A 57,671-nucleotide genomic window follows, 5' to 3' on the forward strand; every position below is an offset into this window, starting at 1 on the left:
CATGAAGCCGAAGCACAAGGCCGACGGTTCTCCCGATGTCATCTACGTGCAGGACGTGCTCGACGAGTGGCTCGGAAAGGACGCTGCCCGCGTCATCCTGCCGATCACGGATCCCTACGTCGTGCACCATGGTGCGCTTGGTTCGTTTGCGACCGCCTACCTGCCGGAACGCGCCGACAAGGAAGAGATCATCGAGCGGCTGGCAGCGATCGACGGCATCGACCTCGTGCTTTCGCGGCCCGAAGCCTGCATTCGTTTCGAACTGCCGGATGACCGCATCGGCGATATCGTCATCATCTCGTCGGAGAACAAGACGCTTGGCACCAGCGAGCATCGCCACGATCTTGCTGCGCTGAACGAACCGCTACGCTCGCATGGCGGCCTCACCGAGCAGGAGGTGCCCTTCATCTCGAACCGCAAGTTGCCCGAACTTGTTTCCGCGGCCACGCTGCGCAACTTCGACGCCTTCTACTATGCGCTCGTCGCGGCGGCGCAGCCGGCAAACTAGGGAGCGGACGATGACCAAGGTGGAAACGACATTCGCCATTCGCCATGAGCCGATGCGTATCGCCGGCAGACACGTCGATGCCGAAGGGCTGATCGAGGTGCATTATCCCTGGAACGATGCCGTCATCGGCACCGTTCCAGCCGGCAACGCCGAACATGCTCGCAGGGCCTTCGAGATCGCGGCGGCCTACCAGCCGAAGCTGACACGCTACGAGCGCCAGCGCATCTTGCTAAAGGCGGCCGAAATGCTGTTCGCCCGCAAGGAGGAGATCTCCGATGTCATCACGCTGGAGCTCGGCATATCGAAGCAGGACTCGCTCTACGAGGTCGGCCGCGCCTTCGACGTTTTGACGCTGTCGGGTCAGATGTGCATTCGCGATGACGGCGAGATCTTCTCCTGCGATCTCACCCCGCACGGCAAGGCGCGCAAGATCTTCACGATGCGCGAGCCGCTGACCGCCATCTCGGCGATCACCCCCTTCAACCACCCGCTCAACATGGTGGCGCACAAGGTTGCGCCGGCCATTGCCACCAACAACTGCGTGGTGCTGAAGCCGACGGAGCTGACGCCGATGACGGCGCTCATTTTCGCCGACATTCTCTATGAGGCCGGATTGCCGCCGGAAATGCTGTCGGTGGTGACCGGCTGGCCGGCGGATATCGGGATGGAAATGATGACCAACCCAAACTTCGACCTCATCACCTTTACCGGCAGCGTGCCAGTCGGAAAGCTGATCGCGGCGAACGCCCACTACAAGCGCCAGATCCTCGAACTCGGCGGCAACGACCCGCTGATCATCCTCAATGATCTGTCGGATGACGACCTGGCAAAGGCGGCGGACCTGGCGGTCGCCGGCGCGACGAAGAACTCGGGCCAGCGCTGCACGGCCGTCAAACGTATTCTGTGCCAGGAAAGCGTGGCCGACCGCTTCGTGCCGCTCGTTCTGGAACGGGCCAAGAAGCTGCGCTTCGGTGACCCGATGGATCGGGCAACGGAACTGGGCACGGTCGTCCATGCCCGAGCCGCCGAAACCTTCGAGCGTCGCGTGCACAAGGCTGCCGAAGAGGGAGCGGAGATCCTCTACGATCCCGGCCGCCGCGGCGCCCTGCTGCCGCCGATCGTGGTCGATCGCGTGCCGCATTCGAGCGAACTCGTGATGGAGGAAACCTTCGCGCCGATCATCCCGATCGTGCGGGCACCCGATGATGACGATGCCCTGATTGCGCTGTCCAACTCTACCGCCTTCGGCCTGTCGTCGGGCGTCTGCACCAACGACTTCCGCCGCATGCAGAAATACATCGCCGGTCTCAGGGTCGGTACGGTGAACATCTGGGAAGTGCCCGGTTATCGCATCGAGATGTCTCCTTTCGGCGGCATCAAGGATTCCGGCAATGGCTACAAAGAAGGTGTGATCGAAGCGATGAAGAGCTTCACCAACGTCAAGACGTTTTCCCTGCCCTGGTGATCAGGGCCCTGGTGATCCGGGTGTCCCCTGCCTGACCACCATTTCTGGGAGCTGTCGACCGACAGCTCCCTTTTTCTTGGGGCCTGTTGCGAGCCGCATTGTCTGCATCTGCCGCTCGCTGATGCAGGCGTTCGCTTCTTCATCAATCGGCAGCAGATGCCAGTGAGACGGCAGAAGACCTATAGATTTTACTTTGCTAATGATAAGAATAATAAATTTTACTAATTGAATGCACCCACGCAGAATGGCTCCTGAAGCGTGCAAGACAAGGGCAGCTTCAGATTGCCCGCCATGCTTCCCGGATTTTTCCAGGCCTCCAGAGGAGATTTTCAGCATGAACAGACACGTGTTTTTTATGCTTGCCGGCGCCATGTCCGTGGCTCTTCCCGTCATTGCTTCCGCCCAGACCGAGCTCACCGTTTACACCGCTGTCGAAGCTGTCGACCTTGATCGCTACAAGGCAACCTTCGAGAAGGCGCATCCCGATATCACGATCAACTGGGTCCGGGATTCAACCGGCGTCATGACGGCAAAACTGCTCGCCGAAAAGGACAACCCGCAGGCGGACGTCGTCTGGGGACTTGCTGCCACATCGCTGCTTCTCCTGAAGACTGAGGGCATGCTGGAGGCGTATCAGCCCAACGGCGTCGAGGCGCTCGACAAGAAGTTCGTCGACGGTGACACACCGCCGAGCTGGGTGGGAATGGACGCCTATGTTGCGGCCCTCTGCTACAACACGGTCGAGGGCGCAAAGCTCGGGCTGAAGGCCCCTGCAAGCTGGGACGACCTGACGAAGCCTGAGTACAAGGGCCACATCGTCATGCCGAACCCGAGCTCGTCGGGCACCGGCTTCCTCGACGTCTCCGGCTGGATGCAGATGTGGGGTGAGGAGAAGGCCTGGTCCTTCATGGACAAGCTTCATGAGAATATCTCGGCCTACACGCATTCCGGCTCGAAGCCCTGCAAGATGGCCGGTGCTGGCGAGGCTGTCATCGGCGTTTCCTTCGAGTTCCCCGGCGCCAAGGCCAAGAGCGCCGGCGCGCCGATCGACATCATCTTCCCGAGCGAGGGCTCGGGCTGGGAAGCCGAGGCGACGGCGATCATTGCCGGCACGGCAAACCTTGAAGCCGCCAAGACCCTCGTCGACTGGTCGGTCACCAAGGAAGCCAACGAAATGTACAATGCCGGCTATGCCGTGGTCGCCTATCCGGGTGTCGCCAAGCCGGTCGAGCATCTGCCCACCGACATCGCTTCAAAGATGATCGACAACGACTTCGAGTGGGCCGCGAACAATCGCGCCACCATTCTGAAGGAATGGCAGAAGCGCTACGACGCAAAGTCGGAACCGAAGAGCTGATCGGCCCAGGCGGAGCGCATGCGCGCTCCGCCTGTCGCATTCTCTCCTTGGGTCGCATTCGATTTAAGGATGAAAACATGCAGCAATTCAAAGTGCTACAGTGACCTTAGTGCGTCCCTTATGACGCGCGGCGCTGCAGAAATCCCTGACAGCCAGCGGAGCTTGCAGATGAGACATGCCATGTCGATCGAACCGACACCCACGAGCATTCCCCGCGCCTCTGACCAGGAGACCACACCGTCATCCCCCTGTCTCGAAATCCGCGATCTCTGGAAGAGCTATGGCGATTTCACGGCGCTGCGCGACATCTCGCTCGATATCGGCAAGGGTGAATTCGTCTGTTTCCTCGGCCCGTCGGGCTGCGGCAAGACGACCCTTTTGCGGGCGATCGCCGGCCTCGATCTGCAGACACGCGGCGTCATTCGGCAGGATGGCCGCGACATTTCGGTTCTGCCCGCGTCGAAGCGCGACTACGGCATCGTCTTCCAGTCCTATGCGCTCTTTCCCAACCTCACCATCGAGCAGAACATTGCCTTCGGCCTGGAAAACACCGGCCGCTCGAAGGCGGACGTCGCGGCACGTGTTGCCGAACTGCTTGAAACGGTTGGGCTTTCGGCGCAAGCCAAGAAATATCCCGCCCAGCTTTCCGGCGGACAGCAGCAGCGCATCGCTCTTGCCCGCGCCATCGCCATATCCCCTGGGCTGCTTCTGCTCGACGAACCGCTGTCTGCCCTCGACGCCAAGGTGCGCGTTCATCTGCGCCATGAGATCAAGTCGCTGCAAAGGAAGCTCGGTGTCACGACCATCATGGTGACGCACGATCAGGAAGAAGCGCTCGCCATGGCCGACCGGATCGTCGTGATGAACCACGGCGTCATCGAACAGGTCGGATCGCCGACCGAAATCTATCGTCATCCCAAGACCCTGTTCGTTGCCGACTTCATCGGCGAGACCAACCAGTTCCAGGCAAAGGTCCTGCCGGATGGTCAGGTCGAGATCGGGAATTCCGCCTTCTGTTGTCCAACGGATGGCTTTGCCGTCGGGGATCCGACCACGGCGGTGGTCCGCCCTGTCGATATCATCCCGCACGGCGCCGACGCACACGCGGTCCATTCGCTCGATCGGCCGGCGACGCCGCAGAATCTGATCGATGCCGAAGTGCACGAGATGGAGTTCCTCGGCATGTTCTGGCGGACGCGGCTGACCGCGCCGCGGCTCGGAGATCGGCCCCTCGTCGCCGATTTCTCGGTCAATGCGGTGCGCCGGCTGCGGATCGAAACGGGCGGGGTCATCCAGGTCGAGATACCGCGGGAACGCCTATTGCTCTATCCGAGGGGCATCTGACAATGAGCATAACGATCGACTACGCCCCACCGGGCAAAAGACTGCGCCAGCAGGCCTCGCGCGACGACCTCGTCAAACTCGGCTTCATGGCCGTCATCGGGCTCTACCTGATCGTCGCACTGGGCGCGCCGCTTTTCGTCATGCTGTCGAAGTCGATGTCAACCTACCGCTTCGATCTGAGCGCCTTCGAATTTCAGGTGAGCGACGAGACGGGGAAGAATTGGGCGACGGCAGTCACTGCGGATGCGCTCAACCGGGAACTCGGCGTTGTCGCCGAGAAGGACCTTGTCACAAACTCGGACGGCCGCCTGGCGGCGACGAAATTCTTCCCGCAGTTCAACTTCCGCAGCCCCGTCCATTATCGCATTCGTGGGACCACGGACGGTACGGCGTTCCTCGCCGGCTCCACGCTGGAGAAGGGTACGCAGTGGCGCGAATATGATTCCGCCACCTTCCGCCGGGTTGTGTTGCGCCCGGCCAGCACCATCGGCGTCGAAAACTTCAAGACTTATTTCTCGACGCCGGCGCTCGCCCGTTCGATCTACAACTCGGTTCTGATGGCGTCGATCAGCACGGTGGTGACGGTTTCGATCGCGTTTGCGCTCGCCTATGCATTGACGCGCAGTTGCATGCCGCTCAAGGGGCTGTTCCGGGGCATCCTCACGATACCGATCCTCGTGCCGTCGCTCTTGCCCGGCATTGCGCTGGTCTATCTCTTCGGCAATCAGGGTGTCTTCAAGGACTGGCTGCTGGGCTATTCCATCTACGGTCCGATCGGCATCGTCATCGGCTCGGTGTTCTTCACGCTGCCGCATGCCTTCCTCATCATCTTGACGGCCCTGTCCGTTGCCGATGCGCGCCACTATGAGGCCGCGGCATCGCTCAGGGCCGGTAAGTGGCGTACTTTTACCACCGTGACGGTGCCGGGCGCGCGTTATGGCCTCGTGTCGGCCGCCTTCGTCGTCTTCACTTTGGTCATCACCGATTTCGGACTGCCCAAGGTGATCGGCGGGCAATACGGCATGCTGGCAGTCGATATCTACAAGCAGGTGATCGGCCAGCAGAATTTCGAGATGGGGGCTGTCGTCTCGGTCATTCTTCTGGTGCCGGCGGTGCTCGCTTTTGCCGTCGACCGCAGGATGCAGAAGCGCCAGGTGGCGCTGCTGTCGGCGCGGGCGGTGCCCTATGCGCCGAAGCGCAATGTCCGCATGGACGGCTTCTGCTTTGCCTTCTCGTGCCTCGTCAGCCTGTTCATTCTCGGCATGATCGCCATGTGTCAGATCGCGGCACTGGTGAAGTTCTGGCCGTACGACTTGACGTTGACGACCAAGAATTTTGCCTTCGACCTGATGGATGGCGGCGGTTGGGCGGCCTATGCCAATTCGATCAAGCTCGCCTTGCTGACGGCATTCTTCGGCTCGGTGATCGTCTTTGCTGGCGCCTATATGGTTGAGAAGGCCGACGGGTTCCGCTTCGGCAGAGGCGTCTTTCATTTTCTCGCCATGATGCCGATGGCCGTGCCGGGCATGGTGCTGGGCCTGGCCTACATCTTCTTCTTCAACAACCCGGCCAATCCGCTCAACTCCATTTACGGCACGATGACGATCCTCGTCGTCTGTACGGTGACGCACTTCTACACCGTGGCGCATCTGACGGCCCTGACCGCCCTGAAGCAGATGGATCCGGAATTCGAATCCGTCGGGGCGTCGCTCAAGCAGCCCTTCCACCGGCTGTTCTTCCGGGTCACTTTGCCGGTCTGCCTGCCGGCGATCCTCAACATCGGCATCTATCTCTTCGTCAACGCCATGACGACGGTTTCCGCCGTGGTCTTTCTCTATTCAACCGACACCAAGCTTGCGTCGGTCGCCGTGCTCAACATGGATGATGCCGGCGACATCGCGCCGGCTGCGGCCATGGGCATGATGATCTTCTACACCAATGTCGTCGCCAAGCTCATCCATGCGGGGGTCACACGCGGGCTACTCGCGCGCACGCAGGCGTGGCGGTAGGCCTTACGGTGTCGGCGCAGGGTGGCGTTCGGCTGCCGGGAGTCGGCGTGAGATGCCGGGCTTCTCCCCTGGCAATCTCGGGCCGAGGCCCCGCCGGCGCCTAGGCGACCTTCATGTCGGGCAGCACACGACCAGGCTCTCCTGATGTCGATCGCGAAGGCTGGCGGTGCGCCAGTTCTGCCAGGCGCGTGCGCTGCGGCGTACAGCCGTAGGTCTCCCTGTAGGTCCGGGAAAAATGCGAGGCCGAGGAAAATCCGCATGCCACGGCGATCTCGAAGACGGGAAGCGATGAATTGACGAGAAGCAGGTGCGCGCGCTCCAGCCGCAGCTGGAGATAGTAGCGCTTGGGGGAGCGTCCCATCTCGCGCCGAAACAGGCGTTCTATCTGACGGCGCGACAATCCAGTCGTGGGAGTTATGTCGGCAAGTTTCAATGGATCGGCGAGGTTCGCCTCCATCTGTTCGATAATGTCAATCAGCAGACGGTTATCGATGCCGACGCGGGCCTGAAGCGGCAGCCGCTGGCGCTCTCCGGCGCTGCGGACCCGTTCCGATAGAGCCAGCTCGCAAACGCGATTTGCTACGTCCCGTCCGAGATCATCTTCGACAATGCGCAGGAACGGGGCATTGCCGCCGGCGCAGGTATAGAGGTCGCTGTCGATCTCGAAGGCCGTCTGGCGGGCTTTCGTCGTGAAGAACCGTTCGGAGAAATCCGGAAAGTGCTCCCAATGCACGGCGCAGCGACGCCCGTCGAGCACGCCGGCCCGTGCCAGGCTGTAGAGGCCGCCTGCGAGCCCGGCGATGGCAATGCTTCCCCGCCGGGACAGCCGCAGCCAGCCTTCGGCCTTTCCGTCGGCAGGGGGAATGGCGCGGCCGCCGCAGACCACGATCATGTGGGGACGCCCCGGTTGTTGCAGCCCGTCCCGCTCCGAGGTGAGCGCTGCGTCGGCCATCAAGCGCATGCCGCAGCTTGACAGCGCAGGCTGGCCGTCGCGTGTCACGGTACGCCAGCTGTAATGTGGCCTGCCCAGGACATCATTGGCGAGGCGAAGCGCTTCAAGCGCTGAGGTGAATGCGTACTGCGTGAAGCCGTCGAGCAGGTAGAAGGTAAATCGGCGGCCTTGTGTGCATGCCTGTTGCACTGCCTGCCTCCCTTTGCGTCAATGAGTGCTTGAGATCAAGATGCAAAGAATAGTTACATTATGCAACATAAATAGACATCTTTCATGCGTGATTATGCGCGGGCCCAGTGGTTTGATGCGCTTCAGACCGGGCGAATGAAGGCGAAATTGGGTTGCGGTGACGCGGTTTGCGACGCGTCTTGTCAAAACACCAAAAATGATCGCAGATACCCGCATGTCAGATACTCAAAGCGCTCGTGCCCTTGCTCCCCGCCGTCATGGCGAAATCCTCCGCCGTCTAGCCGCCGATGGCACGGTTGGCATCACCGAGCTTGCCGATTTTTTCGATGTGTCGCGGCAGACGATCCGTCGCGACCTGAGGCACCTGGCGGAGCGCGGCCAGCTTGATCTCGTTCACGGCGGCGCGACGCTGTTCGAGCCGACCGAGGCCGCCTTCACAGAGAGGCGTGGTGAGAATGCTGCGGCGAAGGCATCGATTGGCAGGGCTGCAGCGGGTCTCGTGCGCGACGGCATGGTCGTGTTTCTCGATTCCGGCACGACGACGCTTGCGGTGGCCCATGCCCTGTCAGAGCGAAAAAACCTAACGATTTGTACGACTTCCCTTTCGATAGCGCTGCAGATGTGTCGCCAGCCGCTGGTGCGGGTGCATATGCTCGGTGGTGAGATCGACCCGGCGGAAGAGGCGGCCGTCGGTATCGATGCGCTTGAGGCGATCGGCCATTTCCGGGTGGATGTGGCTTTCCTCGGCGGCGGCGGATTGTCGCCGGACGGTGAGGTGACTGACTTTACCCGCAATGGTGCTGAGCAGCGCTCGCGCATGATCGCGATGGCAGCGAAGGCCTACTTCATTCTCGATAGCTCGAAGTTCGGCCGGCTGACGCCGCTGCGCATTCCGCGCTTCGAATTGGCAGCCGGGGTAATCGTCGATGCGCGACCGCCGCAGGCGATCTGCGAAGCGCTGGAGCGCCGAGGTCCAGGCCTGATTGTCGCGACGTAATGTAATATTTTGTAACTTATTGTCTTGTTATTTGCTCTTCCGTTGTTATGGTGTGGCCTTCCATGGCTTCGGGAGGCTGTTTCATGGCTCAGAATTTTCCAACGCAGGCACAGGTCGTCATCATCGGCGGCGGCATTATCGGCTGTTCGGTCGCCTATCACCTCACCAAGCTCGGCTGGACGGACGTCGTGCTTTTGGAGCAAGGGCAATTGAGCGGCGGCACCACCTGGCACGCAGCCGGCCTTGTCGGCCAGCTGCGCAGCCACGCCAACATGACCAGCCTCATCAAATATTCGACGCAGCTCTATAGCGAGTTGGAGGCTGAAACCGGGCTCGCCACGGGCTGGAAGAATTGCGGCTCCGTTTCCGTCGCGCGATCGGCCGACCGTATGACGGTGCTGAAGCGCACGGCCGCGTCCGCCCGCGCGCAGGGCGTTGCCATCGAGGTGATTTCGCCGAAAGAGGCCCAGGATCTCTGGCCGGTGATGGCCATCGACGACCTGGCCGGCGCCGTCTGGTTGCCCGGTGACGGCAAAGCCAATCCGACCGATCTGACGCAGTCGCTGGCAAAGGGCGCACGCAACCGTGGTGCGCGCATCATCGAGCGTGTGCGCGTCACCGGCATCGTCACCGCTGATGGTGCGGTTACCGGGGTGGAAACGGATCAGGGGACGATCGCCGCCGAGATCGTCGTCAATTGCGCCGGCCAGTGGGCACGCAAGGTCGGGCTGATGTGCGGGGTGTCGGTGCCGCTGCATTCGGCTGAACATATGTACATCGTGACCGGCAGGATCGAAGGCGTGCATCCGGACCTGCCGGTCATGCGCGATCCCGATGGTTACATCTACTTCAAGGAAGAGGTGGGTGGCCTGGTCATGGGTGGTTTCGAGCCGGAGGCAAAACCGTGGGGCATGGCCGGCATTCCGGATGATTTCGAATTCGCCTTGCTTCCTGATGACTGGGACCAGTTTGAAATCCTGATGCAAAGCGCCCTGCAACGGGTGCCACAACTGGCGACATCAGAGGTGAAGAAGTTTTATAACGGCCCTGAAAGCTTCACGCCCGACAACAACTTCATGCTCGGCGAGGCGCCGGAACTGAAGAACTTCTACGTCGGCGCCGGCTTCAACTCGATGGGTATCGCCAGCGCCGGTGGCGCCGGGCGTGCGCTGGCGGAATGGATCGTCAACGGCGCGCCGACCATGGACCTCTGGCCGGTCGACATCCGTCGTTTTGCAAACTTCAACAACAATCCGCGCTGGCTGCATGACCGCGTCAAGGAGACGCTCGGGCTGCACTATGCCATGCCCTGGCCCAACCGCGAGCTGGACACGGCGCGGCCCTTCCGCCGCTCAGCCCTCTATGATCGGCTTGCGGCAAAGGGCGCCTGCTTCGGCTCGAAAATGGGCTGGGAGCGTGCCAACTGGTTTGCGGCCGAGGGCGAAAAGCCGGTGACGGACTATGCCTTCGGCCGGCAGAACTGGCACGAGGCGGTCAAGCGCGAGATGAAAGCAACGCGCGAGGTGGCCGGCATCTTCGACCAGACCTCCTTTGCCAAGCTTCTCGTCCAGGGGCGCGATGCCGCAGCAGCACTCAACCGCATCTGCGCAGCCGATATCGACGTTGCGATCGGTCGTTCCGTCTATACCGGGCTCCTCAATGTGCGCGGCGGCTATGAAAGCGACCTGACGGTGCTGCGGCTGGCTGCGGACCGCTTCCTTCTGATTACCGGTTCGGCGCAGCCGGTGCACGACGCCGACTGGATCCGCAAGAACCTGCCGGCCGAAGCGCATGTGACGCTGACTGACGTCACCTCTGCCTACGCGGTTCTGGCGCTCATGGGTCCGCGTGCGCGGGATATCCTGGCGCGGTTGACATCAGCCGATCTCTCCAATGCCGCTTTTCCCTTCGCGACGATCCGGGAGATCGATATCGGCTATGCCACGGCCTATGCCAACCGCATGACCTATGTCGGTGAACTCGGCTGGGAACTGATCGTGCCGACGGAGTTCGCCGTCGGTGTCTACGAGGCGTTGCACGAGGTCGGGCGCGATTTGGGGTTGAGCGATTGCGGCTACTATGCGCTCGAGGCGCTCCGGCTGGAAAAGGGCTATCGCGCCTGGAGCCGCGAGCTGACGCCTGATGTCAACCCTTACGAGGCGGGCCTTGCTTTCGCGCTCTCGCTCGACAAGCCGGACGGCTTTCTCGGCCGTGACGCGTTGATCGCCGCAAAGGAGAAGGGGGTGCCCACGCGGCGCATCGTGCAGTTCACCGTCGATGATCCGTCGCCGATGTTATGGGGCGGTGAGCTGGTTCTTCGCGATGGCAAGCCCGTCGGCGAAGTCCGCTCGGCCGCCTACGGCCACACGCTCGGCCGCTCCGTCGCCCTTGGCCTGATCGAACATTCCTCTGGCGTGAACAAGGAATTCCTGGGGGGCGGGAGATTCGAAGTCGAGCTTGCCGGTGATCGGTTCTCCGTGACCGCGCATCTTTCCCCGGCTTATGATCCGAAGGGTTTGCGTGTCAAGGTGTAGGGATGTGGCGTTCGCGGGTGGGCGGCTCCCGCTCACCCGCACGATTTTCGTGTGCTGCTGCGCACCGGAATGCGTCTCGACCTGAACGCGCATACACGCCACCGTCTCGGCGTCTGGATAACCCACGCGCCTCACCTAGCTGAGATCGTGTCCTATCGCGTCGGCCGACCTTTAGCCTGAGGGGCGTGTCGCAACCAGACGCTGTGCGGCCGCTCCTCTTGAAAGCCGGGCTGCGAAGTAATACCTTGATGAAACCATTCCTTACAACGGTACCGACAATGACCACGACAGTTACAGCCAAGGGGCAGGTTACGATCCCGAAGCCAGTGCGCGACCTCCTGGGTATCGTGCCTGGAAGCAAGGTTGATTTCCAGCGCGCCCCGGATGGAAGCATCGTGCTGGTACATGCGGCTAAAAAGCAGCAACCCAGCCGCTTTTCGAAGCTGCGAGGACACGCCGGCAAGGGGCTGGATACTGACGCTATCATGGCCCTGACGCGTGGCGAACCGTGATACTGGTAGACACGAATGTTCTTCTCGACGTTGTAACCGACGATCCGACATGGGTTGACTGGTCCATAACCCAGCTCGAAAACGCAAGCCTTCGCGGGAAACTGTGGATCAACGACATTGTCTATGCCGAACTGGTCGTCCGCTACGATCGGATCGAAGATGTCGAAACATTGGTTGACCAGGCAGGCTTGGAACTGACGGCAGTGCCTCGCGAGGCTCTCTTTCTGGCAAGCAAGGTCTTTACGCGATATCGCAAGGCAGGCGGCACAAGGACCGGAGTGCTCCCCGATTTCTTCATTGGTGCGCATGCGGCCGTCAGCGGCTTGCCGTTACTGACGCGTGATGTCGGCCGCTATCGGACCTATTTCCCCACTTTGACGTTGATCGCGCCGCATATGCCGACCTAGCGACGCGGCGCGCTCGGCTTCAAAGTGGTTGGCGCCGGGCAGGCCGTTTCGATACCAAGGCTGACGCTCCTCCTTCGTCACGAATTCAACAGCGACATCCCGCTTGCTTCATCGAACAGGTGCAAGCTGTCCTCGTCGATTACGAAAGAGACAGGGCCTCCTGGCTTTGGACTTAAGCCGGCCTCAACAAGGGCGCCGAGCCTTCCGCATCAGCATGTCCGACACGGTAGTAACTTCCGGTCAAGGCGCCGCCAAAGTGTTCCAGCTTGGAGCGACGTGGATCGTTAATGATAGGCATTATGGTCCGGACAAAACATTCGCATATGCATAGATAATAATGTAGCCTGACGTTGTGCGGCACGAGCGCAAACACGCAGCGAGCATCGGGCGGTGTTGGCTCGTGCGCCCTCCTTAAGACTTTGGGGGGAAGAACATGGATTTTGGCATTGAAGGCGGCTCGGAGGCGGCTTGCGCGACAACGCCGACCGACGCTGAATTAGAAACACAGCTTACCCGTATCCAATCAAGCCCCGAATTCGATGCCCCGGACCGGGTGCGGAACCCTCAACTCGTGTCGTTGAGGAAACCCGCACAGGCAAGGGCGAGCGCAGCAAGTCTTATTCGGTCGCCAAGAAGGCTTTCGGGCAGGACGCGTTCCATTGACGCGCGAACTGATCCCTTCGTGTGCGCCTGTCCAGCCGGGCAAACGACGTGCTTTCGACAAGGCAATAAATCGAAGGGTGGAGAAACGTGAGGACAAAGAAATGGACGACATAACCGATAGGCCCATTGAGGCACAAAGTGAAAAAAAAACGAAGAAAGAGGCGCGTCGTTACGAAAAGCGCCTCGTAAAGTTGCAGGTCGAGTTGTCGTATCTGCAGGCCTGGGTGCAAAAGTCAGGAGCACGTATCGTCATCATCTTCGAGGGACGTGATGCCGCCGGAAAGGGGGGCGTCATCAAGCGCATAACCCAGTGGGTGAGCCCGCGGGTCTTCCGTGTGGTCGCCCTGCCTGCACCCACGGACCGGGAGAAGTCCCAGATGTACATGCAGCGCTACATTGCTCATCTGCCTGCCGCCGGGGAAGTCGTGATCTTTGACCGCAGCTGGTACAACAGGCCGGGGGTCGAGCGCGTCATGGGGTTCTGTACGGAAAAGAAGGCGCGACACTTTCTCGAGGCGCTGCCGCGGTTTGAAGCGGCGATCGTTGAGAATGGCGTCACTTTGCTGAAGTATTTCCTGACAGTGAGCGAGGATGAGCAAGAGCGTCGCTTCCGCCGCCGTATCGATGACCCGTTGAGGCAATGGAAACTGAGCCCAATGGATCTGGAATCCTATCGCCGCTGGTGGGATTATACGCGTGCCTATGACGAGATGATCCGGATGACGGATAGCCAACTCGCGCCTTGGTGGATTGTTCCCTCGGACAATAAAAAGCGCGCGCGCATCAACTGCATCTCGCACATCCTCAAATCGATACCCTACGAGCGCGTGAAGTTCGAAGAACCCGAGCTCGGTAAGCGTCAGAAGCGGCCGTCGGGCTTTATTGAAGACACGAGCCCGCGTAATGTGGTGCCGGATATCCAGGGATCCGCCGGTCACTAGAAATGCAGGCAACGACGGAGCGATGGTGCTGGGACGCCTGCATTCCCCGTTCGATGCCTGAACCACTCGATGAGCGAACAATTTGTTGGAGATAAAGCGATGAGTGCGGAAAAAGATACAGGACAGCCCGCCGCCATTCCGACCGCGGCCGATCTGCGCAAGAACTTGCTCGAAAAACAGCTCGCCGCAATGGAACGCGACGACAAGATCAGGGATCGGGAGCGTGAGGAACGCGCGAAGTTCGCCGATGAATTCTTCAAGGATCACGTCGGCGAAGCGGAGCGGGCAATCATCCGCAAGGTGGTCATGCGGGCTGTTGCAGATGGAAAGATGGAGGCGCTCGTCTACACGTTTCCCTCCGATTTCTGCACCGACAACGGCAGGGCAATCAACAATGCCGATCCGCAATGGCCCGAGACGCTGCAGGGCAAGGCCAAGGAACTGTACGATCGATTTAAAGCTGCCGCGCAACCTCAGGGCTACAAGCTGAAGGCAATGGTGGTCACGTTCCCTGGGGGGATACCCGGGGATATCGGCTTCTTCCTGAACTGGGAAGCGCCAATAGCTTAGCTCGAAATGGTGGCAGGGCAGGATCTAACTGCCTTGCCATATGTTCGTCTTGCGAGGGGGCGGGGGCGCTGTCATGGATGACGATCGACTTGGTAAAAGCAATAGTTTAGCGCCTGCTCCGGTGGCGACGGCCTCAATCGAAACACGGATCACGGACCTCGTCCGGTTCGGTATCGTTGGGCTGTTTGCCTATTGGTCGCTGACGCTAGTGGTACCCTTTGCCATTATCGGCATATGGGCCGCTATCCTGGCGGTCGCGCAGTATCCGCTTTATCGCAGGCTTGAAAAAATGCTTGGTGGTCGCGGAAAGCTCGCGGCCGTGCTCATTACGCTGGTGAACCTTTCCCTCATTATCGGCCCATTGTCGGCTCTCATCTTCGGTTCGCTCGACGGCGCGCAAGTGGTGTACGAAAAGCTCAAGGGTAGCGAGGCAATCATGCCGGCGCCGCCAGAGGCCGTTCGGAACTGGCCCATCATCGGAGAGCGGATCTACAATGCCTGGAGTCTTGCTTCAAACAATCTGGCGGCCGCCCTTAACCGGTTCCAACCGGCACTGCTGCAAGCCGGCAGCAAGGCCATCGGCGTTCTTGCCAGCATCGGGTTGGGATTTGTAGGTTTCATTGCGTCGGTGATTGTCACCGGCTTTCTGTTTCGCCCTGGCTTGAAGATCTCCGAGTTCTTGAATGTGTTTGCGCACAGGATCGCCGGAGAGCGAGGGCAAGGGTTCGTACGTCTTGCAACCGCCACGATCCGAAACGTCGCAAGAGGCGTCATCGGCGTGGCCTTCATTCAGACGATATTGTGCGCGTTGGTTCTGAAGCTCTTCGCGGTGCCCGCAGCCGGGTTGATCGCGTTTGTCGTGATGATCCTGTGTATCGTGCAAATCGGGCCGTTTCCTGTTTTCCTGCCCCTGATCGTGTGGGGATGGATGACAATGGAGTTCCAGTCAGCCTTGCTCATGACGCTTCTCCTCGTTCCGATCGCGTTGATCGACAACATTATGAAGCCCATTCTGGTCGCTCGTGGCCTTTCCACACCAATGCTCGTCATCCTGGTCGGGGTACTCGGCGGCACGCTTGCCTATGGATTGATCGGCCTGTTTCTGGGCCCGATTGTGCTCAGCGTCTTTTATGACCTTCTTGCCGTCTGGATCCGTTCAGACAGGATAGCTGCGCAGCCAGATCAGCGCCCGGCCCGGCAAAGCGGCGGAGTCGTTTCTGACACCGGTATTCAAGGCTAGCCTATGATGCCGTTGGCGCCGTCGCGCTCCCCTCGCTATTTGGGCGTCCGGCTACCCGAAGCGCCTTCGCGGACGGGCGATGCCTTCCCAAAGGCGCCGGGGGGCAGCAATAGCGCGCAGCGATGAGTGAGAGATCTGCGGTTCGATGACGCTCAAGGCGCGCTAAATTACGCCGCGTTCAGCGCCGACGATCAAACTGACGGTTTCATGGCGGCGCGCAAGGTATCGTTGATACGATCCTGCCAGCCGGGCCCGTCCGCCTGGAAATGGGCGAGCACATCGCTGTCGATCTTCAGCGATACGAGTTCCTTGGTGTTCGGGATCGCAGGTCTTTCGACCGCGGGAGCTGCCACCTTCTTCGCCGGCCTGAACAGCGCCTCGGCGGCATCTTTTGGATTGGATGGTCTTCGTGGTGTCGTCGCCATGGTCGCTTCCTTTCGTGGCCGATGGGGTCCTGTCGTCCCGCTCGTTCAACTAAGCGATACATTGCTTCAGTAACAGGCGGCAGACCGGCACGCCACTGAAACAGACCCATATGCGCGCGACCCGCCGTATTCTGTCCGTTTCGATGGTCTTGCTGCAGCGGCGTGCCAAGCGTTCGAAATTGCAGCGGCCGACCAGGGCGTTCCCCCACAAGGTTCGTCAATACAATCGGGTGCCGGTCACCCTATTGCGCGGTGACAGCGGCGGATCGGCGGGCGCTGGTGGACCTGCAAGACGACCACGCCGGCGAAAGCTACAGCGCCGCCCGTCTTATTAGACGCGCAAAGGTCGCTGTAGCACTTTGAATTGCTGCATGTTTTTATCCTTAAATCAAAGACGATTTAAGGAAACATGCAGTAGGACAAGTCTCGTCTCTCCCGAACTGCCTGGCGGCCGAGGTGCTCGGGTTCGTCAGGCCATCCCGGAGGAACGAGATGAAAGCACGTCAATTTCAGGCGTGCTTCGCGGCAGCCACGAAGGTCGCAATCTTGTCGATGTCCTTGCGAAAGCCACCTTCGGGAAGAGCGCGATTCGTATGGGTGAGTGAGTCCACCGCCCAGGGCCGGACAGCCTCGATCGCAGCTGCGACGTTCTCCGGCTTGAGGCCGCCCGCCAGGATCACCGGCCGTTTGCTGCGTTTTACGATCTCGCGGCTGAGCGACCAGTCATGGGTGACGCCGGCAGCGCCAATGCCGCCGATATGGGCAGCGACGGAATCCAGGATGAAGATGTCCGCAAACGGCTCGAAGCGAGCTGCGTGATCGAGCGCCTCCGGCCCGGTCATCGGTATGGCCTGGAGGATCTTCAGGTCGCGGTATTTTGCCAGCAGCTTCGTGCGCAACGTCTTGACGTGCTCAGGGGTCACGAGCTCGATGTCGCCACACAGATGCAGCACATCAGGCTGCACCGCGTCCACCATCTCGGCGATCGCCTCGAGATCACTCTCCACCGACAGCGCCACCCGTTGTGCCTTGCCCTTAAGGGCATCGGCGATCTCGCGCGCAGTGGCGAAGCTGATCTCGCCGGGCAGGCCACGGTTCGAAGGTGTGAGGCCGAGATAGTCGACGCCGACTTTCGCCGCAGCCAGGGCCTCGGCAACTGTCTGCATGGTATAGATTTGTGTTTTCAATGCCCTGCTCGTGTTTTGGCTAGATTGATTTCGGGAGGATCGCCTTGACCATGCGCTCCTCGGTGAGTTGAACCCGCTCGGCATTGCGTGCGGCAAAAACGGAATAGAGCGCATCGACCAATGTCATCTGCGCGATCTGCGCTGCCATCGGCTCGCTGCCCTGCTCATGCGAGACGCTGACGAGCACGACATCGGCGAGGCGCGCCAGCGGTGAGCTGCTGTTGCCGGTGATACAGAGCGTTGAGGCGCCGCGCGCCTTGGCTTCCTGCAGCACGAGAACCGGATCGCTGGTAATGCCGGAATAGGAAATGGCGACGACGAGATCGCCCGGTCCGGTCAGCGCCGCATGCATGATCTGCAGTTGGGAATCGACTGGCGCATCGCATCGCAGTCCCAGCCGGATACAGCGTTGATAAAATGCCTGCGCGACGATGCCGGACCCGCCCACGCCGCCGACCAAAATGTGCTTGGCACCGGCCATCAGATCGATCGCCTCGGCAAGGGTCTTTTCATCGAGAACACCGAGCGTATCGGTCAGGGCCTGGCCGATTGCGCGAAACAATCGGCTTGCGGCCTGCAGGTCGCTTGTCTGTGGCTCGGACGACATCTCGGCTTGAACGATGCGCGGCTCTTGAGCCATCGCCAGCTTGAGATCGGTGAACCCTTCAAAGCCCGCGGTGCGGCACATGCGCAGCACGGTCGTATCACTGACATCCGTCGCCTGCGCGATTGCCGACATCGACTGGCGGATTGCGCTGTCGCTGTTGTCGAGCATCCAAAGCGCCACGCGCCGTTCGGAATCTGACAATTTCGGCAACACACTTCGCAGCCGGATGCTGGCCGGAATGCTGCTGTTGCCTCGCAAATCATTGACCATTGACGGGGCCTTTTTTCGGGTTGGCGGTGCGCCTTGGCGAAGAGGCTAGCATAGTCATGTTGTGGTGTCACTATAGACACGACTTATATGATGTGGCATCACTACATCAACGCGAGAAGATGCGCTGCTGGACTTCTGGGAGGATGTCATGGGACTGAAGCGTTTGTTGATTGCTGGTGCGGCCATGGTGCTGACCGCCCTTCCGGCCGCAGCCGGTGAGCTGTCCTTCTGGCACGCCTATGCGGGCCAACAGGACAAGGTCGACTTCATCAATTTCGCCCTGGACGAATTCGCCAAGGCGCATCCCGACATCAAGCTGGATGTCGTTGCGGCCGAACAGTCGGCCTATAAGACCAAGCTCAACACGGCCATGGCGTCGGGCAACCCGCCTGACGTATTCTACACGCTGCCCGGCGGCTTTCTGAATGCCTTCGTCAATGGCGGGCAGATGTATGCGCTCGACGCAGACCTTGCCAAGGACGGCTGGGGCGACAGTTTCCTCGAAAGCGCCCTCGCGCAGACAAGCAAGGATGGTCACGCCTACGCCGTTCCCGTCGATGTCGACTCCGTCGTCTTCTGGTACGACAAGGCGCTTTTTGCGGAAAAAGGCTGGACGGTGCCGTCGAGCTACGATGAGCTTCTGGCATTGGCCGAGACGATCAAGGGCGCGGGCATTGTCCCGTTTGCGCTTGGCAACAAGGATGCCTGGCCGGCGACGTTCTGGTTCCAGTATCTCGAGATGCGCCTCAAGGGATCCGGCGTCGTTTCCGCCTTCGTCAACAAGGATGCCAAGGCCGCGCTCGGCGACGAAGCGACCAAGGCGCTGGAACATGTCGCCGCGCTTTCGAGCAAAGGCTATTTCCCGATCGGCTTCAACGGCATGGGCGACCAGGAAGCCAACATGCTCTTTCTCAACGGCCAGGCAGCCATGATGCTGAACGGGACCTGGCAGATCGGCGCGTCCGCCGATGCGCCCGAAGGCTTCGAACTCGGCTATTTCGCATTCCCGACAGTCAAGGACGGGGCTGGTGACCAGTCCGACGTCCTGGCCGGCGTCGCCGCCACCTTCGGCATTTCGCAGAAGGCGGAAAACAAGGCCGATGCCGTGACCTTGCTCAAGTTCCTGACGTCGAGCCAGGTCATGACGAAGTATGTCGAGCTTCGAAAGACGATGGTGACGGTGAAGGACGCAACGACCGAGGCAGCCGCAGGGCCTGTCCTGTTCGATATCAGCGGCAAGCTGATGGCGAAGGCAGGCCACCTCGATCCCTTCTATGACACCGCCATGCCGCCGGCTGCGACCAACATCTACTACACGTCGCTCCAGGGTGTGCTTGACGGCTCGGTGCCGCCGGCCGATGCGGCCAAGCGCCTCGAGGATGCGCTGCGGACCGACAAGTAGTTGGCGCCAGCAACATGACCAGCTTGCGCGGCAAGCCGCTCGCCGCGCGAGCCCTCCATGGAGCCCAAGAACGATGAGTACCAACAAGGGCTTTGCCAACAGCCACAACAGAGCGGCGCTCCTGTTTCTGTCGCCTGCATTCCTGCTCATTGCAGCCTTCGTCGCCTATCCCGTCGTCTATGCCGGTTGGCTCTCGCTCTTCAGTTGGGACGGAGCGTCTGCGCCGGTATTTCAGGGAGCGGGTAATTTCGTCCGTCTTGCCGGCGACCCGATCTTCTGGCGGGCGCTTGGCCGCAACCTTCTCGTCGCGCTTTCGGCCATGGTCTTTCAGGTGTTTCTTGCGCTCTGCATCGCCTATTGCCTGGTGCGCATCGTGCCTGCGTTCAGCCGAATATTCCTGTTCTTTTATCTCGTGCCGGTGATGGTCAGCGAGATCTGCATCGGGCTGCTCTGGCGCTTCATGTACAATCCCTATTTCGGTCTGGTGAACGCGGCATTCGGTGCGCTTGGGCTGGATGGCCTGAAGCGCGGTTGGCTCGGCGAATCCGGCACGGCTTTCTCAGCCGTAGTGGTGGTGATGAGCTTCACCTATCTCGGCCTTTATGTCCTGCTATTCGTGGCGGCGGTCAGGAGTGTGCCCGAAAGCGTCTACGAGGCCGCCGAGATCGATGGGGCCGGCCATTTCACCAAGTTCTTCTCGATCACCATCCCCATGGTCGGCGACGCGGTTCGCGCCAATTCCCTGCTGGCGATCATCGGTTCGCTCAAGACCTTCTCGCTCGTCTTTGTGCTCACCAATGGCGGCCCGAACCACGCAAGCGAGGTGGTCTCCACCTACCTCTACAAGATGGGCTTCGGCAGTTTCGAGATGGGCTATGCGGCAACCATCGGCTTCACGCAGATGCTGCTGACGGCGGTCGGCGCGTGGCTCGTCTTCCGGTATCTGAAAAGAGCCGGCGTCGGCGGGAGAACTTGAGCCATGGCTGCCGTTCGCCGCTGGACAGTCACCAATACGGTGGTCCTCGTTCTCCTGACGCTGCATGTGCTGCTGGTTGTCTTCCCGTTCATCTGGATGATCTACAGCACCTTCAAGACCAACAAGGAGTTCATGCGCTCGGTCTGGTCTTTGCCCACGAGCTTCTCGCTTGACGCCTATGTCGGCGCCTGGAGCGGCGGCGCGCTTGGCGGCTACGCTGTCAACTCGCTGCTGATCATGGCCGGCGCGACGGTTCTCACCGTGGCGGTGTCAACCCTCGCCGGTTACGCGCTGGCAGTCTATCGGCCACGCTGGATGCCTGCCGTCGAACTCAGCCTGACGGCGGCCATGGCGATCCCCGCCTATGTCGCGCTCGTGCCCTTGGTGGTGATGCTTCGTGGCGCCGGACTGCTCGATACGCATATGGGTGTCGTGCTGCCGACTGCCGCCTTCAACGTACCGGTCACGATCTTCATCATGCAGGCCTTTTTCAACACGCTGCCGCGCGAACTCTTCGATGCGGCGCGCATGGATGGTGCTTCCGAGTGGTCCATCTTCGCCCGCGTCGCGCTGCCGATCGCGCGCCCGGCGATGTTCACCGCGGCGATCGTCAACATGATCTGGGTCTGGAACGATTTCCTGTTTCCGGTCGTCTTCATCAACAATCCGGCGCGCAAGACGTTGCCCGTGGGCCTCACGGATTTCGTCGGCGAGCACATCACCAATTATCCGGTGATGCTGGCGGCCATCCTGATCGCCGCCATCGCGCCGCTGGTTCTCTTCATCTTTTTCGAACGCCAGATCACCGCCGCTTTGCTCGGCGGTGCCGTCAAGGAATAGCCGTTAATGACCCGGCTCAAGTCCGGGTCCAATGCAGGAGAAGTTTCATGTCGCCTAAAGAGCTCGATTTTGCCAGCCGGGCAGTCTTCTACACGCCCGAAGAGCATTCCCAGTCGATCAGCTATCCGATCTACATGTCGGCGAATTTCCAGTATGGCGGCGACATCTACGACCAGATCGTCGCCGGTGCGCGCAAGGAAGTGAACATCTATTCGCGCTGCGGCAACCCGACCGAATACAAGTTCGAGGAACATATCGCCCAGCTAACAGGCGGCACGGCATGCCTGGCGACCGCTTCCGGAATGGCCGCGATCTCGCATGCGCTGTTCGGCATCCTGAAAGCGGGCGACCACATCGTTGCCGATCTCACCACCTATTCGAGCACGCACGAATTCTTCGATCACCGCGCTGGCGATTTCGGGCTGAAAGTGAGCCTTGTCGATTGCACCGATGTCCGAGCGGTCGAAAACGCGTTTACCGATGAGACCAAAGTTCTCTATGTCGAGGCGATCGCCAATCCAACCATGAAGGTGCCGCCGCTCAAAGCGCTGGTGGAGCTCGCCCATTCGCGCGGCATCGTGGTCATTTGCGACAACACCTTCGCGTCTCCGGCCGTTTGCCGGCCTCACGAATTCGGCGTCGACGTCGTGGTCGAAAGCGCCACCAAATTCATCGGCGGCCACAACGACGCGGTCGGCGGGGTGATCACGCTGAAGTCCGACATCCTGCCTGCGGATTGGCTGGAGGACGTCCGCTGGAATACGCTCAACAAGCTCGGCGCGCCGCTGTCGCCGTTCAACGCCTGGCTGTTGTTGCGCGGTGCGCAGACGCTTGCACTCCGCCTGGAAAAGCAGTGCGCCAATGCGCTTGCCCTTGCAAAACATCTTGAAGCGCATCCCAAGGTCAAACGTGTCTTCTATCCGGGGCTGCCCTCGCATCCGAACCATGCCTCGGCGAGCGAGCAGTTGCGCGGCGGTGGCGCCATGCTCTCCTTCTGCGTCGAAGACGAGGCTTCGGGCGTACGGCTCTTGAAGCGGCTGAAGCTCGGTTCGTTCGCGGCAAGCCTCGGCGGACTGCGCACCACGACGCAGATGCCGGCGACCATGGCCTTTCTCGATATTCCCAGCCAGGAGCGGGAGGCGATGGGCGTTGTCGATGGCCTGGTGCGCTTCTCGGTCGGTATCGAGCATGTTGACGACATCATCGCCGACGTAGATCAGGCGATAGAACAAATGCATCTCGATCTCTAGGGTTTGCGCAATGGCAGCGATCGTCCTCCTTGGCGATATCAATATCGACCTCGTGCTTGATATCCCCGAGTATCCGCTCGAGGGAGGAGAGGCGATCGCAACGGCCCAGCGGCACATGCTGGGCGGCTCAGCCACGAATACCGCTATCGCGCTGTCACGCGCCGGCCACGACTGCCGGCTGATCGGGCGCGTGGGGCAAGATGCCTTGGGAGAGCAGGCGCTGTCGTGGCTCGAGGACATCGGTGTTTCGACGGCGTGGATCGGCCGGGACCCGTCTGAGCCCACGCAAACGAACATCGTGACCGTCGGCAAGAGCGGTGAGCGAACGATGTTTGCCTATCGTGGGGCCAACGCACACCTGTCCCCGGCATCGATCGTCGACGCACCGTTCGAGGATGCGGCGCTGTTCCATCTCTCCGGCTACGCCTTGTTGCAAAGTCCACAATCCGACGCAGCATATAGAGCGATCGAGCTTGCGCAGCGGCACGGGATCCCCGTGACACTGGATATTCCTGCTGGTGTTGCGTTGTCGGTCGCGCCGCATGTGCGCAATCTGCTGCCGAAGCTCGATACCATCATGCTCGGCAGGGCCGATCTTGCACCGCTTGCGGGAGAAGGCTCCGAAATTCCTGTTGAAGAGGCGATCAAGTCCCTGTTGCGTCAGGGCGTGCGAAGGATCGCGCTCAAGCATGATGTCACGGGTTCGTCTCTCTACCAAAACTCCGGGGCTGAAAGCGCGCCGTGGTTTTCCGTCGCTACGGTCGACACGACAGGGGCGGGTGATGCCTTCGCGGCAGGACATATAATCGGGCGCGTGTCGGGATTGCCTGGATCCGAATGCTGCCGGCTTGCAAATGCGTTCGGGGCCGTTGCAGTGACCCGGCAGGGAGCGGGATTGTCGATGCCCACGCTGACAGAAGTCACGAAGCTGATTTCCGTCAGTAACGGCAACAGACCTGGCATAGCGGGCTCCGACGAACAATTGGGACGACGGTAACTCTCGGCCCAAGTCCTGCAGGATTCACACCGAAACGGGCTGGCAGGCGTATGTCTCTGTTCGCTCGACGAGGCGCCCTTGCCCGTCACCTTTTTCTCGCGGCTTCGGCCAATGACGCCGCTGGAGCAATGTCGCCGGCAACGCGCTCAAATCGGAGCCGCAGGCAATCTGTGCTTCGGCTGAAATCACTCCCTGCGTTCCTCTACACAGCATCCGGATCCGGCGCGGCATAGTCGTGCTGAGCCCTTGGAAACATGGGCTTTCAAAGCTGAAGATCATGTGCAGCGGCATCGAACAGCCGCCCAGCCTAGCCAAAGGGAGTGTTGACCCATTGCGCCTGGCCCCGCAGTTTTTCCCGAAACGAAGGCCATTCTGCCTTGGGAGGGAACATGTCTGGTTCGTGCCGTTCGCTGATGCACTCGGTTGCCATCGCTTCGATCGCCTTGCTCTATGGGCAGGGGGGAGCGAGGGCCGATGAGAAGCTGTTTATCTATAACTTCTCCGACTATTTTGCCGAAGACACAGTTTCTAACTTCGCAAAGCGTAGCGGCGTGGACGCGCGTGTCGATTTCTTCGATTCGCTGGAGGTCCTGGAGACACGCTTGCTGGCAGGGGGAAGCGGTTTCGATGTTGCCTTTCCAAGCGCGACCGTCGGCGAGCGGCTCATCCAATCGGGTGCACTGAAGCCGATCGATGCTTCCAGTCTCAAAAACTATAAGAATTTGGACAAGGATCTCCTGAAGCTCGTTGCCGAACACGATCCGGGCAATCAGTACCTCGTCCCGTACATGTGGCTGACGACAGGGATTGCCTACAATCCGAAGCTCGTTGAGGAGCGGGTCGGCGACGCCCCGACTAACAGCCTGGACATGTTCTTCAAGCCGGAACTGGCGAAAAAGTTTCAGGACTGCGGCATTGGCATCGTCGATGCGCCAAACGAGGTGGTGCCGATCGCCCTGAACTATCTCGGGCTCGATCCTTATTCGACAAAACAGGAAGATCTTGACAGAGCCAAGGACCTGCTCCTGACGTTACGCCCCTACATCCGGCACATGCAGAGCGGCCAACTGGTGGCGGACATGGCATCCGGCCAGCTGTGCCTGGCGATGATGTGGAGCGGTGACGCGGGCATTGCTGCAGCGCGCGCCGAGGAAGCCAACAACGGCATCGCGGTCAATTATTCAATCCCGAAGGAAGGCACGATCATCTCCTTCGATACCATGGCCGTGCCCGGCGATGCGCCCGATCCAGAGCAGGCACTGGCCTTCATCGACTACGTTCTCGAGCCGAAGACAGTCGCCGACATCAGCAATCACGTGTTTTACGCCAACGCCAATGCTGCTGCCACGCCGCTGGTCGACGAGGCGATCCGCACGGACCCGAACGTCTATCCGCCCGCGGAAGTTCGCGCCAAGCTCTTCGTCGACAAGTCGCTGCCGCCACGCCAGGCGCGCGAGCGGACCCGGGTGTGGACCGCGTTTAGGGCCGGCAACTGAATGTCTTGCCTGAAAAGCGGGAGCAGAAGGACATCCGTGTTGCAATCTTACGTATCAATTGAGAATCTTTCCAAGTCCTTCGGTCTGTTCAGCGCCGTCGACAATATCTCGATCGGTATCGGGAAGGGGGAATTCTTCTCGCTTCTTGGTCCATCCGGATGCGGCAAGTCGACCTTGCTGCGCATGATCGCCGGTTTCGAAACGCCGACATCGGGGGTCGTCCGGCTCGACGGGGAAGATGTGACGGACGTTTCGGCCCATCGCCGACCAACGAACATGATGTTCCAGTCCTACGCGCTGTTTCCCCATCTGTCAGTGGGCAAGAATATCGCCTTCGGCCTGCAGCAGGACCGGCTGGCAGGAGCTGAGATCCGGCAGCGTGTGGGCGAGGTGGCCGAAAAGCTGCAACTGACGGCACTGCTGGATCGCAAGCCGCAACAGCTGTCTGGAGGACAAAGGCAACGGGTCGCGTTGGCGCGGGCACTGGTCAAGCGGCCGAAGGTGCTGTTGCTGGACGAACCTCTCGGTGCGCTTGACAAGAACCTGCGCACCGAAACCCAGCACGAATTGGTCAGGCTTCAGCGGGAGCTGGGGCTAACCTTCATCATCGTCACCCACGACCAGCATGAGGCAATGACCGTGTCGTCGCGCATCGCGATCATGCGGCAGGGCAAGGTGCTGCAAATCGGGTCGCCTGCCGAAGTCTACGAAACACCGGTTTCCCGCTATGTCGCGAAATTCCTCGGCGAAGCGAACGTGTTCGAAGGCGGCACTTCCAAACGTTCCGGCAACGAGCTGTCGGTCGAAAGTGCTGAGGCCGGCGGTTCGATCTTTGCCACCGCCAGTGACCATATTTCTGCCAATGGCCGCTTCTGGGTCTCGGTGCGGCCGGAGAGGGTCGAGCTCAACAAACAGGGCAGCGGTCTTGAGGGCGTCATCGAGCAATTCAGCTACGCCGGGGCAGGGCGCCACTATCGGGTGCGCCTGAAGAGCGGGGTAACGCTGGACGCGCTGCGCGTCAATCTGGGCGCTGAGGACGATCTGGCGGTCGGTGACACCGTTTATGCCTCATGGATGCCGCAGGCCGCCCGTCTGCTGGCCGACTAGGGGAACGACACGATGCAATCAAAACCTGATCTCGGCCGGCGCGCACTGCTGCTCGTGCCCTATGGCTGGCTGGCCGTGTTCTTTCTCATGCCGTTTCTGCTCGTGCTGGCGATCAGCCTCTCGTCCGTTCGCCTCGGCATGCCACCCTATGAGCCGCTATTTGCCTGGCAGGGATCGCTGCTCAGCATTCGGCTCAATCTCGAGAACTTCATTTTTGTGCTGGGTGAAAACACCTATCTCCTTGCCTATCTCACGAGCCTGAAGGTGGCGTCGATTTCGACGATACTGATGCTGGCGATCGCCTATCCGCTCGCCTACGGCATTGCAAGTTGCGCGCCGGCGTCGCGCTCCTTCCTCATCTTCCTCGTGATCGTGCCGTTCTGGAGCTCGATGCTGATCCGCGTCTATGCCTGGATGAGCATTCTGCGCAACGACGGGCTGTTGAATTCGCTGCTCCTTAACCTCGGCATCATTTCCGAGCCGCTGCGGATCATGAACACCGAGACCGCGATCTATATCGGCATCGTCTACACCTACCTGCCGTTCATGGTGCTGCCGATCTACGCCAATCTCAGTGCCAGCGACCGTACCTTGATCGAGGCGGCACGCGATCTCGGTTGCTCGCGCATTGCAGCGTTCTGGCGCGTCACCTTTCCGCTCAGTTTGAGGGGTGTTGCCGCAGGATGTGCACTGGTCTTCATCCCGGTCATCGGCGAATTCGTCGTGCCTGACCTGCTTGGAGGTGCAGACACACAGATGATCGGCAGGACGATCTGGATAGAGTTCTTCAACAACCGGGACTGGCCGGTGGCCTCCGCCGTCACCGTGCTGCTTCTCGTCATCCTGGTGATACCCATCGTCCTGTTTCAGACACGTTTGTCTCGAACCTCTAAATGAGGAGCGACTATGCCTCAGCCTTCCTGGTTCAACCGGCTTTCCATCTTCGCCGGGCTCACCTTCCTCTACCTGCCGATCGTGGTTCTGGTTGCCTACAGCTTCAACGCCTCGCGACTGGTCACCGTCTGGGGCGGGTTCTCCACTCAGTGGTACACGGCCGCGATCACCAATCCGTCGATCGTCGAGGGCGCCAAGATCAGCTTTCTCGTGGCGGCGATCTCGGCAACATTCGCGACCGTTCTCGGATCGCTTGCGGCGATCGTGACTGTCAGAATTCGGCGCTTTCGCGGCCATCATATCTTCAGCGGCATGCTGGTGGCGCCGATGGTGATGCCGGAGGTGGTCATGGGAGTGTCGATGCTGTTGATGTTCGTGACGTTGGGCATCGATCGCGGCCCGGTGACGATCACGCTTGCCCACGCCACCTTCACCATGTGCTTTGCGGCAGTGGTGGTGCAATCCCGACTGGCCGAACTCGACCCGTCGCTGGAGGAAGCAGCAAGAGACCTTGGCTGCCCACCATTGCTGGCGTTCATGAAGGTGGCCGTGCCGAACATGGTTCCGGCCTTCGTTTCGGCCTGGCTGCTGTCGTTCACGCTGTCGCTCGACGATCTCGTGATATCGAGTTTCACGACCGGGCCCGGAGCCTCGACCTTGCCGATGAAGATCTATTCGCAGATCAAGTTCGGCGTGACCCCTGAGGTCAACGCCATCTCGACGATCATCCTTGGTGTCGTCGTCTTCGGCCTGGTGGCATCACGCATCGTCTCCAGGCCATCGGCAAAGAGCAGTCTTGCCGTTTAGGCGTTCGGTCAGGTGGCGGACCCCTTGGCGTTAATAAGGCCTCAGTTGCCTGCAACGGACATGCGTCAGTTGCAGGCAAGTTCGCCCGTGAGCTGCCCGCGCTTGGCGAGGTAGCCGGATAGCGGGTCTTCGTAGACGTTCCTGGCCGAAGAGACTGCATCTATGAACAATGCAAACAGCGCCGTTTGTGACGTGATATCCAGCTTCGAGTAGAGATTTCGGCGGTGGAGCTTCACTGTTGCCGGAGAGATGCCGAGTCGAGCCGCAGCCCCTTTGACGGAATAGCCGCGCAGAACGAGCTGAGCGACCTGGCATTCGCGCTCCGTCAGGACGCTCCGGCCGAAATTGCCTATCGCCTGGGCAAGCGCCTTCTGCAACGCGGACCCCTCGCCATCAAGCGTCTCGGGTCTGAGGTCGCGGAAATGACGGATGACTGCCGTGCGCAGGATCGGAGCGAGGCTCTCGAGCAGCTGCACTTCCTGTGCGCTGAACGCGATGCTCGACCGCTTGCGGCCGAGAGAGATCGCGATCTTCGAGGCATCGTCGAGGCTGACGATGAAGTTGAACTCGTCATGAAGTCCGGAATGCTGATAGTATTCGCGGTAGTACTGGGTTCGATCGAACGAAGGCGCGATCTGGCTCAGGCGATAAAGCCCGTCATCCTCGTTCTCGACAGCGAGTTGATAGAACGGATCGAGCCGGTAGGGGCCCTGAAGGTAATGCCGGATGTCGGACAGGCCGCGATGCGTCTGCCAATCGTTGAAGAGTATCTTCGGCGCACTGTCGCCGCGATAGAGCAGGATCAGCCCCGCATCCACGGAAACGTGCTGCTTCAGTGCCTCAGTCAAGCGCTCCTGGAAATCAAGCCGACCGATATTGCCGATCAGTGACATTGCCAGTTCATTGATTGCAGGCGACTGCGTCACCGTGCCTGGCTCGCTCGTCGCGATACTCCCGTTCATGAAAATGTCCTCCCTCGCGCGAGCGTAGGTGAGTTTCGAAACGGCCGCAAGACATGGCCATGGCCTGTTGCGGACATGGTCGGAACGCCCGCGCCAACCGCCGATCGGCGAACCTAGCCCTTTGGAGTATTCCGCATCCGGCCGCATTGCCGCTTACTCCATGCATCCGCTTCATCTGTTCGGACCTCGGGAGGGAAAGACGTGCGCACCAAGAAATCACCTGTTCTGCTGCACCAGCTTCTGGCTGGCACCATGCTCGCCGCGCTTGCGGCCGGATCATCGTCGACGGCCGCGAATGCAGCTGCCGACCTTATCGCCGTCAATGGCGACGTGCGGACCGTCGATCCGAATACGCCTCGAGTGGAAGCCTTTGCCGTCGAGGGCGGAAAGTTCGTGGCGGTCGGCACCAGCGCCGAGATCCGGTCGCTCGCCGATGACAAGACCACGGTGCTCGATCTCGGCGGTAAGACTGTCACGCCCGGCTTCATCGATGGACATACGCATCTGACAAGCGGTACGGACTACGTCACCGGTGTCGATCTCTCCTACATCCCAGACAAGGAAACTTGGCTGAAGAAGATCAAGGAGGCGGATGAACGCCTGCCGCCAGGCGTGTGGATCACCGGAGGCGGCTGGGACTATACGCTGAAGGAGGGCAAGCTTCCGACGAAGGAAGACATCGACGCCGTGGTCAAGGATCGCCCCGTCGTTCTGCGCGACATCGATTTCCACTCGATCTGGGTGAACACCAAGGCATTGGAAATCGGCGGCGTCACCGCGAAATCCGAGGTGCCTGCCGGGGGCGAGGTCGTCGTCGACGCCAAGACCGGAGAACCGACCGGAATCCTGCTCGAAGGCGCTGGCGACCTCATCACCAACAAGAAGCCGGCCTATTCCGACAAGGAACGTGCCGAAGCGCTGCTGCAGACCGTGAAGTTTGCCAACAGCGTCGGCCTGACCGGCGTTCATGACATGTCGTCCATCGCCGCCGTCTACGACTATCTGAAACTCGTCGAGGACAAGAACCTGTCGTTGCGGGTCTGGTACGGCTTCTTCGAGGACAAGGCTGCAAATATTCCGGCGGCGGCAAAGGATCGTGAGGCCGTCGACAGCCGCGTGGCTGCCAGCGGCGAGACCAAGGTGAAGGGACCGCTGCTCACGGTCGGTTACGCCAAGTCGGTCGTCGACGGGGTGCTGTCGACCCACACGGCCTACCTGCTTGAAAACTATTCGGATCGCACGGGGTGGAAGGGAGAGCCCTTCCAGTCGGAGGCTGATCTCAGCGCGCTGATCAAGGCCGCAAACGACAACGGTTTCCCGACTGCCGTCCACGCGATCGGCGATGCCGGCGTGCAGATGACGCTGAACGCATTCGAAAAAGGCCAGTCGCCCGGCAAATACCCCAATCGCGTCGAGCATATCGAAATCATCTCTCCGCCCGATATCGAGCGGTTCAAGAAGCTCGGCATCGTCGCGTCAATGCAACCGAACCACGCAACCGGCACGATCGGAAAATACATCACCGAGCGGGTAGGCCATGAGCGCGAGAATCATGCCTATGTCTGGAAGTCGATGCTGCAGCACAAGGTGCCGGTCGTGTTCGGATCCGACTGGGCGACATCGCCGCTCAGCCCCCTGACCCAGATCAACGATGCCGTTTTCCGCGAAAGCCCGTTCGGGCTCGGCGATGGTCCATGGCACCCCGAGCAGGCGGTCACTTTTGACGAGGCCCTGTTCGCCTACACCCAGGCCGGCGCCAACATGACGCCGTGGGCCAATGAGATCGGCTCGATTTCGACCGGCAAATGGGCAGACTTCGTCGTGCTCGACGCCAAGCTTCCCGATCCCGTCGACCGGTCCATTCGCAAGCGGCATGTCGAGGCGACCTATGTCGCCGGAACGGAAGTCTATCGGGCGAAATAGCAGCCCCAAACCGCATCCGGCGGGGCCGGGCAACGTCCCGTCCCGCCAAACGCTGACTATGCATTCAGGAGCATACATGTCCAAGGTAATGAAAATCGATCGCAATGGCGTCGGCCTGCGCGAGCTGGAAAAGTGCAGTGTCGTGCCCGTCGAAGCGATCCTGTCGGGTTTTGCCGACGAGATGGGTGACGTCCACTTCGAGAGCGCTGACGGCTCGATCGTCGTCGGTACATGGCAATCGACGCCCTATGCCGAAATGCTCTCCTACCCTGACGGGGTGGAGTACAGCTTCATCCTCTCGGGAAAAGTCTCGATCACCAACCCGGACGGATCGGTGGAGACGTTCCAAGCCGGCGAAAGCTACCTGCTGCCGCAGGGGGTTGAGGTCCGGTTCGAGGTGCTGGAGACGATGCGCAAAGTCTACGTCTTGCACACAGCAAAGACTGACGGGTGACCTATGGCACACCCAATGCAACGACCGTCGGTAGCGTCGCTTGCCGACGTGAAAATGTCGCCGTTCTGGCTGGATCGGCCGGATGCTCCCGAGGCGCTGCCGCCGCTGACGGCCCATCGAAAGGCTGATCTGCTGATCGTCGGTGGCGGTTTCACTGGCCTCTGGGGCGCAATCCAGGCCAAACAGGCGAAGCCCGATCTCGATGTGGTGCTGATCGAAAAGAGCACCGTGGCCAACGGCGCCTCCGGTCGACCGGGCGGTGTCGTCTCGACGTCGGTGATGCACGGCCTGTCCAATGCGGTGCGCGTATTCCCCAACGACATTGCCGAGCTGGAGCGGCTCGGCAAGGAGAACATGCATGGGTTCATGCAGACCATTTTCGACCATGGTATCGACTGCCACGCCGAGTGGGGCGGCGAACTGACCGTTGCCGTGGATGCAGACCATCTCGAAGCCCTTCACAGGGAACACGAACTGCACCTTCAATATGGCCATCAGGCCGTGTTTCTCGATCAGGACGCTGTCCAGGACCAGATCGCATCGCCGCGATACAAGGCCGGGATCTGGTCAAAGGATAGCAGCGGCACGGTGCACCCGGCCTTGCTCGCCTGGGGTTTGAAACGAACGGCCCTTTCTCTCGGCGTTGAGATCTTTGAGAATACGCAGTTGCTGGCGCTCGATGAGGTCGGAGCCAAGATCGAGGTCAAGACGCCATTCGGCGCGGTGACCGCGCCGAAGGTGCTTTTGGCCACCAACGCATTCGCCTCCGGCCATCCCGGCATCAAGCGCCGTGTCGTCGCCGTCAGAGATCGGGTGCTCGCGACCGAGCCGTTGTCTGAGCAACAGATGGCGTCGATCGGCTGGAAGAACCGGCAGGGTGTCTACGACACCCGAACCCAGATGAACTACATGCGGCTGACGAAGGACAACCGGATCATCTTCGGGGGAAGGCTCGGCTATGCCTTCGCGGGCACGACGTCACCAAGCGTCGATAGCGACGTCAACACCTATGAGCCGCTGGCGGCCGCGTTCTTCGATACGTTTCCGCAGTTGCAGGGCCACCGCTTCACGCATGCCTGGAGCGGCCCGATCGATCTCAGCACACGCATGGCGGTGCATTTCCAGAGATACCACGCAGGCAAGGTCGTTTATGCCGGCGGATATTCAGGTTTTGGGGTCTCCGCGTCGAGATTCGGCGCACGCATAGCGCTCGACATTCTCGACGGCTCGAAGACTTCGGAGAGCAGGCTGGATTTCGCAACGCAGCTGCCCAACGTCGTGCCGCCGGAACCCTTTCGCTGGCTCGGGGCACAGGTCACGATGTATGCGCTCGACACGGCCGACCAAAAGGGCGGATGGCGCAAGCCGTGGCTCAGGCTGGTTTCGGCAATGGGCTTTCCGTTGAGTTGAGAATGCCAGCGCCTTTCTGATCTAATACAGCGCAAGCGATGCGACAGGATTGGCCGAAGGCTGGCTCCGGCCAATCCTCAAGGCGTCAGCCGCGGTGATGGCTTTCCTGCAAGCCGTAGACCGGCGTTTCGATGCCAGCCTGGCGGGCTTTCAATTGCAGGGAGAGGTACTGCGAATAGTGCCGTGACTGATGCAGGTTGCCGCCGTGAAACCAGAGGGCTTCCTGCTGTGTCGGCTTCCACATGTTGCGCTGCTCGCCTTCCCACGGGCCGGGGTCCTTTGGCGTGTCGGAGCCCAGACCCCAGCATTTGCCGACCTTTTCGGCAACCTTGCGGCTGATGAGATCGGCCGCCCAGCCGTTCATCGAGCCGTAGCCGGTGGCATAGACGACGAGATCCGCCGGTAGCTCCGTGCCGTCCTTGAGTACCACCGACGTTTCGGTCAGGTGATCAACGTCTGAACCGGATTTCAGCTTGATCGAGCCGTCGATGATGAGGTCGCAGGCGCCGACATCGATGTAATATCCCGAGCCGCGGCGCAGGTATTTCATGAACAGGCCGGAGCCGTCGGCGCCCCAGTCGAGCATGAAGCCCGCCCTTTCGAGATCCGCATAGAACTTGGCGTCGCGCTCGCGCATCTTGTCGTAAAGCGGGATCTGGAACTCGTGCATGATCCTATAGGGCAGCGAGGCGAAGATGAGGTCTGCCTTGCGCGTCGTCATGCCGGCCGCAACCGCCCGCTCGGAATAGAGGTCGCCGAGCCCGATCTCCATCAGCGAATCCGATCGTACGATGTGGGTCGAGGAGCGCTGGACCATGGTGACGTCGGCGCCCGCCTCCCACAGTGCGGCGCAAATGTCGTGCGCCGAGTTGTTGGCCCCGACCACCACCACCTTCTTGCCCTTGTAAGCGTCGGGGCCCGGATGTTGGGAGGAATGCTGCTGCTCGCCCCTGAAAATCTCCTGTCCCTTGAATTTGGGAACGTTGGCCTTGCCGGACATGCCCGTGGCGAGCACAAGTTGTTTCGGCTTCAGCACCACTTCCTTGCCATCGCGCTCGACAACGACGGTCCATTCCTGCTTGTCCTCATCATAGGAAGCGGATTTGCAGGTGGTCGAGTTCCAGTAGTTGAGCTCCATCACCTTGGTGTACATCTCCAGCCAGTCGCCGATCTTGTCCTTCGGCGCAAAGACCGGCCAGTTCTCCGGGAAGGGGATGTAGGGCAGGTGGTCGTACCAGACGGGGTCGTGCAGGCAGAGTGACTTGTATCGCTTGCGCCAGCTGTCGCCGGGTCGCTCGTTCTTCTCGATGATGATCGTAGGTACGCCGAGTTGGCGCAGGCGCGCACCGAGCGCAATGCCGCCCTGGCCGCCGCCGATGATGACGACGTAGGGCTGCGTCTCGTAGCCAAGTCCGGCGGCTTCCGCCTGGCGTTTTTCGCTCCAGGTCTTGCGATTGGGGTCGTGGCCGTGTTCCGCCCCCATCGGTCGCTTCAGACCCTTGGGTTCCTCATGCCCCTTGAGCTCGCTCATCGTCGTCAATAGCGTCCAGATCAGGCCATTCTTCAGACGGATATGGCCATAGCCACGCGCAACATCCGTTTCGAATTCGAACCAGCCCTGCGTGATGCCGTCGCCGTCGCTTGCCAGTTCCTTCTCATCCTGGCGAAATCGCGATGGTTTGATTGTTTTCAGTTGCCTTGTCAGCATGTCGCGGATCTGGTCGTGGCCCTCCATCGTGCGCAGGTTCCAGGTGAACGTGACCAGATCTCGCCAATAGCAGTCAGCCTGGAACAGGTTGACCGCGGCTTCGACATCTCCGCGCTCCAGCGCCTTGCCGAGCTTGGCAAGGGCTGCGTCTATCTTCGTGTTGGGGCTGTCTTCAAGCATGGTATCTCCTCCGTGTTGCTCGAGTGTCAGGTGGCAAACGCCGGGGAAGCTCCTCCTTCCCCGGCGTGCCCGGATGATCATTTTGTAAGGTCGATCAGGATCTTCAGTTGCTTGCCGGCCGGATCGAGCAAGGCGTCGAAGCCTTGGGCAACGGCCCGGTCGAGCGTGATGGTGCTCGTCACAACCTTGGCGGCCGGAAGCAGACCCGATGCGATCAGCCGGATGACGCGCGGCCAGTAGTGGGTCGGGTAGGCCCAGGATCCGCGCAGGTCGATGTCCTTGAAGGTCACCTGGAACCAGTCGAGCGGGTTCTCGTGCGGATGCAGACCCGTTTGCACGACGACACCCTGCTTGCGCACGGCATCGACGCAGGCTTTCAGCGCATGTTCGTTGCCGACGCATTCGATCGCGACATCGCAACCGACCTGGCCTTCCGAGGTCGCCCGAACGATGTCGCCGGGATTGTCCCGTTTGGGATTGATCGTGATCAGATCGGGCAGGATCGATCTTGCGAAATCGAGCCGCGCATCGTTGATGTCGGAGACGAACAGCTGTGCTGCGCCGGCTGCCCTTGCCGCCAGCAGTGTCAGGATGCCGATCGGTCCGGCACCGGTGACGAGCACGCTGCTTCCCGCCGTCACGCCACCGCGATCGCAGGCATAGACGGCAACCGCAGTCGGTTCGACAAGGGCTGCCTCCTCGTCGCTCATCGCATCGGGGATCTTCTGGACGTTGTATTCGTTGAGCGTGGCATGTTCCGCCATCCCGCCCCACTGCCAGCTGAGGCCCGCCAAGGCGAGGTCGGTGCTGAGGTGGTAAAGACCGCGATCGGCAAAGTAGTCGCCGGATCGCGGCATGATCAGCGGTTGAACGGATACCCTGTCTCCGACCGCAATGGTGTTTACGCCGTCGCCGATCGCCTCGACGATGCCACCGAACTCGTGCCCGAGAATCTGTGGCGCCCGCGCGCCGGTGAACGGGTGCGGTTCGCTTGGAATGAAAATCGGGCCATAGGCGTATTCGTGCAGGTCCGTGCCACAGATGCCGACAAAGCGATTGCGGATGAGGACCTGGCCTGGCCCCGGATTGCGATCGGGTGGCGAGATCTGTTCAAGCCGCAGATCCCTGGCTGCATGAAATCTGAGTGCGCGCATGTTTCCTCCGTTCTGCCTTTTGTTGCGACAGTACGGAGCAAGGGGCGTGCCAGGGCTGGGTCAGGTTTGAATATCGTTGCTAATCAATGGCGTAGCTCGACCTGGTGGGCATCGTCCACCTGAGGCGGATGCAACAGGTGTGGTGCCACACCTGTTGCATGCTAGTGCTTGGCGCGCAGCCGGTGGCGCTTGATCTGACGATGGACGGTGGAGCGATCGACGCCCAGGCGCCGGGCCGCCTCGGAGATGTTCCAGCCGCAGGAAGAGAGCATGATCTCGAGCGCCGTGCCGTCATCGGTCTTTCCGATTGGGGAAGGACCTTCAGTCTTGCCTGTCGGCGTCGCTGTGAGGTGGTCCGGCAGGTCGCCGAGTTCAATCCTGTTTTCGTCGCAGACGGCAGCGGCGACGGCGAGAACGTTATCCAGCTCGCGAATATTCCCGGGCCAGCCATGCGCCTTCAGCGCGGCCAGCGCGTCCGACGAGATGTGCAAAGGTCGCTCCTCGGTGCGGTGTTTTTCGAGGAGTGTCGCGAGCAGCCATTCGAAATCCGCCCGATCGCGAAGCGGCGGCATATGGAACACGACGGCATTCAGACGATAGAACAGGTCTTCGCGGAAGCGCCCCTCCTGCACCAGTTGCTGCAGCGGCCGGTGCGTTGCCGAGACGATGCGCAGGTTCACCGATTTCGGTTCCTGCCCGCCAATCGGCAGGATCTCCCGTTCCGCCAGGACCCGTAGCAATCTTGTCTGCAGGGTGAGGGGCATGTCGCCGATCTCGTCGAGGAAGAGGGTTCCGCCGTCGGCCTGTTCTATCAGGCCCTTGCGCCCCTTGGGCGATGCCCCGGTGAAGGCGCCGGGCAGATAGCCGAAGAGTTCGCTCTCGATCAGATGCTCGGGCAACGCGGCACAATTGATCGCAACGAACTTACCCTTGAGGCCGCTGCAGTCATGGATTGTTCGGGCGAGGTGCTCCTTGCCCGAACCGGTCTCGCCCTGGATGAGGACCGGCAATGCGGTCGGCGCGAGTTTGGTGATCCGATCCTGAAGAGCTGCGATCACCGGCACCTGGCCGCCGAGCCGTCGAGAGGGCGAGGCCGTTGCGATCTTGCCGGCCGACCGGCCGACAGGAAACTGCGGTTCGATCGCGTGGGCAAAGAGAGCATTTCCGTCACGCGCGGTCAGAAGCCGTTCCTCAGTCGGCCTGCGACGGGTCAACTCCACCAGGCCATCAACCCCGATATCGAAGAAACGCGACATCGGTTGCCCGATGAGGTTTTGCGGGTCACGCCAGTCGAGCCCGGCCGAACGCGCCAGGATCCGTGCGCCGCCATGGGTCATGCCGATGATGTGGCCGCGGCCGTCGATCGAGATCGCCGCCTCAGGATCGACGTCGAGAAACTCGGGCGCGCGGGCAAAGCGCAGCACCCATTCATGGCGCGTCCGAGCCATCAGGTTGGCGAGCTCGATACGACGCACGGTGGCGGCCACAAGGTGGCGCGCAAGGTTTTGGCTTGCCTTCAGGATTGGAGAGCTGAGCAGAGAAATGTCGAGAACGGCCGAAAGCCCGCCTTCTGTATCGTAGATCGGCGCTGCGGTGCAGGAGAGCGGCGTATGCGTTGTGTCGAAATGGTCGCTCTGGTGGATCGTCAAGGCTTCTCCGGTCTCCAGACAGGCGCCGACGGCGCAGGTACCCGCCCGCGCTTCGGCCCAGTCGGATCCAAGGTAGAGGCCGGCCCGGCGCAGGTTGTTGTCGAAGGAAGGATCGCCCAGAAATTCGACTGTCACGCCTTTCCTGTCGGAGAGCAGCAGAACGTAGTTCTGTCCGGCGACCTGGTTGTAGAGGTTTTCAAGGCCTGACCGCGCGATCCTGATAAGGTCCTCGGCTTCCTGCCGATGCTCGCGAAGGCGCTGTTCAGGCAGGATGTAGGCTTCGCATGTCTGCGCTGGATCCAGCTTGTGCTGATCAAGGCACCGCAGCCACGACTTGACGACAATGTCGTCGCGTCCCGTTGCCAGGCCCTGTCCCACCCGCTCGATCTCGCGGACATGTTCAGAATGTGAAACCATGGAACTTCAATGGCATTGCTGCCACGCTCCTCCATTCCTCCGAACGCGAATGTGTCCATGGCGAAACGGCTTTGTAAAGGGCCGGCGGACATTTCGTTCAGTTTGAGCGCGATCGCCTGGTCGAAAACACAAACTGCGTGCGAACGGGTCTCAGCGCGACCGGTAGCTGTTGAAGCGGGGCACCTTCCAGGGTTTGCGGAGAAGGCAGGCATTCCCGCATTCGAAGCATTTCATTCAAGCGTCCGTGAGCGGAACGGGATGCTTTCCGGCCGATATATAATTCCTCAACTCAAGTTCGATTTTAGGGTAGAATTAGGCCGCGATTTAAAGGACTGCAGTGTCCTTTGCGCGCCGAATTCGACGTGTGGCGCTGCAGAGGAAAGGTGAAGCCAATGAAAAGGTTTGCAATCGTTGCCTTGTCGCTTGCGACTGCGCTGACAAGCGCTCCGCCGGTCATGGCATTTCCCACAATTGCCGCGCCAGGGATTGAGGCGCCGCAAGCCCAGCTGGTTCAGTACAGGCGATATCGCGGCGGCTACGGCGGCTACGGCGGGTACAACCACGGACATCATCACAACGGTGGTGGTGACGATTGGGCTTGGGCACTGGGTGGGCTTGCCGCCGGCGCCGTTATCGGCGGGCTGCTGGCTCAACCCAGATATTATGGCCCCGGTTACTACGGCGGGAACTACTACGGCAATAACTACTATGGCGGGAACTACTATGGCGGGAACTACTACCGGCAGCGCTATTATGCGCCACGCTATTATGCGCCACGCTACTACCGCCAAGTCTACGGCGGCGGCAGTGCACATATGCGCTGGTGCTACGCGCGCTACCGTTCCTATAGGGCATACGACGATACATTCCAGCCCTATTACGGTCCGCGACAAGCGTGCGTCTCACCTTACTATTGAGCGCGGTTGAGGTACGCCGTTAAACGGATTCATCCGCTATCTGGACGGGTTTGGACTGCTGGCAAGCAATCTGTACCGTCGCCCGGGACGATATATCATCGAAATCCGCGCTCAATGGCGCGGCCGGTGCCGGGTTCTGTCATCGCACCAGCGAAGGATTTCGTCGGCGTTGGCCTTGCCGCCGCGGGGACCATGGACGGTGACTGAGCGGGCTGCGGCAGCCACGGCGAAGTTCAAGGCATCGGCAAAGGGTTGGTTCTGTTCAAGACACCAGGTCAGCACGCCGCCAAAGGTATCGCCAGCGCCAGTCACGTCGACGACATCGACGGGAAACCCGCTAGCGCGCAGTATCGTGTCACCGTTACGCGCCTCTGCGCCCTCGGCCGCCAGCGTGCGCACCACCCAGTCGATGTCATGATCGCGCATCCAGTCTCCGATGCACGACAGGTCTTCATGGCCGAAGGCGGTACGGAAGCCGACCTGGTTGAAGATGACCACCGCCGCACCTTTGAGATAGGGCATGTCCTCAGGCGTGCAGCCGCCGACGTCGAGATCGAAGATGGCGCGGCGCCCGTGCTGGCGCAGGTCGGCCAGAAGTCCGGCCTGTTTCAGAATGCCGCTTTCCGTCCGCACGTGCAGCCGGCGGACACGATAGAGGGTCGTATACATCAATCCGGGCTGACGCAGCGCCGTCAAACTGTCCGGTGACAGCCACATCGGTTGTTCGCCCATCTCAACAGTCAGCACGATGTGCTCGCCATCGACCAGGAAGATCAGGTTGCGCGATTCGGGAATAGCAGGGTCGGTCAGCATGTGGCTGACGCCGACGCCGTTCTCCACGAGGTCGGCAATCAGCCGTTTTGACAGCGGGCTGTCGTTGAGCAATGAGATGAACTGCGTTCGGCCGCCCAGTGCCGCATGTACCACAGCGGCGTTGGCGATAGAGCCGCCGGTTTCCGCCGGCAGTTCGGCGACCATGCCCTTGTCCGCACGACCCGGCCAGCGATCGGCGGTGTAATATTCGTCGAGCGCCACGTCACCGATGAAAAAGGTTGTCATGCGCTCAGTCCTTCCTGGTTGGCCGCCTTGATCAGGCGTGGTCCGCCAGCCACAGGCACCCAGGGGCTTTCACCGAAGCCACATATCGCCATCCAATAGTAGGGCGCAGGGCCCGAAACGCCGCGGCAAGCGTCGTGCCAGACGCCACGATGCATCACTACCACTTGCCCCGGCGCAATCACGAATGCTTCAAGGTCATCGCGATGCGGTGCCTCTGCGTCGGATGCGGGCGCGACGGCCAGCACGATCGGTTGGGATGCGCAGAACAGCGCCTCTTCGGTTCCCAGGTGCCGCTCCATTGCCGCGCAGAGCCATGGTCCGCCGCCGCCGCGCGTGATGCCAAGGTGGCCAGAGCCCTCAATCAGCGGTGCGGTGGTGAACCCGTCTCGCCAGCCGTCGCCCGCCGTCCATATCGCCTTGGGATCTGAATCGTCAGTCAGGTTGTAGGTCGTACCGAACCGCGAAAAGTTTTCGGCGGTCACCGGCCGGGCGAGGACGGCATCCGGAGCGCTCATGCGGCACTCCTTGCAGCACGCACGACGCGCATCAAGCCGGCGACGTGGGCCGCTTCAACCCGGCCGGTGTCCTTATGGTCGTGCTTGAACCAGCTTCCGACGACGGCGCCGTCTGCGTGGGCAAGCTGTTCGGCGGCATTGGCCTCGGTAAGGCCGGCTCCGATCAGTAGCGGTACACCGCCCCCGGTTGCGGCACGGAAACGCGCCACCTTGTCCATGTCGGTCGGCCGGCCCGTCGCATCGGAGGTCACCACGAGGCCGTCGCAACGCGAGGCGCCGATGCGCACGTCCTCTGCTTCCGGCCTGCCGGACAGGACCAGTTGATATTTGAACCGCACGCCCCCGAGCAGCAGCGCCGAGACGCCTTCACGGCGGGTGGCAAGGTCTGCGGCGAAGGGAGCATCCGTCTCGGGCGGCAAATGACCGGCAACGGAATCGACCTGGATGAAGGCGACGGGATAGTGTCGGGCAAGTTCAAATGCGCGCGCATCATCGCGTAGCACATTGACGCCGATGCGCGTGCCGAGATCAAGGCCGAACAGCCGCTCCAGCACCCGCTCCACATCCTCGGCGTGGCCGAAATAATTCTCAACTACCAATCCATCGACACCTTCACCCGCCATAATGCGGGCTTCTTCCTCGGCTTGGGCGAGTTTGCCCTCGGGGCTGTCGCCTGCCAGGTGCAACATGCCGAGAATGGGTTTTGGCGTCGTAAAGGTCTCGCCGAAGCGGCTCATGTTCGTTCTCCTGCGTCGCGCCGCCATCAGGCCGGCGCGGTATCACGCCCCCAACGGGTGGCGAATTTCATCTGGACCGCCGGCGAGTAGACGATCGACGTGCGTTCGACCAACCGATCGTTGGCGTCGAGCACATCCCCGCTGGCGCAAAGATAGCCCGGCACGTCGTGTGCCGGAGCAAACACCTCCCGCAAACGGTCGGATGGCGGCACAACCGTCAAAAGCAATTCCGAGCGAATGGGGTTGCGGTCATAGTCGCGGCGCAATACCTCGTAGAGTGATTGCGCCGCGAAATCGTAGCGGTCGATGCCTGGATAGAGGGCGAGATCGAGCTGCGACGTATCGACGTTCAGCCAGTTGACGGTCTCGCCGTTGGCAAGCCCGCGAGCGCGCACCAGGAACAGTTCACCGTTCTCAACCCGATGCTCCAGTACCCGCGTCGTCGGGCGTTGGCCTTGTCGGCGGGCGAGTTCCGTAAAGCTGCCGAAGTTCCAGATATTGTGGCTGATCGGCCGGTGCGAAACGATCGTGCCCCGGCCGCGAACCTGCTGGACCAGTCCCTCCGACACCAAAAGCGCCATCGCATTGCGCACCGTGGTCCGGGCGATGCCGAACTGGTCACGCATTTGGTTTTCCGAGGGAATGGCTTCCCCTTCGGAAAAATCGCCGCTCAGGATTGCGGCTCGAAGCGCCCGGTAGAGCTGCCGGTAAAGTTGCTCGCTCGAATAGAGATCGAGGCGCAATCTCGACAATCTGTCGTCGGCGGCGATGGGGGCGTCAGGCATGGAGGGATGGGTCAAGGCGGGCTCCGTTTGGCTCCGTTACTTCGTGGTTCCGTTCACCTTGAACTCTTCCACGGCAGCATCTTTCAAGCCATGACGATCGAGGATCTGTGCATAAGTACCATCCGCCTTCAGCGCCTCGAGCGCTGCAAGAACCGCATCGCGCAAGGGGCCATTCGCCTTGGCAAAGGCGATGCCGTAGTAATTGATCTCGTCGACCTTGCCGATCTGGTAGAACTTGCCCGGTTCCTGCTTCATCAGATCGAGCAGGCCCTCCAGGCCGATGACCGAGGCCTGTGCACGGCCTTGGCGGATCTGCATGATGTGCTCGGCCTGTGTGGGGATCTGGATGACCGTGATCGGCTTGTCGGCAGCACAATTGGTCTTGCCGACATTTTCCGCCCATGTGACCCAGCTGGTGCCCGTCGCCACGGCCACGGTCTTGCCGCAGAGATCGGTTTCAACCTTGATCTCTCCCTGCTGATCGGCCGTGGAATAAAAGACGTTGCCAGTCTTGAAGTAGTCGATGAAATCGAGCTGTGTCTGGCGTTCGACCTTGTCGGAGAAGGCGGTCATGATCATGTCGGACCGGCCGGTGACGACCTGAGGAATGAGCTGCGGGAATTCGACGTTCTGGAACTCGGCCGTCAGGCCGAGGCGCTCGGCGACGGCCTTGGCGAGATCGATGTCGAAACCCTTCAGGTCGGTCGAGCCGGCATCGCTGTATTCCATCGGCGGATAGGCAAGGCTGATGGTGACGTTTAGTTTGCCAGCGGCGCGCACGGCTTCGGGCAGGGCGGCGGCCAGCTTCTCATCGGCCGCGGCATGGGCCCCTCCGGCTACACACAGGCTGATGAATGTGGTGGAGGCAAGTCCCAGAACTATTGGCAGCAGTCGTTTCATTTTCTGTTCTCCCATTTTTAAGCTGAAATTTCTCAGGCCAGAACGCGGCTGAGGAATGTGCGCACGCGCGGATCACCGGGGTTGCTGAGGACCTGTTCCGGCGCGCCGGTCTCGCGAATTTCTCCGTCGATCATCACCACGACGCGGTCTGCCACCTCGCGGGCAAAGCCGATCTCATGGGTGACGACAATCATGGTGGTACCGCCGCGCGCCAGATTGCGCATGACCTCCAGCACCTCGCCGACAAGCTCCGGATCGAGCGAGCTGGTCGGTTCGTCGAACAGCATCACCCGTGGCTCCATGGCGAGCGCCCGGGCGATTGCCACGCGTTGTTTCTGGCCGCCTGAAAGCTGCGACGGATAGCTTTCGGCCTTGGCCGCCATGCCGACCTGCTCCAGCAGATCCATGGCGCGGGCTTCGGCTTCGGCCCGGCGCAATCCGCGCACGACCATCGGCCCTTCGATGACATTGCCGAGCACCGTCAGATGCGCGAACAGATTGAAGTGTTGGAACACCATGCCGAGCTGACTCTGCTGTGCGCGTAGTCGCTTGACGGGCAGCTCCTGTAGGGCGCCGCGATGGAGCGCGTAGCCCATGATCGCACCATCGACCCAGACATAACCGCCGTTTGGCGTTTCGAGATGGTTGATGCACCGAAGGAACGTGCTCTTACCACTGCCCGAGGGGCCGAGGATGCACAGCACTTCACCATAGGCGACTTCGAGGTCGAGGTTCTTCAATACCTCGTGGCTGCCGAAACTCTTGCGGATACCTACCGCCTTGACCGCGAGACTCATGCTTCCCTCACAGCGGCGAGACGCCGCGCCCGTCCTTTGAACCAGCTTCGATTGCTGGCAGCGGCAGCGGCATCGCGGCCGAAATGGCGTTCGAGATAATATTGACCGATGGAAAGGACCGTCGTTCCGGCGAGGTACCAGGCGGCGCACACGAACAGCAGCTCGATGACCGCGCCGTTGATGAAGTAGATCCGCTGGGCCGCGTTCAGCATTTCGCCCATGGCGATCGTGGCGGCGAGCGAGGAGAATTTCAGCATGCCGATGGCGCTGTTGCCAAGAACCGGCAGGATCAACCGCAGGGTCTGCGGCAGCATAATGCGCCGCATCGTCTGGCCGGGCGTCATGCCGAGTGTGTGGGCCGCTTCCTTCTGGCCGCGATCGACGGACGAGATTCCGCCGCGCACCACTTCCGTCAGATAAGAGCCCTCGTTGACGCCGAGACCAAGAACGGCAGCGACAAAGGGCGTCACCACATCAACCATGCGCTCGTCGACCAGGCCCGGAATGTAGAGACGGGGAAAGACGAGTGCGATGTTGAACCAGATGAGAAGCTGGAGCAGCACCGGCGTGCCGCGAAATATCCAGACGTAAAGCCAGGCGGCAAAGCGCAGGATTGGATTTTCCGAAAGGCGCATGATCCCGAAGGCGAAGCCGAGGACCACGCCAAGTGCAAGCGCGCAAGCCGAGATCAAAAGGGTCCAGCCGAAACCGGTGATGATGACGCCGGCCGTTAGAAACTGCCCGACGACCGTCCACTGGATTTGACCAACCGCAAAGGCGCGACCGATCACTGCCAGCAGCAGGATGACGGCACCACCGCTTATCCAGCGCCAAGGGTGGCTCAAACGGCGAATGGGCACGTCCGGGCCTGGCAGGTCTGTCAGCGACAGCGTGGGAGTTGCATTCGAGGTTGATCGGGTCATGATGTCCAAATGTAGGGTTAGGCCTACAACTTACTAGATGCGTTCTTTAGCGGAGTCAAGCGGGCCGACCGCCGAAGGAAAAACAAGCGCGTTGTCGGGAAAATGGGCACGTGATCACAGGTCGCGTGCACGTCCGCGATCAGCAGCCAGTTCGTGGCGCTGGACTATCCAGTGAGAGGGTGAGTGTCGTCGGCGTTACGTTGATCGCTCGCTTGGGAGGTTCATCGATGACATATCGTCGAAAGGTTGGACCGTTTCGATGTACACCGCCGAGCACGGATCGAGACGCGTGCGCGGCGGTGACATGGTTCAACATAGCCTTGACTCAGAGCCTTGTAACAACGACTTCCTGATACTCGCTCGGCACCACCATGGTACCGCCATCGGCGCGATTGAAGCGTGCAACGAGCGCCAGCAGATCGGTAGCGAGCGCGTCCTGTCCCGCGGGTTCGAGGGCGGCGAAGGTCTTCAAAACAGGGCCGTAGAAGGTCCGGAAGACCTCAAGCCAATGCTCGGGCGACTTGTAGCGGAACACAAACTGCCGCGGCATTGCCGCAACCGAGGCGGACGTGGCCGGGAACAGTTCCTCGAGACGCGGGCGCGATCCCCAGAGCGCCGGCGAGCGGGCACCTGCCGGCGTTGGGACATGGCGACCGATCGTCTTGAACACCTGCCCGATGAAGCCATCGGGGGTCCAGTTCGCAAGGCCAATGGAGCCGCCGCGCTTGCAGACACGAAGGAGCTCGCCGGCAGCCCGCTCCTGATCGGGCGTGAACATCACGCCGAAAATCGAGAGCACAGTGTCGAACGACTGATCGGCGAAGGGCAGGTTTTCTGCATCTGCCTCCTGGAAGGTGATGGAGAGCCGGTCTGCCTTGGCGCGCTCACGAGCGCGCTCCAGGAGCGCAGGGACGTAATCCGTCGCGGTGACGTCGCACCAGCGCCGGGCGGCGGCAAGCGCACCGTTGCCGTTGCCAGCGGCGACGTCGAGCACCTTGGAACCGGCGCGCAGATCGAGCGCTTCACAGAGGCTCTCGCCAACAATTTGCAGGGTCGTGCCGACGACGGCGTAATCGCCTGAAGACCACGCGTTTTGCTGCCGGGCCTTGAGCGCGCCGAAGTCGACGGCAGGCTGGTGGTTCTGGTCGGCTAGAGCTGCGGATGTGGACATTTTTTCCTCCTTAAGGCAGTTTGATTGGGTCATGGTGCGTCTGTCACAGGCCTGTTTCGAGCATCTGATCTTCCGCGGCTTCTGGTTTAGGCAGAGAGCGTGGGAACCGGCGTGGGAGCCGGCGTGGTAATGACCATGGAACCTTACGGGCGAAGGCAGATCGACATGCCGTCGTTAACGCTCCGACTGCTCGGACCATTGGCAATTCGCCGTGAAGGCGTGGACGTGCCGTTGCCCGGATCGCGCAAGGTGCGTGCTCTTCTTGCCTATCTGGCGCTTTCGCCTCATCCCTCTGGAAGGGCTCAGCTTTGCGACCTTCTGTGGGATGTTCCCGACGATCCGCGCGGTGAACTGCGATGGTGTCTGAGCAAGATCCGGTCGCTGATCGGTGAGCAGCGCGTCCGTGCCAAGGGCGATACGATCGCCCTCGATCTGTCGGATTGCTCGGTCGATGCGATCGAGGTTACCGCAGCCCATCGACACGGCTTTAGGACGCTTGCACCGGAACAGTTGCGATCCCTGGCCGATCTTTTTGTCGGCGATTTTCTTGACGGCCTTGCGATTGAGCGCTGCCCGGCATTTGACAGCTGGCTGGCGTTCCAACGGCGCCGATTGCGCGATACCCATGCGGCTCTCCTCGATCACATCGTACAACGCGCCGGCCATGAGGAAGTGCGCAGCTATCTCGATCGCTGGATTGCCCTTGCCTCCTTTGACCTTCGTCCCCACGAGCTGCTGCTGCAAAGCCTTGCTGCCGACGGGCGCGTTCGGGAAGGAGAGGAGCACCTGGCAGCGACTGCCAAGCTTTTCGATAGTGAAGGCGTTGACAGCAAACCTCTTCGAGAGATCTGGCGCACGGCCAGGGCTCAGGCTGACGAGACGTTCATAGTGCATCCGGCGCCCGTCGCCGAAACGGCGCCGAGCGAAACAGCAGCACCTCAGACGCATCGCCGTGCCTCGATCGCTATCATGCCCTTCGATGACACGTCGCCGATGGCCATTCCGGGTGGGTCGTCGGATGCGCTCGTTCACGACATCATCACACGGCTCGCCCGACAGCGAAGCCTCAGCGTGATCGCCCAGGGCACCATGTTCGCCCTGCGCGACCGCCGGTACACACCGCACGAGGCTGGCCGGATGCTCGGCGTCGACTATGTCGTCAACGGCTCGTTCCAGCGCCTCGGAAGGCGCATCACCGTCTGCGTCGAACTTACGGAGGCGCAAACCGCCCGTATCGTCTGGGCCGAGGTCTTCGAGTACGATGCTGCGGAGACCTTTCTTCTGCTTGACGAGATCGGCAGTCGGATCGTCGTCACCATCGAGCGTGAGGTCGAAGCGCTTGAGAGCAACCGGGCAATCCTGAAGCCACCTAGTTCTCTCGATGCGTGGGAGGCGCATCACCGTGGGCTCTGGCACATGTATCGCTTCACCAGGAGCAACAATGAACAGGCCCAACACTTCTTCGAGACCGCGATAAACCTCGATCCGACATTCGCCCGCGCTCACGCGGGCCTTTCCTTCACCCATTTTCAAAGCGCCTTCCAGCACTGGGCGGATCAGGACGTGGAGGTCGAGCTCGCGTATCGGGCAGCCAGCCAAAGCATGATGGCCGATGACCGCGACCCGGCCGCGCATTGGGCAATCGGCCGAGCGCTCTGGCTGCGGGGGCTGCATGACCAATCCGTCGGCGAGCTGGAACAGGCGGTCGAACTCAGCCCCAGCTTTGCGCTTGGTCATTATTCGCTCGCCTTCGTCCAGGCTCAGTCCGGCGATGCGCAGGCAGCTATTGTGGCGGCTGATCTTTCGCGAAAACTCAGTCCATTTGATCCGCTGCTCTTCGGCATGCTGGCAAGCCGGGCGCTGGCACTCGTGCGCCTCGGACGCTTTGAGGAGGCCGCCGGCTGGGCCATCAAGGCTGCGGCTCGGCCGAATGCCCATGCCCACATTCTGGCGATCGCGGCGCTATCGCTGGCGCTCATCGGCCGGCTCGACGAAGGGCGTGGCTACGTGGCGTCGATCCATCATCGGTTTTCAGGTTACAGCCTGAGCGATTTTCTGACCGCGTTTCATCTGGGGCCCGAACAGCAGACGCTGTTTCGCGAAGGTGCAAGGCAGATCGGCCTCCATTGATGACATCTTGTCCCTGGTTCATTGTTTCTGATCGTCCTTGCATTGTGGGGATCAGACAATGAAACATCGGGTCGTGCTTGGCTTTGCGGCCGCCTTGGGTTTGCTCGTTGCGGCGACATTCGTCGTGCCTTCTCGGACCTCCGTTGCTCCCATAGCGATCGAGACATCTGTCATTCGCAGTTCAGATCTTCTCGAAAAAGCCTGGAGCCTCCCGGTCGCTTCTGCCTTTGACAAACGCGTCACGTGGCAGTCGAACGGTTCGCGGTGTGGACCTGCAAGCCTTGCAAACAGCTTCCGCTCGATCGGTGAGGACGAAACGACCGAGGCCGACGTCCTGTCCGGAACAGGTACGTGCTGGACGGGGTACTGCATAATGGGGCTCACTTTGGACGAGCTGGCTGAGCTTGCGCGAAAGAAGACGAGCCACCAGGTCACCGTGCTGCGGAACCTGACCGCCGAGCAGTTCCGTGAGCACATGACGCACGCTAACGATCCCGACCGTCGCTACATCATCAACTTCGATCGTAGGACGATTTTTGGAGCGGGAGCAGGACACCACTCACCCGTGGCGGGATATCTGGAGGCCGAAGATCTGGTGTTCGTCCTGGACGTGAATGAGCAGTTCAAGCCCTGGCTCATCGAGCGCGATCGTTTGTTTGCCGCCATGGATACTCTCGACGGTGATAGCAAAAGAGGCCTGCTTCAAATCGGCGGCCCCTGACCGCGTTGTCGCTTTCGCAGCGGGCGTGTCTGGATAGGCAGGTCTTCGAAGTCCCTCGGGGCACCGGGAATGTCCTGCAGACGGCGAACCGGTCAATCGGTTCGGCCTGCTCGACCGCAGGCGGGCGTTACGACCATATGCGGAGGTCACTCTGCGATGTAGAGTCTCAAGCATTGATTGCTTACCATAAGGCAGGAAGCGTGTCCCAGATGGTTTAGCGGTGCCAGCCCAGGGCGGGCGGGTCGACCTGGCGTAGTTGCGGCGTGGAGAAACGCATCGTTGCCGGGCGCCCAGATGAGACAATGCGCAGGTTGAGCGCGAGCCGAAGCCTCTGGGATGGCGTTTTGATTTTGATCGGCGGTGTCCTCAGCATGCCTGACCATGCCTCGGTCGGATAGGACGCGAGGTTGCCGTCACCGAGATCGAAAGGTGCAAGCGCCTGTGCCGTCAGACCTTCCGGGCCACAGTCTTCAAGCACAAGGGAGATGTCCCGCCAGCCATCATGCGCGTCGACCTCGACCGCGCAGCTCGCCCGGACCCAGGCGCCTGCCGGCAGCGGATTGATGAAACCTTCCGGCAAGATCTCCAGGACGCAATGGCCGCCTTCCAGACTGATTTCTTGCCAGCCTGCCGGATGACCGGTGCTGCTTACGGCACGGCTGGCCGTGACGTTGCAATCGGGCGGCGGCCCCGCAAACGTCTTTGCGTTGCCCGGAAGCGGATCGGGAACAAAACTTCCGAGGGGATTGTGAACCGGGTCGAAACGATCGTCCCGCGCCCACCGTTCGGGAACGTGCGGAGCAAGCAGCCCGCGGAGGTACTCGGCCAACGCCTTGCCGACGGCATGACCGCCCGGCACAGAAAAATGCGTGCCGTCATCGGAGAATCCGGCGTGTGGAACGCCGTCCGCGCTATGCCAGTCGACCCAGGCGCTGTTCCAGTCGAAGATGTGGCAACGGGGTCTTCGGGCCGCGAAGGCACGGCTCTTCTGGTTGATCCATTGCGCCTTGGCACGCTCCGATCCGCCGGCCGACCATTTTTGCGTCCCGCGGGCAAGGATCGGCAGCAGGATGACCAGCTTGCCGGCATCGAGCAGGCGGGACACGATCGCCTCGCGGATCGCCTGAATGGTTTCCTTGGTCTCCACCATCATGTCGTTGGTTCCCGCGTCAACGATGATGAGGTCGAAATCAAGCGCAAGGACCTGGTCGATCCGGTTGGCGATATCTAGGGCCTTCTGGCCTGAGACACCGGCGTTAAGGCCACCGAAGCCGCGCGAGTCACCCACCCGCCCGCTCGGCTCCCATCCAGGATGTACGCGTGGGTCGTGGAAGACGGTGATATCGAGCTGGCCATGGGTCAGCACCTCCGCCCATGTCGACCAGCCCCTGGCCGACGATCGGATATGCCGCTCGCCGGCATCGTGGTTCTGCTGGACGAGCGAGGTCCCGAGCAGGGCGACCCTGCTCCCATGGATCGGAGATGTGACTGTCATGTTCTGGTCCTACGAGAAGAACGTGCCGCCATTGACGTCGTAGCTGGCGCCGGTGATGAAGGCAGCCTCGTCGGAGACGAGGAACGCGACCAGACTTGCGACCTCGGCCGATTGTCCCTCGCGCTTGAGCGGTGTCGCTGCCGCAACCCGCTCGCGCACTTCCGGTTTCGTGAAGGTGTCGTGGAAAGCCGTGGAGATCATGCCGGGGCAGACGGCGTTCACCCTGATCTTCGGGCCGAGTTCCTTCGACAGGCCACGCGTGAACGTCATCACGGCCCCCTTGGAGGTCGCGTAGGCGACGGCGCCGGGACCGCCGCCGTCACGGCCGGCCTGGGACGCGAAGGTGACGATCGAGCCTCCTTCATTCATGGCGGGCACCGCGGCTTTGGTTGCATTGAACAACGACGTCAGATTGACGTCGATCACTTCACGGAAGAACGCCTCGTCCATCTCGGACAGCGTCTTGCGGGCGATGATGCCGCCGGCGACGTGCACGAGGCCATCAAGCCTGCCGAATTCCGACACGGCCTTGTCGACCGCGGCCTGGGCATCCGCCGCATTGGTCATGTCCGCTCTAAGTGCGACCGCCTTGCCGCCCGCCGCATTGATAGCGCCGACGCTCTGTTCAGCGCTTGATGCCGAGCCGAAATAGGTGACGACGACCTTTGCGCCTTCCTTGGCAAGTCGCTCGGCGCAGGCCTTGCCGATGTCGCGTCCGCCGCCGGTGACCAGCACGACTTTGTCTTTCAGTCCGTTCATGGAAATATCCTTTCGTGATCAGAAGTTCTTTGGGATGACGATGCGCAACTGGTTGTCGTCGACATCGGTGAAGTAGATGTCGGCGCTGAACCCCTGGTCGTCGATGAAGTTAAAGACCCGCCGCGGCTCATCGAGCGAATAGGGAACGAGCAGGGTGACGAGGGTGTGCTTGCTCGCCGACGGCAGGCTGGCCTCGATATGGTATTGGGTATCCATGCCCTCGACGTCGGCGGGATCGATCCCTTCGAAACCTTCGACCAGGCGAACATTGGGCGGGCCGGAGGTCGAGTGGACGAACTGCCCGTAAAGGCCGGCGCGCTCTCCGGTCAGGCGGAAGCTGTTGGTGCCGACGTCCATCGGTCTTGTCGCATGAAACAGCCATTGAACGGGCTTTGGACGGGAGCACTCGACGCGGTCGACGAGCACAACGAAATCGCTTGCGGTGAAATAGACGTCGCGTTCGGCGCGCAACACGTCAGGATCTGCGGCCCGGTAGGCCGCCGTCGCATCGCCGCTGATGAAGACATGGGACGGCTCCTCGCGCACGGTGACAATCCGCCCCCCGGCCTTTTTTGCAATCGTCTTATCGCCGTCGGCATACTGACCTTTGCCGTCGATGAGGATGGCGTTCTTGGAAATGGTCTGGCGCCGCCAGTTACGGTGCATGGTGGAGTTGAAGGCCACATAGTAGCCGCTCTGGATGGCCAGATCTTCGCCGAAGGCATAGAGCAGGAAAGCGTTCTGGTCGCCATGGCTGTGGCTGAGCGAGCCGAAGGTGCTGCTCTTGAACAGAAACTGGATATGCCGCGCAGGGTCGTCCATGTATTTCTGGATGGCGACCCAGCCGATATCCTTGAACCATTTCACTGGTGGCAGGTCGCTTGGCGCCTGGGCCGTGATCTGCGGATAGTCGTGGCGATAGACGAGATCGTCGAAATTGAGATCCCACCAGCCGTAATTGTAGAACTCCATCTCGGTTCCGGCGGCGTCGGCCTTAAGGCGCTCGTAGTACCACTGGTAGTAAGGATTGCCGGTGACGCCTGCGAACTGGCGGACATTGTAGCCGACCTTTACTCCCGGCGGGTCGCCGAGGGTGGAATCGTCTCCGAAACAGGCGCGACGGGTACCCGGTGCCTTGGTGTAGAGCGGGAAGTCGCCGGTCTTATGGAAGAACGGCCTCTTGTAGAGGTCGACGTTCAGGAAGTTCTTGATGAGGTTGGCGGCCTCCGTCAGGTAGGCGATGCCTGTCATCCAGTAATGCGGACCCTCGGCCCACCCGCCATCCGCGTCGCCCCATGGGGAGTAGAGTGTGAACAGGAATTCGATCGTATAGTCGAGCCAGCTTTCCGCCTCGTCGCTTTCTCCAGCAAGAGCGATGCAGGCGGCCGTCAATGCGGCCGATAGCGAGCGCACGGCGTGACTGTCATAGGGGAAGACATGGATGCGCGCACGCCACAGGACATGATCGGCAACTTCGCGCGTCCGCGCCAGCAGGACGTCGCGGACCTCCGTCCGTTCCGTGTCGTCGAGATGATCCCACAGCCAGTCGTAGCCCCAGGCGAGTGCGGTGACGACGCGGAAGGCTGCCTCGTCGTTGTAGGAACGCGCGGTGGCGCCCGTACGATCCCATCGCGCGATCGCCAGCAGCCATTCACGCGCCCTGGTGATCAACGCGGGATCGTCGAGAATTACGCCGGCGATCGCCAGATGGCGCACCGCGTAGATGGCTTCCTGGCAATCGATGTACATCTGCCGCCAGAGTTTCGCGACGCGCACGTTGTTGGGGTAGAGGGCAGGCTCTGCGATGAAATCGCGCGTGAGCCATGGCGCGACAGACTTGTCGAAAAAACCCTGCCAGCCGCAATGATCGGCATCTGCCTCCAGGCGTTCGCGAAAATCACCGACTTCGCTCGGACCGAGCCAAAGTCGGGGATGGCGTAGATCCGCAGCCTTCCAGCGGACTTGCGCGCGCGGCAGCGGTGTTTCCGGCAAGCCGGGCAGGATCTCGAATATTCGAACGCTGCTCCAGGCGGACACAACGGTTTTGGATGCGCCATCCCATAGCGCGAAGGCCCAGTGATAGACGCCGGGCTCGAAGGTTACGTCCGGCGTGAAGAAGTTCCAATTAAGGTCTTCGAACAGCAGCGTATCGGCCGGTGGAAAGGATGGATTCCGGGACACCTTGAGGGCATAGCGGGCATTGTCGTCCAGCGCCGGCAGCCAGCTGAAACGCGGCGGGTTCTCCTGGATGGCGGAGCCGTTCGGCTGATAGGTGATCGTCAGCGTGCCGGGTTTCGGCTCGTCGAGATAATGCAGTCGTGGGGCTTCGTCAGCTTTGGGCATCGAAAATGACGTCCTTTAACAAGTCGGGGAGTGAATAGGGCGCGGCCGCGCCGCGCCCTGATGTGTCAGTTCTTGGCGTATTGGCGGTCGTAGGCCGTCTGCATGACCTTGATGACCTCGGGCAGGCCGAGCTGTTCGAGGCGAGCCTGATAGGCATCCCAGGAGGCGTCGACATTCTGTGCGCCGAGCACGAAGGTCTGCTGCATCTCGGTCATGTATGTGAGCAGGCTCGGCCAGTACTTGTCGTAGACCGCCCGTTCCTCGGCGCTCATCGAGACGCCGGTGAATTCGGGCTGCAGCAGGCCGGGTTCCGTCTCGTACATGGCGATCCCGTCGAGGGCCATCTTGTTGGTCCACTGCTGTTCGGACGGGTAGGAGGCCCAGTAGCCGCGCGGCACGCCGGCGCCGATCTCCCACATCTGGGCGTTCACCGGCTTTGGGTTCTTGAGGACGCTGTCCTTGTAGACAGGTTTGCCGTCCTTCATGTCGTAGTTGACGCCCTCGACACCCCAGTTGGAGAGAATGCGACCCTTTTCGGAGAACCAGAAGTCGAAGTACTTGATCGTCTCGGCGGGGTGCTGATTGGTGTAGGAGATCGCCCAGCCGGCAGGCTGAACGGTCGCACGCCGACTGTCCTCGAAGCGCTTTCCCGATACCGTTTTCGGTGGCAGCATCGGTGCGAAATTGATACCGGGAACGCTGTCCTTCAGAGCCTCGGTATAGTTCGAGGTGCTGGCGAACCAGTCATGGGTCATGCCGCCGATATTGTTACCGAGCATGTATTCGCGAACGCGTGCGCCGCGAGTAAAGACTTCCGTGTCGATGAGCCCTTCGCCAAACCACTGGGCAACCTTTGAAATCCCGGTCTTGTAGTTTGCCGTCGTCCACGGGTGGACGATCTTGCCGTCCTCGACCATGAAGTCGCCGTAGCGTTCCGACCCCGAGACGCGCGCATCCCACATGTTGATGAGCCGCACGGCTTCGATCGGCTCGCGGGCGAAATAGGGAACCTCGTCCTTCTTGCCGTTGCCGTTGGGATCCTTCTCGCGAAATGCCTTGAGCACAGTGTAGAGCTCGTCGACATTTTGCGGTTCCTTGAGACCGAGCTTCTCCAGCCAGTCCCGGCGGATGAACCAGGCGCGCGAATACTCTCCCTCCGGAACATAAGGGATGAAGTAGATATGCCCATCGGGCGCGCTGATGGCGCGGCGCACCACGGGATGATCGTCGAAGAACTTCTTCAGGTTGGGGGCGTTTTCGGCGATCAGGTCGTCAAGCGGCAGGAAGGCGCCTTCCATCCCGTAGCGGATAAAGTCGTCCTTGAGGCCGCCTGTCACATCTCCTCCCACGATATCAGGCAGATCGCCAGACGCCATCAACAGGTTGAAGGCGTCGCGGCTGTTGCTGGTGGCAAGCGAGGCCACGTTCTTGACGTGGATTCCGGTCCATTCCGCCGCTTTCTTCTCGACGGGCCAGTTCTCCGTGTAGACGTACTTGTCGCGGAAATGGAAGTGGATCGTCAGTTCGAGCGGATCGTCGACAATCTTCGTCGACGCGTCCTCGGCGGCGGCGCTGCCCAATTGCAGAAGCGCACAGGTGGCAAGTAGCGAAAGCCTTTTCCCAAAACGTCTCATTCCATTTCTCCTCCTTGAACAGAACTGGCCGTTATTCCTTGACCCCACCAAGGGTGATGCCCTTGTTGAAGTATTTCTGGATGCTCGGATAAATCAGCAGCACCGGAATGATCGAGGCGATCATGATCGCGGCTGTGACGGTTTCGAATGAGTAGCGCGAGCTCAGCAGGCTGCTGGCAAACTCGTCGTTGGCGGTGAGGTCGACGATGATGCGCTTCAGGTAGAGTTGGAGCGGGATCTTTTCCTCGCCGCGCAGCAGCACCATGGCCCAGAAGTAGCTGTTCCAGCGCGAGACGATGCAGAACAGACCGACGGTGATGATGGCCGGCTTGGACAGTGGAATAAATACCTTCCAGAGCAGCTGCCATTCGCTGGCGCCGTCCATCTTCGCTGCTTCCTCGAAGGATTTCGGCACGGACTCGAAGAAGTTGCGCAGCAGGATGACGTTGAAGGCATTGCAGGCGAAGCCGATGATCAGGCCGAAACGCGAATCCAGGAGGCCAAGGTCGCGCATGTTCAGGAAGAAGGGGATCATCCCGGCATTGAACCAGAGGGTGAATGCCACCATCAGGTTCAGGAATTTGCGTCCGCGCAGCCTAGCGCGTGACAGCGCATAGGCGCCGGGGATCATGATCGCCAAGCTGACCGCGGTGCCGCCGAACGTGTAGATGAAGGTATTGCCGTAGGCGATCCAGAACAGTCGGTCGGACAGCACGAATTCATAGGCCGCAAGCGTCAGGTCCTTGGGAAACAGAATGACCTGCCCGGAGGTGACCGCCGCACCTGACGAGATCGATACCGCCAGCAGATAGATGAACGGATAGAGGGTCGACAGGACGAACAGTCCGATCAGGGCCGCATTCGCATATCCGAAAATACGATCGCCGCGCGAGTATAGGCTGAAAGTGGCCATGACATTCACCAGAGCGAGGTTGATGAGACCTTCCGGCTGATCCGGTTGGCCGTGAAGACGAGGGCAAACGCGATGACCGCGTTGAACAGGCCGGCGGCAGTCGCCAGGTCGTACTGGGTTCCCTGCAGGCCGGTCCGGTAGACATAAGTCGAGACAACGTCGGCGGTGCGGTAGGTGGCCGGTTGGTAGAGTAGGATGATGTATTCGAAACCGACCTCGACCAGGTTGCCGATGCGGATGATCAGCATGATGATGATCGTCGGCAGAATGCAGGGCAGGGTGATGCGCCACATCATCTGCCAGCGCGAGGCGCCGTCGACCCGGGCGGATTCGTAGAGTGTCGGGCTGATACCGGCGATGGCAGCGAGATAGACGATCGATTCGAAGCCTGCCTCCTTCCAGACGTTGGAGCCGATGAACACCGTTCGGAACCATTCCGGCTGTGTCAGGAAGTAGATCGGATCGAAGCCGAGGCTGGACAGCACGAGGTTGACCACGCCCGTGGTTGGCGACAGCAGGTTGATGACGATGCCTGCAACGATCACCACCGAAATGAAGTGTGGAAGGTAGACGACGGTCTGTGAGAAACGCCGGCCGACTTCGCTCTGCAGCTCATTGAACATCAAGGCCAGGATGATTGGCACCGGGAAGGCGAAGATCAGCCCCAGGCCGCTGATGGTGATCGTATTGATGAAGGCGCGGATGAAGATCTGGTCATTGAGTAGCGTCCGGAAATTTTCGAACCCGACCCAGGGACTGCCGGCAACGCCACGGAACGGGCTGAAGTCCTTGAAGGCAATCTGCAAGCCTTCCATCGGCTTGTAGAGGAAAAGCAGGAACCAGACGAGCATCGGCAACAACAACACATAAAGCTGCCAGTCTCGGCGAAGATCCTCCGCCAGGTCCTTGATATGCTGGGCGATCTTCGATCCCATCATCTGCCTCACGCCTGTCCGTTGATGGCTTTGCCGGTCTCCACGTCGAAGACATGAAGTCTGGCGGTGGGGATCGCCAGCCTGGCGACATCCGACAGGCTTCTCCCGTCCACGGGCGTATCGACCTTGGCGACGACCGGCTGGCCGCCGATCCTGCAATGAAGCAGCGCTTCCGAACCGAGAGGCTCGACGAGGTCCACGGCCGTCGCTATCTCCTGGGTGTCGGCCCCCGGGCGGCCGACTTCGATATCGAGGTGTTCGGGACGCAGGCCGACGAGAACTTTCTGGCCGGCGCGCATGCCGGCGGCGATTGCAGCCGGCATGCGGAACTGGACCGGAACGTTGCCGTCGACGCAGGCAACGGCAGCGCCGTTTGCCGCTTCCACGCGCGCTGCCACGAGGTTCATGGGCGGCGATCCCAGGAAGCTCGCAACAAACGCATTGGCCGGATTGAGGAAAAGCTCCATGGGCGAGCCGACCTGTTCGACGCGTCCGCCATTCATGACGACGATGCGGTCGGCAAGCGTCATGGCCTCCACCTGGTCGTGCGTCACGTAGATGCTGGTGACGTCCATGCGCTTGTGCAGCCGCTTGATCTCCGCGCGCATCTGGGTGCGCAGCTTGGCGTCGAGATTGGACAGCGGCTCGTCGAACAGAAACACCTGTGGCTTTCGCACAATCGCGCGACCCATCGCCACGCGCTGTCGCTGGCCGCCCGAAAGGTCCGCGGGCTTGCGCTTCAGATAGGGCATCAGATCGAGAATGGCGGCCGCCTCGTTGACAGCGGCTTCGACGACGTCGTTCTTCTCGCCACGGACGCGCAGTCCAAAGGCGATGTTTTCCGCGACATTGAGGTGCGGGTAGAGCGCGTAGTTCTGGAACACCATGGCGACGTCGCGATCTTTCGGCGCGACCCGGTTGACGACGCGGCCACCGATCGAGATCGTGCCATCTGAAATGTCTTCGAGCCCGGCCACCATGCGCAGGGTCGTGGACTTGCCGCAGCCCGACGGTCCGACCAGAACGACGAACTCTCCCGGTGATACCGACAGCTTGATGGAGTGCACGACTTCGAGTGCGCCGTAGCGTTTCACTACGTCGTTCAGTTCAACTGCAGACATTTGATTCCTCCCG

The 57,671-nt window shown here is 61.0% G+C and carries 51 protein-coding genes and 1 pseudogene (1 of these 52 running past the window's edge); 27 read left to right on the top strand and 25 right to left on the bottom strand.

What is annotated here, in order from left to right; genetic code table 11:
• Window positions 1–508: the end of a phosphonoacetate hydrolase gene (gene phnA, locus IB264_RS19075; protein WP_025430155.1), read on the top strand. Its footprint begins 761 nt before the window's first position; only the last 508 of its 1,269 coding nucleotides appear in the window; the start codon falls outside the window, past its left edge; the stop codon is at window positions 506–508.
• Window positions 509–518: 10 nt separating this feature from the next.
• Window positions 519–1,973, top strand: a complete 1,455-nt coding sequence (gene phnY, locus IB264_RS19080; protein WP_025430154.1) for a phosphonoacetaldehyde dehydrogenase — start codon at window positions 519–521, stop codon at window positions 1,971–1,973.
• On the opposite strand, the gene IB264_RS19085 is transcribed toward phnY, so the two are convergent.
• Window positions 1,974–2,309, bottom strand: coding sequence for a hypothetical protein (locus IB264_RS19085; RefSeq protein ID WP_025430153.1), 336 nt, complete (start codon window positions 2,307–2,309; stop codon window positions 1,974–1,976). It abuts the gene before it with no gap.
• On the opposite strand from IB264_RS19085, the gene IB264_RS19090 reads away from it, so the two are divergent.
• The 3 genes from IB264_RS19090 to IB264_RS19100 all read left to right on the top strand — a co-directional run bounded on the left by IB264_RS19090 (window position 2,308) and on the right by IB264_RS19100 (window position 6,683).
• Window positions 2,308–3,330 (top strand): putative 2-aminoethylphosphonate ABC transporter substrate-binding protein, encoded by a 1,023-nt coding sequence (locus tag IB264_RS19090; protein WP_025430152.1) that lies wholly within the window; start codon window positions 2,308–2,310, stop codon window positions 3,328–3,330. The two genes, IB264_RS19085 and IB264_RS19090, sit on opposite strands and share 2 nt — an antisense overlap.
• Window positions 3,331–3,498: 168 nt before the next feature.
• Window positions 3,499–4,674, top strand: coding sequence for a putative 2-aminoethylphosphonate ABC transporter ATP-binding protein (locus IB264_RS19095; RefSeq protein WP_057207260.1), 1,176 nt, complete (start codon window positions 3,499–3,501; stop codon window positions 4,672–4,674).
• Window positions 4,675–4,676: 2 nt separating this feature from the next.
• A complete protein-coding gene (locus tag IB264_RS19100; protein ID WP_025430150.1) occupies window positions 4,677–6,683 on the top strand; it encodes a putative 2-aminoethylphosphonate ABC transporter permease subunit in 2,007 nt (668 codons plus the stop codon).
• 100 nt (window positions 6,684–6,783) lie between these two features.
• Here the strand turns inward: IB264_RS19100 and IB264_RS19105 are convergent, their stop codons facing one another.
• Window positions 6,784–7,824 (bottom strand): GlxA family transcriptional regulator, encoded by a 1,041-nt coding sequence (locus tag IB264_RS19105; protein ID WP_025430149.1) that lies wholly within the window; start codon window positions 7,822–7,824, stop codon window positions 6,784–6,786.
• 214 nt (window positions 7,825–8,038) lie between these two features.
• On the opposite strand from IB264_RS19105, the gene IB264_RS19110 reads away from it, so the two are divergent.
• From IB264_RS19110 to IB264_RS19140, 7 genes are all read left to right on the top strand, one after another.
• Window positions 8,039–8,821: a DeoR/GlpR family DNA-binding transcription regulator gene (locus IB264_RS19110; protein WP_025430148.1), complete on the top strand. Its 783-nt coding sequence runs from the start codon at window positions 8,039–8,041 to the stop codon at window positions 8,819–8,821.
• A gap of 83 nt (window positions 8,822–8,904) precedes the next feature.
• A complete protein-coding gene (locus tag IB264_RS19115; RefSeq protein WP_025430147.1) occupies window positions 8,905–11,355 on the top strand; it encodes an FAD-dependent oxidoreductase in 2,451 nt (816 codons plus the stop codon).
• Between the two features lie 278 nt (window positions 11,356–11,633).
• Window positions 11,634–11,867 carry an AbrB/MazE/SpoVT family DNA-binding domain-containing protein gene (locus tag IB264_RS19120; RefSeq protein WP_025430146.1) on the top strand — a complete coding sequence of 78 codons (234 nt, stop codon included), beginning with the start codon at window positions 11,634–11,636 and terminating at the stop codon, window positions 11,865–11,867.
• A complete protein-coding gene (locus tag IB264_RS19125) occupies window positions 11,864–12,274 on the top strand; it encodes a type II toxin-antitoxin system VapC family toxin (protein WP_192433915.1) in 411 nt (136 codons plus the stop codon). The genes IB264_RS19120 and IB264_RS19125 overlap by 4 nt, the downstream gene beginning before the upstream one ends.
• Window positions 12,275–13,038: 764 nt before the next feature.
• On the top strand, window positions 13,039–13,878 hold the full coding sequence (gene ppk2, locus IB264_RS19130) for a polyphosphate kinase 2 (RefSeq protein WP_041692912.1): 840 nt from the start codon (window positions 13,039–13,041) through the stop codon (window positions 13,876–13,878).
• A gap of 69 nt (window positions 13,879–13,947) precedes the next feature.
• Window positions 13,948–14,448, top strand: coding sequence for a hypothetical protein (locus IB264_RS19135; protein WP_375154973.1), 501 nt, complete (start codon window positions 13,948–13,950; stop codon window positions 14,446–14,448).
• A gap of 73 nt (window positions 14,449–14,521) precedes the next feature.
• Window positions 14,522–15,688 (top strand): AI-2E family transporter, encoded by a 1,167-nt coding sequence (locus IB264_RS19140; RefSeq protein WP_025430142.1) that lies wholly within the window; start codon window positions 14,522–14,524, stop codon window positions 15,686–15,688.
• 191 nt (window positions 15,689–15,879) lie between these two features.
• On the opposite strand, the gene IB264_RS19145 is transcribed toward IB264_RS19140, so the two are convergent.
• The 3 genes from IB264_RS19145 to IB264_RS19155 all read right to left on the bottom strand — a co-directional run bounded on the left by IB264_RS19145 (window position 15,880) and on the right by IB264_RS19155 (window position 18,177).
• Complete coding sequence (locus tag IB264_RS19145) at window positions 15,880–16,113, bottom strand: BrnA antitoxin family protein (RefSeq protein ID WP_025430141.1); 234 nt, start codon at window positions 16,111–16,113, stop codon at window positions 15,880–15,882.
• Between the two features lie 509 nt (window positions 16,114–16,622).
• The gene (locus tag IB264_RS19150; protein WP_025430140.1) at window positions 16,623–17,300 is read right to left on the bottom strand and encodes a phosphoribosylanthranilate isomerase; all 678 of its coding nucleotides are present in this window, start codon (window positions 17,298–17,300) and stop codon (window positions 16,623–16,625) included.
• 19 nt (window positions 17,301–17,319) lie between these two features.
• On the bottom strand, window positions 17,320–18,177 hold the full coding sequence (locus IB264_RS19155; protein WP_081789031.1) for a MurR/RpiR family transcriptional regulator: 858 nt from the start codon (window positions 18,175–18,177) through the stop codon (window positions 17,320–17,322).
• Window positions 18,178–18,325: 148 nt separating this feature from the next.
• On the opposite strand from IB264_RS19155, the gene IB264_RS19160 reads away from it, so the two are divergent.
• The 9 genes from IB264_RS19160 to IB264_RS19200 all read left to right on the top strand — a co-directional run bounded on the left by IB264_RS19160 (window position 18,326) and on the right by IB264_RS19200 (window position 27,946).
• Window positions 18,326–19,579 (top strand): ABC transporter substrate-binding protein, encoded by a 1,254-nt coding sequence (locus IB264_RS19160; RefSeq protein ID WP_113567368.1) that lies wholly within the window; start codon window positions 18,326–18,328, stop codon window positions 19,577–19,579.
• Between the two features lie 73 nt (window positions 19,580–19,652).
• On the top strand, window positions 19,653–20,555 hold the full coding sequence (locus IB264_RS19165; protein WP_025430138.1) for a carbohydrate ABC transporter permease: 903 nt from the start codon (window positions 19,653–19,655) through the stop codon (window positions 20,553–20,555).
• Between the two features lie 3 nt (window positions 20,556–20,558).
• Window positions 20,559–21,395 (top strand): carbohydrate ABC transporter permease, encoded by an 837-nt coding sequence (locus IB264_RS19170; protein WP_025430137.1) that lies wholly within the window; start codon window positions 20,559–20,561, stop codon window positions 21,393–21,395.
• Between the two features lie 47 nt (window positions 21,396–21,442).
• Window positions 21,443–22,645, top strand: a complete 1,203-nt coding sequence (locus tag IB264_RS19175; protein ID WP_025430136.1) for a PLP-dependent aspartate aminotransferase family protein — start codon at window positions 21,443–21,445, stop codon at window positions 22,643–22,645.
• A gap of 10 nt (window positions 22,646–22,655) precedes the next feature.
• Window positions 22,656–23,642: a carbohydrate kinase family protein gene (locus IB264_RS19180; RefSeq protein WP_025430135.1), complete on the top strand. Its 987-nt coding sequence runs from the start codon at window positions 22,656–22,658 to the stop codon at window positions 23,640–23,642.
• Between the two features lie 389 nt (window positions 23,643–24,031).
• The gene (locus IB264_RS19185) at window positions 24,032–25,138 is read left to right on the top strand and encodes a polyamine ABC transporter substrate-binding protein (protein WP_025430134.1); all 1,107 of its coding nucleotides are present in this window, start codon (window positions 24,032–24,034) and stop codon (window positions 25,136–25,138) included.
• Window positions 25,139–25,174: 36 nt separating this feature from the next.
• A complete protein-coding gene (locus tag IB264_RS19190; protein WP_244494260.1) occupies window positions 25,175–26,245 on the top strand; it encodes an ABC transporter ATP-binding protein in 1,071 nt (356 codons plus the stop codon).
• A 12-nt stretch (window positions 26,246–26,257) separates the two neighbouring features.
• Entirely contained in the window at window positions 26,258–27,142 is an 885-nt protein-coding gene (locus tag IB264_RS19195) for an ABC transporter permease subunit (RefSeq protein WP_041692911.1), read from the top strand.
• Window positions 27,143–27,151: 9 nt separating this feature from the next.
• On the top strand, window positions 27,152–27,946 hold the full coding sequence (locus IB264_RS19200) for an ABC transporter permease (RefSeq protein WP_041692910.1): 795 nt from the start codon (window positions 27,152–27,154) through the stop codon (window positions 27,944–27,946).
• A 65-nt stretch (window positions 27,947–28,011) separates the two neighbouring features.
• On the opposite strand, the gene IB264_RS19205 is transcribed toward IB264_RS19200, so the two are convergent.
• The gene (locus tag IB264_RS19205; protein WP_158071658.1) at window positions 28,012–28,908 is read right to left on the bottom strand and encodes a helix-turn-helix transcriptional regulator; all 897 of its coding nucleotides are present in this window, start codon (window positions 28,906–28,908) and stop codon (window positions 28,012–28,014) included.
• 201 nt (window positions 28,909–29,109) lie between these two features.
• Between IB264_RS19205 and IB264_RS19210 the strand changes: the two genes are divergently transcribed.
• From IB264_RS19210 to IB264_RS19220, 3 genes are all read left to right on the top strand, one after another.
• Window positions 29,110–30,831, top strand: a complete 1,722-nt coding sequence (locus IB264_RS19210; RefSeq protein ID WP_025430131.1) for an amidohydrolase — start codon at window positions 29,110–29,112, stop codon at window positions 30,829–30,831.
• A gap of 76 nt (window positions 30,832–30,907) precedes the next feature.
• Window positions 30,908–31,285: a cupin domain-containing protein gene (locus IB264_RS19215; protein WP_025430130.1), complete on the top strand. Its 378-nt coding sequence runs from the start codon at window positions 30,908–30,910 to the stop codon at window positions 31,283–31,285.
• A 15-nt stretch (window positions 31,286–31,300) separates the two neighbouring features.
• Window positions 31,301–32,695: an FAD-binding oxidoreductase gene (locus tag IB264_RS19220; protein WP_025430129.1), complete on the top strand. Its 1,395-nt coding sequence runs from the start codon at window positions 31,301–31,303 to the stop codon at window positions 32,693–32,695.
• A gap of 85 nt (window positions 32,696–32,780) precedes the next feature.
• Here the strand turns inward: IB264_RS19220 and IB264_RS19225 are convergent, their stop codons facing one another.
• The 4 genes and pseudogenes from IB264_RS19225 to IB264_RS35615 all read right to left on the bottom strand — a co-directional run.
• The gene (locus IB264_RS19225) at window positions 32,781–34,583 is read right to left on the bottom strand and encodes an NAD(P)/FAD-dependent oxidoreductase (protein ID WP_084813987.1); all 1,803 of its coding nucleotides are present in this window, start codon (window positions 34,581–34,583) and stop codon (window positions 32,781–32,783) included.
• Window positions 34,584–34,660: 77 nt separating this feature from the next.
• Complete coding sequence (locus tag IB264_RS19230; protein ID WP_192433916.1) at window positions 34,661–35,737, bottom strand: 2,3-butanediol dehydrogenase; 1,077 nt, start codon at window positions 35,735–35,737, stop codon at window positions 34,661–34,663.
• A 161-nt stretch (window positions 35,738–35,898) separates the two neighbouring features.
• Complete coding sequence (locus IB264_RS35610; RefSeq protein ID WP_373688511.1) at window positions 35,899–36,747, bottom strand: sigma-54-dependent Fis family transcriptional regulator; 849 nt, start codon at window positions 36,745–36,747, stop codon at window positions 35,899–35,901.
• Window positions 36,748–37,284: 537 nt separating this feature from the next.
• Window positions 37,285–37,803, bottom strand: a pseudogene (locus IB264_RS35615) (GAF domain-containing protein); the annotation flags it as partial.
• A gap of 392 nt (window positions 37,804–38,195) precedes the next feature.
• On the opposite strand from IB264_RS35615, the gene IB264_RS19240 reads away from it, so the two are divergent.
• Window positions 38,196–38,720 (top strand): BA14K family protein, encoded by a 525-nt coding sequence (locus tag IB264_RS19240; RefSeq protein ID WP_057217124.1) that lies wholly within the window; start codon window positions 38,196–38,198, stop codon window positions 38,718–38,720.
• 111 nt (window positions 38,721–38,831) lie between these two features.
• On the opposite strand, the gene IB264_RS19245 is transcribed toward IB264_RS19240, so the two are convergent.
• From IB264_RS19245 to IB264_RS19280, 8 genes are all read right to left on the bottom strand, one after another.
• Window positions 38,832–39,779, bottom strand: a complete 948-nt coding sequence (locus IB264_RS19245; protein WP_025430124.1) for a carbohydrate kinase family protein — start codon at window positions 39,777–39,779, stop codon at window positions 38,832–38,834.
• Window positions 39,776–40,294, bottom strand: coding sequence for an ureidoglycolate lyase (locus tag IB264_RS19250; protein ID WP_025430123.1), 519 nt, complete (start codon window positions 40,292–40,294; stop codon window positions 39,776–39,778). The genes IB264_RS19245 and IB264_RS19250 overlap by 4 nt, the downstream gene beginning before the upstream one ends.
• Window positions 40,291–41,031 carry a BtpA/SgcQ family protein gene (locus IB264_RS19255; RefSeq protein WP_025430122.1) on the bottom strand — a complete coding sequence of 247 codons (741 nt, stop codon included), beginning with the start codon at window positions 41,029–41,031 and terminating at the stop codon, window positions 40,291–40,293. The genes IB264_RS19250 and IB264_RS19255 overlap by 4 nt, the downstream gene beginning before the upstream one ends.
• Window positions 41,032–41,057: 26 nt before the next feature.
• Window positions 41,058–41,831 (bottom strand): GntR family transcriptional regulator, encoded by a 774-nt coding sequence (locus IB264_RS19260; RefSeq protein WP_128090338.1) that lies wholly within the window; start codon window positions 41,829–41,831, stop codon window positions 41,058–41,060.
• Window positions 41,832–41,852: 21 nt separating this feature from the next.
• Window positions 41,853–42,716 (bottom strand): ABC transporter substrate-binding protein, encoded by an 864-nt coding sequence (locus IB264_RS19265; protein WP_025430120.1) that lies wholly within the window; start codon window positions 42,714–42,716, stop codon window positions 41,853–41,855.
• 32 nt (window positions 42,717–42,748) lie between these two features.
• Window positions 42,749–43,513, bottom strand: a complete 765-nt coding sequence (locus IB264_RS19270; RefSeq protein WP_192433918.1) for an amino acid ABC transporter ATP-binding protein — start codon at window positions 43,511–43,513, stop codon at window positions 42,749–42,751.
• Window positions 43,510–44,436, bottom strand: a complete 927-nt coding sequence (locus IB264_RS19275) for an amino acid ABC transporter permease (RefSeq protein WP_025430118.1) — start codon at window positions 44,434–44,436, stop codon at window positions 43,510–43,512. Before IB264_RS19275 ends, IB264_RS19270 begins: the two co-directional genes overlap by 4 nt.
• A gap of 325 nt (window positions 44,437–44,761) precedes the next feature.
• Window positions 44,762–45,607 carry a class I SAM-dependent methyltransferase gene (locus IB264_RS19280; RefSeq protein WP_057225794.1) on the bottom strand — a complete coding sequence of 282 codons (846 nt, stop codon included), beginning with the start codon at window positions 45,605–45,607 and terminating at the stop codon, window positions 44,762–44,764.
• 135 nt (window positions 45,608–45,742) lie between these two features.
• On the opposite strand from IB264_RS19280, the gene IB264_RS19285 reads away from it, so the two are divergent.
• Both IB264_RS19285 and IB264_RS19290 read left to right on the top strand, forming a co-directional pair.
• Complete coding sequence (locus IB264_RS19285; RefSeq protein ID WP_128090364.1) at window positions 45,743–47,737, top strand: transcriptional regulator; 1,995 nt, start codon at window positions 45,743–45,745, stop codon at window positions 47,735–47,737.
• A gap of 58 nt (window positions 47,738–47,795) precedes the next feature.
• Window positions 47,796–48,458 (top strand): phytochelatin synthase family protein, encoded by a 663-nt coding sequence (locus tag IB264_RS19290; protein WP_025430115.1) that lies wholly within the window; start codon window positions 47,796–47,798, stop codon window positions 48,456–48,458.
• A 214-nt stretch (window positions 48,459–48,672) separates the two neighbouring features.
• Here IB264_RS19290 and IB264_RS19295 read toward each other — a convergent pair whose 3' ends face one another.
• From IB264_RS19295 to IB264_RS19325, 7 genes are all read right to left on the bottom strand, one after another.
• Window positions 48,673–49,953 (bottom strand): SGNH/GDSL hydrolase family protein, encoded by a 1,281-nt coding sequence (locus tag IB264_RS19295; protein WP_025430114.1) that lies wholly within the window; start codon window positions 49,951–49,953, stop codon window positions 48,673–48,675.
• Window positions 49,954–49,962: 9 nt separating this feature from the next.
• Entirely contained in the window at window positions 49,963–50,712 is a 750-nt protein-coding gene (locus IB264_RS19300; RefSeq protein WP_025430113.1) for an SDR family NAD(P)-dependent oxidoreductase, read from the bottom strand.
• An 18-nt stretch (window positions 50,713–50,730) separates the two neighbouring features.
• Entirely contained in the window at window positions 50,731–53,055 is a 2,325-nt protein-coding gene (locus IB264_RS19305; protein WP_192433920.1) for a DUF4962 domain-containing protein, read from the bottom strand.
• Window positions 53,056–53,120: 65 nt separating this feature from the next.
• Complete coding sequence (locus tag IB264_RS19310) at window positions 53,121–54,689, bottom strand: extracellular solute-binding protein (protein WP_025430111.1); 1,569 nt, start codon at window positions 54,687–54,689, stop codon at window positions 53,121–53,123.
• A gap of 31 nt (window positions 54,690–54,720) precedes the next feature.
• Window positions 54,721–55,602, bottom strand: coding sequence for a carbohydrate ABC transporter permease (locus tag IB264_RS19315; RefSeq protein WP_025430110.1), 882 nt, complete (start codon window positions 55,600–55,602; stop codon window positions 54,721–54,723).
• A 5-nt stretch (window positions 55,603–55,607) separates the two neighbouring features.
• Entirely contained in the window at window positions 55,608–56,537 is a 930-nt protein-coding gene (locus IB264_RS19320) for a sugar ABC transporter permease (RefSeq protein WP_025430109.1), read from the bottom strand.
• An 8-nt stretch (window positions 56,538–56,545) separates the two neighbouring features.
• The gene (locus tag IB264_RS19325; protein ID WP_025430108.1) at window positions 56,546–57,658 is read right to left on the bottom strand and encodes an ABC transporter ATP-binding protein; all 1,113 of its coding nucleotides are present in this window, start codon (window positions 57,656–57,658) and stop codon (window positions 56,546–56,548) included.
• Between the last annotated feature and the right edge of the window lie 13 nt (window positions 57,659–57,671).

Origin of the sequence: Ensifer sp. ENS11 (assembly GCF_014851895.1) — a bacterium.
GTDB lineage: Bacteria > Pseudomonadota > Alphaproteobacteria > Rhizobiales > Rhizobiaceae > Ensifer > Ensifer canadensis.

Coding starts and splice junctions, on each gene's coding strand:
- IB264_RS19265 (WP_025430120.1), bottom strand. CDS start 42,716: ATGAAACGACTGCTGCCAATAGTTCTGGGACTTGCCTCCACCACATTC.
- ppk2 (WP_041692912.1), top strand. CDS start 13,039: ATGGACGACATAACCGATAGGCCCATTGAGGCACAAAGTGAAAAAAAA.
- IB264_RS19115 (WP_025430147.1), top strand. CDS start 8,905: ATGGCTCAGAATTTTCCAACGCAGGCACAGGTCGTCATCATCGGCGGC.
- IB264_RS19165 (WP_025430138.1), top strand. CDS start 19,653: ATGAGTACCAACAAGGGCTTTGCCAACAGCCACAACAGAGCGGCGCTC.
- IB264_RS19100 (WP_025430150.1), top strand. CDS start 4,677: ATGAGCATAACGATCGACTACGCCCCACCGGGCAAAAGACTGCGCCAG.
- IB264_RS19215 (WP_025430130.1), top strand. CDS start 30,908: ATGTCCAAGGTAATGAAAATCGATCGCAATGGCGTCGGCCTGCGCGAG.
- IB264_RS19245 (WP_025430124.1), bottom strand. CDS start 39,779: ATGACAACCTTTTTCATCGGTGACGTGGCGCTCGACGAATATTACACC.
- IB264_RS19110 (WP_025430148.1), top strand. CDS start 8,039: ATGTCAGATACTCAAAGCGCTCGTGCCCTTGCTCCCCGCCGTCATGGC.
- IB264_RS19170 (WP_025430137.1), top strand. CDS start 20,559: ATGGCTGCCGTTCGCCGCTGGACAGTCACCAATACGGTGGTCCTCGTT.
- IB264_RS19305 (WP_192433920.1), bottom strand. CDS start 53,055: ATGCCCAAAGCTGACGAAGCCCCACGACTGCATTATCTCGACGAGCCG.
- IB264_RS19225 (WP_084813987.1), bottom strand. CDS start 34,583: ATGCTTGAAGACAGCCCCAACACGAAGATAGACGCAGCCCTTGCCAAG.
- IB264_RS19285 (WP_128090364.1), top strand. CDS start 45,743: ATGGAACCTTACGGGCGAAGGCAGATCGACATGCCGTCGTTAACGCTC.
- IB264_RS19120 (WP_025430146.1), top strand. CDS start 11,634: ATGACCACGACAGTTACAGCCAAGGGGCAGGTTACGATCCCGAAGCCA.
- IB264_RS19280 (WP_057225794.1), bottom strand. CDS start 45,607: ATGTCCACATCCGCAGCTCTAGCCGACCAGAACCACCAGCCTGCCGTC.
- IB264_RS19300 (WP_025430113.1), bottom strand. CDS start 50,712: ATGAACGGACTGAAAGACAAAGTCGTGCTGGTCACCGGCGGCGGACGC.
- IB264_RS19250 (WP_025430123.1), bottom strand. CDS start 40,294: ATGAGCGCTCCGGATGCCGTCCTCGCCCGGCCGGTGACCGCCGAAAAC.
- IB264_RS19140 (WP_025430142.1), top strand. CDS start 14,522: ATGGATGACGATCGACTTGGTAAAAGCAATAGTTTAGCGCCTGCTCCG.
- IB264_RS19195 (WP_041692911.1), top strand. CDS start 26,258: ATGCAATCAAAACCTGATCTCGGCCGGCGCGCACTGCTGCTCGTGCCC.
- IB264_RS19255 (WP_025430122.1), bottom strand. CDS start 41,031: ATGAGCCGCTTCGGCGAGACCTTTACGACGCCAAAACCCATTCTCGGC.
- IB264_RS19205 (WP_158071658.1), bottom strand. CDS start 28,908: ATGAACGGGAGTATCGCGACGAGCGAGCCAGGCACGGTGACGCAGTCG.
- IB264_RS19175 (WP_025430136.1), top strand. CDS start 21,443: ATGTCGCCTAAAGAGCTCGATTTTGCCAGCCGGGCAGTCTTCTACACG.
- IB264_RS19160 (WP_113567368.1), top strand. CDS start 18,326: ATGGGACTGAAGCGTTTGTTGATTGCTGGTGCGGCCATGGTGCTGACC.
- IB264_RS19145 (WP_025430141.1), bottom strand. CDS start 16,113: ATGGCGACGACACCACGAAGACCATCCAATCCAAAAGATGCCGCCGAG.
- IB264_RS19185 (WP_025430134.1), top strand. CDS start 24,032: ATGTCTGGTTCGTGCCGTTCGCTGATGCACTCGGTTGCCATCGCTTCG.
- phnY (WP_025430154.1), top strand. CDS start 519: ATGACCAAGGTGGAAACGACATTCGCCATTCGCCATGAGCCGATGCGT.
- IB264_RS19240 (WP_057217124.1), top strand. CDS start 38,196: ATGAAAAGGTTTGCAATCGTTGCCTTGTCGCTTGCGACTGCGCTGACA.
- IB264_RS19090 (WP_025430152.1), top strand. CDS start 2,308: ATGAACAGACACGTGTTTTTTATGCTTGCCGGCGCCATGTCCGTGGCT.
- IB264_RS19230 (WP_192433916.1), bottom strand. CDS start 35,737: ATGCGCGCACTCAGATTTCATGCAGCCAGGGATCTGCGGCTTGAACAG.
- IB264_RS19290 (WP_025430115.1), top strand. CDS start 47,796: ATGAAACATCGGGTCGTGCTTGGCTTTGCGGCCGCCTTGGGTTTGCTC.
- IB264_RS19275 (WP_025430118.1), bottom strand. CDS start 44,436: ATGACCCGATCAACCTCGAATGCAACTCCCACGCTGTCGCTGACAGAC.
- IB264_RS19135 (WP_375154973.1), top strand. CDS start 13,948: ATGAGCGAACAATTTGTTGGAGATAAAGCGATGAGTGCGGAAAAAGAT.
- IB264_RS19325 (WP_025430108.1), bottom strand. CDS start 57,658: ATGTCTGCAGTTGAACTGAACGACGTAGTGAAACGCTACGGCGCACTC.
- IB264_RS19295 (WP_025430114.1), bottom strand. CDS start 49,953: ATGACAGTCACATCTCCGATCCATGGGAGCAGGGTCGCCCTGCTCGGG.
- IB264_RS19095 (WP_057207260.1), top strand. CDS start 3,499: ATGAGACATGCCATGTCGATCGAACCGACACCCACGAGCATTCCCCGC.
- IB264_RS19320 (WP_025430109.1), bottom strand. CDS start 56,537: ATGGGATCGAAGATCGCCCAGCATATCAAGGACCTGGCGGAGGATCTT.
- IB264_RS19310 (WP_025430111.1), bottom strand. CDS start 54,689: ATGAGACGTTTTGGGAAAAGGCTTTCGCTACTTGCCACCTGTGCGCTT.
- IB264_RS19155 (WP_081789031.1), bottom strand. CDS start 18,177: ATGGTCAATGATTTGCGAGGCAACAGCAGCATTCCGGCCAGCATCCGG.
- IB264_RS19180 (WP_025430135.1), top strand. CDS start 22,656: ATGGCAGCGATCGTCCTCCTTGGCGATATCAATATCGACCTCGTGCTT.
- IB264_RS19085 (WP_025430153.1), bottom strand. CDS start 2,309: ATGCTGAAAATCTCCTCTGGAGGCCTGGAAAAATCCGGGAAGCATGGC.
- IB264_RS19270 (WP_192433918.1), bottom strand. CDS start 43,513: ATGAGTCTCGCGGTCAAGGCGGTAGGTATCCGCAAGAGTTTCGGCAGC.
- IB264_RS19315 (WP_025430110.1), bottom strand. CDS start 55,602: ATGGCCACTTTCAGCCTATACTCGCGCGGCGATCGTATTTTCGGATAT.
- IB264_RS19200 (WP_041692910.1), top strand. CDS start 27,152: ATGCCTCAGCCTTCCTGGTTCAACCGGCTTTCCATCTTCGCCGGGCTC.
- IB264_RS19220 (WP_025430129.1), top strand. CDS start 31,301: ATGCAACGACCGTCGGTAGCGTCGCTTGCCGACGTGAAAATGTCGCCG.